General features: G+C 63.7%; 52 protein-coding genes and 1 tRNA gene (1 of these 53 only partly in view). 17 read left to right on the plus strand and 36 right to left on the minus strand.

The features are described from left to right. On the minus strand, positions 1 to 137 hold the 5' portion of the coding sequence (locus ABCW42_RS13620; RefSeq protein ID WP_423181731.1) for an alpha/beta hydrolase. It extends 658 nt beyond the left edge of the window; only the first 137 of its 795 coding nucleotides appear in the window; its start codon is at positions 135 to 137; the stop codon falls past the left edge of the window. Positions 138 to 155: 18 nt separating this feature from the next. After that, entirely contained in the window at positions 156 to 488 is a 333-nt protein-coding gene (locus tag ABCW42_RS13625) for an ATP/GTP-binding protein (protein WP_133204022.1), read from the minus strand. Between the two features lie 69 nt (positions 489 to 557). Between ABCW42_RS13625 and nucS the strand changes: the two genes are divergently transcribed. The 3 genes from nucS to ABCW42_RS13640 all read left to right on the plus strand — a co-directional run bounded on the left by nucS (position 558) and on the right by ABCW42_RS13640 (position 3077). After that, positions 558 to 1253 (plus strand): endonuclease NucS, encoded by a 696-nt coding sequence (gene nucS, locus ABCW42_RS13630; RefSeq protein ID WP_133204021.1) that lies wholly within the window; start codon positions 558 to 560, stop codon positions 1251 to 1253. Positions 1254 to 1336: 83 nt separating this feature from the next. Next, positions 1337 to 2584, plus strand: coding sequence for an N-acetylglucosamine-6-phosphate deacetylase (gene nagA, locus ABCW42_RS13635; protein ID WP_423181732.1), 1248 nt, complete (start codon positions 1337 to 1339; stop codon positions 2582 to 2584). Between the two features lie 289 nt (positions 2585 to 2873). Continuing rightward, positions 2874 to 3077, plus strand: coding sequence for a cold-shock protein (locus ABCW42_RS13640; RefSeq protein ID WP_423181733.1), 204 nt, complete (start codon positions 2874 to 2876; stop codon positions 3075 to 3077). A gap of 166 nt (positions 3078 to 3243) precedes the next feature. Here the strand turns inward: ABCW42_RS13640 and ABCW42_RS13645 are convergent, their stop codons facing one another. The 14 genes from ABCW42_RS13645 to ABCW42_RS13710 all read right to left on the minus strand — a co-directional run bounded on the left by ABCW42_RS13645 (position 3244) and on the right by ABCW42_RS13710 (position 16733). Beyond that, the gene (locus ABCW42_RS13645; RefSeq protein ID WP_423181734.1) at positions 3244 to 5805 is read right to left on the minus strand and encodes a bifunctional lysylphosphatidylglycerol flippase/synthetase MprF; all 2562 of its coding nucleotides are present in this window, start codon (positions 5803 to 5805) and stop codon (positions 3244 to 3246) included. Next, positions 5802 to 7073, minus strand: a complete 1272-nt coding sequence (locus ABCW42_RS13650) for an alpha/beta hydrolase (RefSeq protein ID WP_423181735.1) — start codon at positions 7071 to 7073, stop codon at positions 5802 to 5804. The genes ABCW42_RS13645 and ABCW42_RS13650 overlap by 4 nt, the downstream gene beginning before the upstream one ends. Positions 7074 to 7078: 5 nt before the next feature. Beyond that, on the minus strand, positions 7079 to 7510 hold the full coding sequence (locus ABCW42_RS13655) for a DUF2550 domain-containing protein (protein ID WP_133204017.1): 432 nt from the start codon (positions 7508 to 7510) through the stop codon (positions 7079 to 7081). Positions 7511 to 7520: 10 nt separating this feature from the next. Next, entirely contained in the window at positions 7521 to 7805 is a 285-nt protein-coding gene (locus ABCW42_RS13660; RefSeq protein WP_133204016.1) for a F0F1 ATP synthase subunit epsilon, read from the minus strand. A 1-nt stretch (position 7806) separates the two neighbouring features. Beyond that, positions 7807 to 9258 carry a F0F1 ATP synthase subunit beta gene (gene atpD / locus ABCW42_RS13665; protein ID WP_133204015.1) on the minus strand — a complete coding sequence of 484 codons (1452 nt, stop codon included), beginning with the start codon at positions 9256 to 9258 and terminating at the stop codon, positions 7807 to 7809. Positions 9259 to 9344: 86 nt separating this feature from the next. Further along, positions 9345 to 10232: a F0F1 ATP synthase subunit gamma gene (locus ABCW42_RS13670; protein WP_423181736.1), complete on the minus strand. Its 888-nt coding sequence runs from the start codon at positions 10230 to 10232 to the stop codon at positions 9345 to 9347. Between the two features lie 92 nt (positions 10233 to 10324). Then, entirely contained in the window at positions 10325 to 11962 is a 1638-nt protein-coding gene (gene atpA, locus ABCW42_RS13675; protein WP_423184898.1) for a F0F1 ATP synthase subunit alpha, read from the minus strand. A gap of 82 nt (positions 11963 to 12044) precedes the next feature. Next, complete coding sequence (locus tag ABCW42_RS13680; RefSeq protein WP_423181737.1) at positions 12045 to 12872, minus strand: F0F1 ATP synthase subunit delta; 828 nt, start codon at positions 12870 to 12872, stop codon at positions 12045 to 12047. Then, positions 12872 to 13432: a F0F1 ATP synthase subunit B gene (locus ABCW42_RS13685; protein ID WP_133204012.1), complete on the minus strand. Its 561-nt coding sequence runs from the start codon at positions 13430 to 13432 to the stop codon at positions 12872 to 12874. Before ABCW42_RS13685 ends, ABCW42_RS13680 begins: the two co-directional genes overlap by 1 nt. 53 nt (positions 13433 to 13485) lie before the next feature. Continuing rightward, the gene (gene atpE / locus ABCW42_RS13690; protein WP_028264751.1) at positions 13486 to 13704 is read right to left on the minus strand and encodes an ATP synthase F0 subunit C; all 219 of its coding nucleotides are present in this window, start codon (positions 13702 to 13704) and stop codon (positions 13486 to 13488) included. A 79-nt stretch (positions 13705 to 13783) separates the two neighbouring features. Further along, positions 13784 to 14584 (minus strand): F0F1 ATP synthase subunit A, encoded by an 801-nt coding sequence (gene atpB, locus ABCW42_RS13695; protein ID WP_423181738.1) that lies wholly within the window; start codon positions 14582 to 14584, stop codon positions 13784 to 13786. Positions 14585 to 14665: 81 nt separating this feature from the next. Further along, on the minus strand, positions 14666 to 15004 hold the full coding sequence (locus ABCW42_RS13700) for an AtpZ/AtpI family protein (protein ID WP_423181739.1): 339 nt from the start codon (positions 15002 to 15004) through the stop codon (positions 14666 to 14668). Next, positions 14991 to 15479, minus strand: a complete 489-nt coding sequence (locus ABCW42_RS13705) for a hypothetical protein (RefSeq protein WP_423181740.1) — start codon at positions 15477 to 15479, stop codon at positions 14991 to 14993. Before ABCW42_RS13705 ends, ABCW42_RS13700 begins: the two co-directional genes overlap by 14 nt. Positions 15480 to 15623: 144 nt before the next feature. Next, positions 15624 to 16733, minus strand: a complete 1110-nt coding sequence (locus ABCW42_RS13710) for an MraY family glycosyltransferase (protein ID WP_423181741.1) — start codon at positions 16731 to 16733, stop codon at positions 15624 to 15626. A 213-nt stretch (positions 16734 to 16946) separates the two neighbouring features. On the opposite strand from ABCW42_RS13710, the gene ABCW42_RS13715 reads away from it, so the two are divergent. Further along, the gene (locus tag ABCW42_RS13715; RefSeq protein ID WP_423181742.1) at positions 16947 to 17843 is read left to right on the plus strand and encodes a glycosyltransferase; all 897 of its coding nucleotides are present in this window, start codon (positions 16947 to 16949) and stop codon (positions 17841 to 17843) included. 49 nt (positions 17844 to 17892) lie between these two features. Here ABCW42_RS13715 and ABCW42_RS13720 read toward each other — a convergent pair whose 3' ends face one another. The 10 genes from ABCW42_RS13720 to argS form a co-directional block, all read right to left on the minus strand. After that, a complete protein-coding gene (locus ABCW42_RS13720; RefSeq protein WP_423181743.1) occupies positions 17893 to 18669 on the minus strand; it encodes a WecB/TagA/CpsF family glycosyltransferase in 777 nt (258 codons plus the stop codon). Beyond that, positions 18666 to 19505 (minus strand): L-threonylcarbamoyladenylate synthase, encoded by an 840-nt coding sequence (locus ABCW42_RS13725; RefSeq protein WP_423181744.1) that lies wholly within the window; start codon positions 19503 to 19505, stop codon positions 18666 to 18668. The genes ABCW42_RS13720 and ABCW42_RS13725 overlap by 4 nt, the downstream gene beginning before the upstream one ends. A 12-nt stretch (positions 19506 to 19517) precedes the next feature. Beyond that, entirely contained in the window at positions 19518 to 20390 is an 873-nt protein-coding gene (gene prmC / locus ABCW42_RS13730; protein ID WP_423181745.1) for a peptide chain release factor N(5)-glutamine methyltransferase, read from the minus strand. A gap of 14 nt (positions 20391 to 20404) precedes the next feature. Beyond that, positions 20405 to 21478: a peptide chain release factor 1 gene (gene prfA, locus ABCW42_RS13735; RefSeq protein WP_423181746.1), complete on the minus strand. Its 1074-nt coding sequence runs from the start codon at positions 21476 to 21478 to the stop codon at positions 20405 to 20407. A gap of 253 nt (positions 21479 to 21731) precedes the next feature. Next, positions 21732 to 23828 carry a transcription termination factor Rho gene (gene rho, locus ABCW42_RS13740; RefSeq protein ID WP_423181747.1) on the minus strand — a complete coding sequence of 699 codons (2097 nt, stop codon included), beginning with the start codon at positions 23826 to 23828 and terminating at the stop codon, positions 21732 to 21734. Positions 23829 to 24130: 302 nt separating this feature from the next. After that, positions 24131 to 25105 (minus strand): homoserine kinase, encoded by a 975-nt coding sequence (thrB, locus tag ABCW42_RS13745; protein WP_133204002.1) that lies wholly within the window; start codon positions 25103 to 25105, stop codon positions 24131 to 24133. Positions 25106 to 25107: 2 nt separating this feature from the next. Further along, entirely contained in the window at positions 25108 to 26214 is a 1107-nt protein-coding gene (gene thrC, locus ABCW42_RS13750) for a threonine synthase (RefSeq protein ID WP_423181748.1), read from the minus strand. Continuing rightward, positions 26215 to 27543: a homoserine dehydrogenase gene (locus ABCW42_RS13755; protein ID WP_423181749.1), complete on the minus strand. Its 1329-nt coding sequence runs from the start codon at positions 27541 to 27543 to the stop codon at positions 26215 to 26217. It abuts the gene before it with no gap. Then, positions 27536 to 29008: a diaminopimelate decarboxylase gene (lysA, locus tag ABCW42_RS13760; protein WP_423181750.1), complete on the minus strand. Its 1473-nt coding sequence runs from the start codon at positions 29006 to 29008 to the stop codon at positions 27536 to 27538. The genes ABCW42_RS13755 and lysA overlap by 8 nt, the downstream gene beginning before the upstream one ends. Before the next feature lie 5 nt (positions 29009 to 29013). Next, a complete protein-coding gene (gene argS, locus ABCW42_RS13765; protein ID WP_423181751.1) occupies positions 29014 to 30663 on the minus strand; it encodes an arginine--tRNA ligase in 1650 nt (549 codons plus the stop codon). 218 nt (positions 30664 to 30881) lie between these two features. Between argS and ABCW42_RS13770 the strand changes: the two genes are divergently transcribed. From ABCW42_RS13770 to ABCW42_RS13795, 6 genes are all read left to right on the plus strand, one after another. Beyond that, positions 30882 to 31310 carry an FMN-binding protein gene (locus ABCW42_RS13770; protein ID WP_423181752.1) on the plus strand — a complete coding sequence of 143 codons (429 nt, stop codon included), beginning with the start codon at positions 30882 to 30884 and terminating at the stop codon, positions 31308 to 31310. Positions 31311 to 31315: 5 nt separating this feature from the next. After that, the gene (locus ABCW42_RS13775) at positions 31316 to 32188 is read left to right on the plus strand and encodes an FAD:protein FMN transferase (protein ID WP_423181753.1); all 873 of its coding nucleotides are present in this window, start codon (positions 31316 to 31318) and stop codon (positions 32186 to 32188) included. After that, entirely contained in the window at positions 32185 to 33705 is a 1521-nt protein-coding gene (locus ABCW42_RS13780; RefSeq protein WP_423181754.1) for an FAD-dependent oxidoreductase, read from the plus strand. Before ABCW42_RS13775 ends, ABCW42_RS13780 begins: the two co-directional genes overlap by 4 nt. Before the next feature lie 87 nt (positions 33706 to 33792). After that, positions 33793 to 33868 (plus strand) — tRNA-Arg (locus ABCW42_RS13785). A 168-nt stretch (positions 33869 to 34036) separates the two neighbouring features. Further along, complete coding sequence (locus tag ABCW42_RS13790; RefSeq protein ID WP_423181755.1) at positions 34037 to 35080, plus strand: M4 family metallopeptidase; 1044 nt, start codon at positions 34037 to 34039, stop codon at positions 35078 to 35080. A gap of 134 nt (positions 35081 to 35214) precedes the next feature. Next, positions 35215 to 35595 carry a hypothetical protein gene (locus ABCW42_RS13795; RefSeq protein WP_423181756.1) on the plus strand — a complete coding sequence of 127 codons (381 nt, stop codon included), beginning with the start codon at positions 35215 to 35217 and terminating at the stop codon, positions 35593 to 35595. A 46-nt stretch (positions 35596 to 35641) separates the two neighbouring features. Here the strand turns inward: ABCW42_RS13795 and ABCW42_RS13800 are convergent, their stop codons facing one another. Then, positions 35642 to 36610 carry a GlxA family transcriptional regulator gene (locus tag ABCW42_RS13800; protein WP_423181757.1) on the minus strand — a complete coding sequence of 323 codons (969 nt, stop codon included), beginning with the start codon at positions 36608 to 36610 and terminating at the stop codon, positions 35642 to 35644. Between the two features lie 81 nt (positions 36611 to 36691). Between ABCW42_RS13800 and ABCW42_RS13805 the strand changes: the two genes are divergently transcribed. From ABCW42_RS13805 to hrpA, 3 genes are all read left to right on the plus strand, one after another. Beyond that, positions 36692 to 36880 (plus strand): hypothetical protein, encoded by a 189-nt coding sequence (locus ABCW42_RS13805; protein WP_423181758.1) that lies wholly within the window; start codon positions 36692 to 36694, stop codon positions 36878 to 36880. A gap of 63 nt (positions 36881 to 36943) precedes the next feature. Beyond that, complete coding sequence (locus tag ABCW42_RS13810; protein ID WP_423181759.1) at positions 36944 to 37930, plus strand: helix-turn-helix transcriptional regulator; 987 nt, start codon at positions 36944 to 36946, stop codon at positions 37928 to 37930. A gap of 13 nt (positions 37931 to 37943) precedes the next feature. Further along, positions 37944 to 41978: an ATP-dependent RNA helicase HrpA gene (gene hrpA / locus ABCW42_RS13815; protein ID WP_423181760.1), complete on the plus strand. Its 4035-nt coding sequence runs from the start codon at positions 37944 to 37946 to the stop codon at positions 41976 to 41978. Positions 41979 to 41999: 21 nt separating this feature from the next. Here hrpA and ABCW42_RS13820 read toward each other — a convergent pair whose 3' ends face one another. From ABCW42_RS13820 to ABCW42_RS13830, 3 genes are all read right to left on the minus strand, one after another. Next, complete coding sequence (locus ABCW42_RS13820) at positions 42000 to 42428, minus strand: HIT family protein (RefSeq protein ID WP_423181761.1); 429 nt, start codon at positions 42426 to 42428, stop codon at positions 42000 to 42002. Then, the gene (locus ABCW42_RS13825; RefSeq protein WP_423181762.1) at positions 42425 to 43588 is read right to left on the minus strand and encodes an NAD(P)-dependent alcohol dehydrogenase; all 1164 of its coding nucleotides are present in this window, start codon (positions 43586 to 43588) and stop codon (positions 42425 to 42427) included. Before ABCW42_RS13825 ends, ABCW42_RS13820 begins: the two co-directional genes overlap by 4 nt. Before the next feature lie 108 nt (positions 43589 to 43696). Then, the gene (locus tag ABCW42_RS13830) at positions 43697 to 44569 is read right to left on the minus strand and encodes a sulfurtransferase (RefSeq protein ID WP_423181763.1); all 873 of its coding nucleotides are present in this window, start codon (positions 44567 to 44569) and stop codon (positions 43697 to 43699) included. A gap of 104 nt (positions 44570 to 44673) precedes the next feature. Here ABCW42_RS13830 and ABCW42_RS13835 point away from each other — a divergent pair, with 104 nt between their 5' ends. After that, positions 44674 to 45762, plus strand: coding sequence for a PLP-dependent cysteine synthase family protein (locus tag ABCW42_RS13835; protein ID WP_423181764.1), 1089 nt, complete (start codon positions 44674 to 44676; stop codon positions 45760 to 45762). Positions 45763 to 45768: 6 nt separating this feature from the next. Here the strand turns inward: ABCW42_RS13835 and ABCW42_RS13840 are convergent, their stop codons facing one another. Further along, positions 45769 to 46422, minus strand: coding sequence for an MBL fold metallo-hydrolase (locus ABCW42_RS13840; RefSeq protein ID WP_423181765.1), 654 nt, complete (start codon positions 46420 to 46422; stop codon positions 45769 to 45771). Between the two features lie 109 nt (positions 46423 to 46531). Between ABCW42_RS13840 and ABCW42_RS13845 the strand changes: the two genes are divergently transcribed. Continuing rightward, positions 46532 to 47014 (plus strand): Fur family transcriptional regulator, encoded by a 483-nt coding sequence (locus ABCW42_RS13845; RefSeq protein WP_423181766.1) that lies wholly within the window; start codon positions 46532 to 46534, stop codon positions 47012 to 47014. Here the strand turns inward: ABCW42_RS13845 and ABCW42_RS13850 are convergent. From ABCW42_RS13850 to ABCW42_RS13870, 5 genes are all read right to left on the minus strand, one after another. Continuing rightward, a complete protein-coding gene (locus tag ABCW42_RS13850) occupies positions 47011 to 47928 on the minus strand; it encodes a metal ABC transporter permease (RefSeq protein ID WP_423181767.1) in 918 nt (305 codons plus the stop codon). The genes ABCW42_RS13845 and ABCW42_RS13850 overlap by 4 nt on opposite strands. After that, positions 47928 to 48743: a metal ABC transporter ATP-binding protein gene (locus ABCW42_RS13855; protein ID WP_423181768.1), complete on the minus strand. Its 816-nt coding sequence runs from the start codon at positions 48741 to 48743 to the stop codon at positions 47928 to 47930. The genes ABCW42_RS13850 and ABCW42_RS13855 overlap by 1 nt, the downstream gene beginning before the upstream one ends. A gap of 135 nt (positions 48744 to 48878) precedes the next feature. After that, positions 48879 to 49820, minus strand: a complete 942-nt coding sequence (locus ABCW42_RS13860; protein WP_423181769.1) for a metal ABC transporter solute-binding protein, Zn/Mn family — start codon at positions 49818 to 49820, stop codon at positions 48879 to 48881. A 148-nt stretch (positions 49821 to 49968) separates the two neighbouring features. Further along, positions 49969 to 51039 (minus strand): hemolysin family protein, encoded by a 1071-nt coding sequence (locus ABCW42_RS13865; RefSeq protein ID WP_423181770.1) that lies wholly within the window; start codon positions 51037 to 51039, stop codon positions 49969 to 49971. Then, positions 51036 to 52451: a hemolysin family protein gene (locus ABCW42_RS13870; protein ID WP_423181771.1), complete on the minus strand. Its 1416-nt coding sequence runs from the start codon at positions 52449 to 52451 to the stop codon at positions 51036 to 51038. The genes ABCW42_RS13865 and ABCW42_RS13870 overlap by 4 nt, the downstream gene beginning before the upstream one ends. A 566-nt stretch (positions 52452 to 53017) precedes the next feature. On the opposite strand from ABCW42_RS13870, the gene ABCW42_RS13875 reads away from it, so the two are divergent. Together ABCW42_RS13875 and ABCW42_RS13880 are read left to right on the plus strand one after the other, a co-directional pair. Next, positions 53018 to 56800 (plus strand): multifunctional oxoglutarate decarboxylase/oxoglutarate dehydrogenase thiamine pyrophosphate-binding subunit/dihydrolipoyllysine-residue succinyltransferase subunit, encoded by a 3783-nt coding sequence (locus tag ABCW42_RS13875; protein WP_423181772.1) that lies wholly within the window; start codon positions 53018 to 53020, stop codon positions 56798 to 56800. Positions 56801 to 56934: 134 nt separating this feature from the next. Beyond that, positions 56935 to 57534, plus strand: coding sequence for a GDSL-type esterase/lipase family protein (locus ABCW42_RS13880; protein WP_423181773.1), 600 nt, complete (start codon positions 56935 to 56937; stop codon positions 57532 to 57534). The last annotated feature ends 137 nt before the right edge of the window (positions 57535 to 57671 follow it).

Below are 57671 nucleotides of genomic sequence, written 5' to 3' on the forward strand. Positions count from 1 at the left end.
AACTCGCCGACGAGCAGCTTTCCGTCTTCGGTCAGGAACTCCACGTTTTCCCGGCGTGCGGGCAATACCGTGGACGCTCGGATTTCCGTGGCCGATTCGGGCTGGCCGAAAACGAGGGACGCAGGATCGAAACTCATGTTTCCAAGCCTAAGTGCTCAGCGGTACCTATACGTTCGGCCGGTCCAGCAATTGGTGTGCCAGTGGCGGCGTTCCGCCAGTCCGGCGGCGGCGCCGAAGAGGTGTGTGTCCGACCACACCACCAGATGTGCGATCCCCGGCATGATCGCTGTGTGACAACCGGGGCAGATGTACGTCTTCTCGGCATTTCGGGCCGTCATGGTCCGGACCATCCAGTCGCCGTCGGGTGCACTTTCCCGGCGGGCGATCCCTGCCCGGGCACGCTCCAAATCCAGGTCCGGCGACTGCCCGGTCCGTTTCCAGCTTGCTTTCGCTGATTCGGAACGCCGGGGACGGTTGGAGCGAGGCATGACTCCATTCTGCCCCAGCAGCCACTCCCGATCGTCAGGGGGAACGTCAGAGGAAGTAAAGTGGAGCGGGTGCGACTCGTCATAGCCCGTTGTTCCGTTGATTACGTAGGCCGCCTCAAGGCCCATCTCCCCCTGGCCACCCGGCTCTTGCTCGTCAAAGCTGACGGCTCGGTGCTGGTGCACTCCGACGGCGGTTCCTATAAACCGCTGAACTGGATGAGTCCGCCCGCTACTTTGCGCGTGACAACCCCTGAGGAGACTGACGTCGAAGAAGGCGTCGTGGAGCAGTGGTCGGTACAGTCCGCCAAGACCGACGACCGGCTCATCATCAACATCTACGAGCACGTCCACGACACTTCACACGAACTCGGCGTAGACCCCGGGCTCATCAAGGACGGCGTCGAAGCCGACTTGCAGCGTCTTTTGGCCGAGCAGATCGAGACGCTCGGTCCCGGCTACTCCCTCATCCGGAGGGAATACTTCACTGCTATCGGTCCCGTGGACATCCTCGCCCGGGACGGCCAAGGCGGGACGGTCGCCGTCGAACTCAAGCGGCGCGGCGACATCGACGGCGTCGAGCAGCTCACGCGCTACCTCGAACTCCTCAACCGCGATCCCCTGTTGGCGCCGGTACGCGGCATTTTCGCCGCCCAGCAAATCAAGCCGCAAGCGAAGGTGCTTGCCAACGACCGCGGAATCGATTGCGTCACTTTGGACTACGACGCAATGCGCGGCGTCGACGATTCCGAGAGCCGGCTGTTCTAGGTTTCCGCAGCGATTCCAGGTTCCGCACCTGCTCAAAGGTTCCGCACCGGCGCCTGCTGGACACCGGCAACTAGAATCGAACCATGACTGCCACAGACCAGCCAACATTCTCGTCTGCGCCCGTACGCCACCTCATCACCGGAACGATCGTCACGGACGCCACGGTGATCGAGGACGGCCTGGTGGCCGTCGAAGACGGCCGCATCGTTTTCTCCGGGGTCGCCGCAGAGTTTGACGAAGGATCCTTCGAAGGCTTCGAGGAATCCCTCAGGACCGATCTCCCCTCCGAACGGTACCTCGTCCCAGGATTCGTGGACGTGCACTGCCACGGTGGCAACGGGGGCGACTTCCCCGGCGCGGAAGAGGCGTCCGCGCGGAAGGCCATCGATTTCCTCCACCGCTCCGGAACCACGACGTTCCTCGCCAGCATGGTCACCGCGCCGCGCGAGGACCTCCTGCGCGGAATTGAACTGTTCGTGCGCCTGGCCGACGAGGGGCTGGTTGCCGGAATCCACCTCGAGGGACCGTTCCTCTCGCATGCGCGGTGTGGCGCCCAGAATCCGGAGTTCCTGTTGGAGCCCGACCTCGGGCTCTTGAACGAGCTTGTCGAAGCGGCGGCGGGCAAGCTGGCCACCATGACCTACGCACCTGAATTGCCCGGCGCTGCCGAACTCGTGGACCTCATGACGTTCCACGGAGTCACCCCGTCGCTTGGCCACACGGATTGCGACGACGCGACGGCGGCCACCTCCTTGGCCGCCGCACGCGAGGGCCTGGAATCTGCCGGCTTCGACGGTGTCAGCTCCTTGCCGACAGTCACGCATTTGTTCAACGGGATGCCGCCCATGCACCATCGCGCCCCCGGTCCTGTTGCGGCCTGCCTCCGCACTGCCCAGGAAGGCAAGGCGGTGCTGGAGCTGATCGCGGACGGCACGCACCTGGATCCCCGCATGGTCGCGACCGTCTTCCAGCTCGTGGGCGCCTCCAATATCGTCCTCGTCACGGACTCGATGGCCGCCGCCGGGCTTTCGGACGGAAACTACATGCTTGGCCCGTCTCCTGTGACGGTGACGAACGGCGTGGCCACTTTGGACTCGACAGGTTCCATCGCCGGCGGCACCGCCACAATGCTCGACGTCGTGCGGCACACCGTGCGCGCCGGCGTCGGACTCGCCGACGCCGTTTCATCGGCGACGGCGGTGCCCGCGGCTGTCCTGGGACTATCGGACGAGCTCGGCGGCCTTCGCAGGGGCTTGCGGGCGGACCTCGTGGTGGTGGATAAGGAACTGCGGCTTGCCGCGGTATTGCGCAATGGGGATTGGATAGCGTAAGCGGAATTCAGGTGCGCCCCCAATGGGCCACCCACCCTTTTGGCGTCACCTTCTTTTTACTTAAATTTTGCCGGAATACCCGGGCAGACCGTTGACCTCCCGTAGCCGCCATGAAAGTGTTGTAGCAGTCTTTGTGTAGGTGTGATTCATGCTCGCAAGACGTGTTGCGAGCGTGAAGCTCCTGCCAGCCAAGCCCGGCTTGGAGGGAATACCAGGTCTTCTCGCGGAGTAACAAGGCCGGCACGCCGTGTGCCGAACTTAAAAGTTCCACAATGAGGAGAAACAAAAAATGGCACTGGGCACTGTCAAGTGGTTCAACGCTGAAAAGGGCTTCGGCTTCATCACCCCGGACGACGCTGAAGGCGACGTCTTTGTCCACTACTCCGAGATCCAGACCGGCGGCTTCCGCACCCTCGACGAGAACCAGCGTGTTCAGTTCGAGATCGGTCAGGGCGCGAAGGGTCCGCAGGCCACTGGCGTTGTCGCGATCTAGTTTGGCGCATTGAATTCTGCTTCGCAGATTCGGTGAAGGGGTTCCGCGGCGGCCGCGGGACCCCTTTTCCTGTATTTCGCAAGAGTTTCTTATTCGGAGGAAACTAATGGCGTTTTTTGACGTCTTAAGGCGCGAATATTACAACAGCTCAGCGTCTGTTGCCCGCTTAGGCAACGAGTGTCCGGAGTAGCCTGGCTGTTTGGCGAACGGACAAGCCTGGCAAATATGCGCGGCTTAATGCGGCGCCGATCGCCGGAATCTCCAAGCTGTCCTGGTAGTACATGTATAACGTCCTGTACTCGGGCTGGAACCTTGATTTAAAGCGGGCCAGGGATCGGAAACCATAGACGGGCTCCAGCGTCCTGCCGACCAGATCGAGGATATCGGCGAGACCTGCCTCCCCGCCGTGCGTTTCATCGGGCTCGGCAGCCAAGGGAGAGCCGGAGAGGGATATGACCTCCACATCGTGCCGCAACTCCTGTACGGCCGAAGCGATCATGAACTCCATAAGCCCCGGAAAGGCGTCACTGCGCCGCCGCATGAAGTCCAACGTCCAGCTGACCACCTTGCCGTCGCGGTAGACCGGCAACCAACTGGTCACACCATAGACGAAGCCCTTACCGTCCACGGCGATGCAGCACAGAACTTCGTCATCCATGAGCTCGTCGAGTGAACCCAAGGTGAAGCCCATTTCCGGCACCTTTTTCCGTGCGGCCCACTCCTCGGAAACCTCCCCGAGCTGGGAACGTACATGCTGCGGGAATTCGGAGTATCGTCCCCAGCGGGTTTCGACACCGGCCTTGACCGCCCGGTTCCTTGCCGTTCGCACGTTTTGCCATGCCTTGCCCGTGAATTCCAGGTCCCGGATAAATAGCCTGGTTTCCTGGGCGACGGCGATCCGGCGGAATCCCGCGCTCCGGAGCATGGGCCACAATTCCTCGGTGCATGAATAGAGGCACGGTACCAAGGCGTGGTCCGCGCAATAGTCGAGGAAACCCTCAGTTGCGGTACCGGCGTGTCGGAGATCGCCGAAGGGTCCGGACAAAGTCAATGCGACATTTCCGTGTTGCTGGTAGGCAATGCCGGCATCCCGGTTGGGAGTGAACCAGAACTTGTTGGGCTCCCACAGCGCCATCCACGAAAGCGACCCTCCCCCTTTCCTCACCAAGTCCCTGGCCAGGAAGCGAGCGGGGTCATCGCCACCAGGACCATGTTGCCGCTTGAGCAGCAACGTCCAGACGGCGGCAAGGGCAACCAGCCAGAAAACAATCCCTGACCAGGCGAATAAAATCGATTCCACGGCACTCCGCGCGGCGAATACCCGGCCAAAGGTGGCGGGTATCGGCAATGGCAAATATTGCCGAACGAGTTCGCCGGCAAGACCCAGTACTCCCCCGTCATGGGCGGGTCCACCCGCGCCTAGCCAGGCTCCCGTATAGGCGCTGGCCAGCACCAGCCACGTCGCGCCAACGAGCCAGGCCATCTTCCGTCGAAGGGGCGCCCTTGAGCCCACTACGAAATTTCCGCGGAACAGGAAAAGCAGGACAGCGAGGACCAGCGGCACGAGCGCCAAGGTAAGGATGTGGAAGACTGCCGGCCCCATGAGGACCGTCCGGCCGCGACCTGGAAGATGCGGAATGCTGGCGAACAGGACCAAATAGGCGAAGGACAAGGCAACGACCCCGAGTTGAACCGCGATCGCGATCTTTAAAGCAAGCCGTCTTCCTTGGCGCATTCCCACTGCACAAATGAGGAGCAGCAGCGCGGGAACCACGGCGAGGGCAACACCAGCCGGCCCGGGATAGCCTTGGCGGCCGAGTTCGAGGCACCGGATGTCAACGGTCCCGCCGCAATTCGCCTGCAGCTGCGTGAGTGTGGGTACGGGGTTCAAGACCATTTCCCGGAGCAGAGCCAAAGGTCCTGCCGGGCTCCGTACTGCACCGGCCACAAGGGGTCCGACGCCGAAAATCGCCACCATGAGCGAGAGCAGGTTCCGCGTTTCTCGCCTCGTCGCGCGGTGGCTCGGTTTGATGCCTTGGCCGAATTGGAGCCAAAGGCCGGAACCAAGGCCCAGGAGTGCTCCGGCCAGCGCCATGACGGCCGAGGGATCGCCGACGTACAGGACCAGCAGGACTGCAAGCGAAACGACGGTTGCCCTGAGGCGTCGACGCCACAGAGTGGGCAGGAGTCCGCTGGCTGCCATCGAGACGAAGAGGATCGCCGGTAGCGGACCGGACGTCTTGGCATCCATCATCCGCCCAAGCCAGCCGTCGTCGCCGTACGCGGCAATTTGGACCACCAGAAGGAAGGCCGTCACGGTGGCGAACTGGCCGCCAAGGAATCCCACCGCGGTACGGAACCATCCCAGTTTCCGCTCGGACGAGCCGAGGAGGACCAAAAGCAGGAGCGCACTCAGGACATAATCAGCCGGATTGGCGGCAAAGATGAGGGACGTCCAGATGGTCCACCAGTCCCCCGCTTTCAAGCCGCCACCGCTCACGCTCGCAAGGTGCCGCAGCGCGTCCGGTCCCGCCACATCGGCGTCGAAGATCGCTGGAGAAAGGAGATAGAGAGCGAGGACGGCTACCGTGAACGGAATCGCTCCGATGTGGGTCGCGACCTTCTCAAGAAACACCCGGCCAAACGCTGCCAACATTTTCCGGGCCGGCTTCGCGTCCTCACGGGTATCCGGCTGCTCCTGCTGCCGCTGTGCTTCGTCGATGCTCATTGCTTCAGTCCCCATCGAGGGGCAAGGAACTCCATTGCCGACGGAAGCTCCTGCACGGCGACGGCCCAGGAGTGGCCGGCCCCTGTTACCGAAGACTGCTTGAGTTCGAAGCCTGAAGCGCGAGCGGCTACGGCAAGTTCGTCGGCGAAACGGCCGAATTCTGAATCTGAAGTACCAACCGAGATGAAGCCGGCGTGACCCGTGTAATTCCGTTGCACCATGTTCGTCAAGGGAGTCAGTGCTTCGAAAGCAGCGGTATCTCCCCCGAATGCCGTCGCAATGGTCCGTACGCGGTCCGGACCGAGCGAGGGTTCGCGTTCCCCCGAAAAAGCGATGAATGAAGAATAGGTGTCCGGGTGAAGCGTGGTCATCTGCATCGCACACGTCGCACCAAAGGAAAAGCCGCCGACCGCCCACCTCGCCGGATCCGCAGACACTCCAAGCGTCGCGGAAATCCAACGCGGAACGTCGACTGAAAGGTACGTGTCCGCGCGGGCGATCCGGCTGTCCATGCACATGGTATTTGCGGTATCGGAACCATTCGGGTCGACCACCACCACAACGGGCGCCAGTCCTCCATGCTTGGCCGCAAACGTATTCATGGTTGGTTCGAGGAGTCCGCCGGTCAGCCAATCTGCAGGGCGGCCGGGTTGCCCGGCGAAAAGGACGAGCACGGGGAAATCGACCCGTTCGGAGGAAAGGTATGCCGGTGGCAAATAAATGAAGGCATCCTGCCCCTTGAAACCTGAACTGGTTCCCGGGATCGTTGCCCTGCGAACCAAGCCCACGGTGGGCATGGCACCTGAATAGGCTCCCGCGGTGCTTTTCGTCAAGGCGTCCTCAAGCCGGGGGGTGCGGCCGACTTCATGCCCTAACAGGTCCGACACCGTGTGGTTCAGGCCAAAATAACTGTTGATCTGCAACGAGCACGCAAGGATGACAGCAAGAAGAGAGACTCCGGATGCGGCGTTCGCGCGCCAAGAAGAGCCATGAAGCCGGAAAAGGAAAAGAAACAATGCCGCGACGGCCAGCAGTGACCATGCGAGCACATCAAGGGGAAGGTCTTCGGGAAAGACAAGGAGCACGTTGACGAGCAGCCAGTGGGCGATGGAAACAACCATGAATGCTATGGCGAGGGCGAGGACAATCAGCAGCAGCCAACTCCAGCGTCGCCGGAAAAGAAGGAAGGCGCCGCCCAACACGCCGGCAACCAAAAGGGTCCAAAACAGGGGCCCGTCAACCAGGCTCACTTTGTTGAAGGAGTCCACCGGGGTCAGCGCCAGGTGCCGACGCCCACCACAGGGCCGGCTTCAAGCCAGGAAGACAGCCCGGCATAGGCCTCGAACCTCATCGCCAACATGAACGACTGCCCCTCGTGCTGCAGTTCCACCACCACGACGTCGGGCTGGAGCCGCGTCCGTTCTTCTTCTGTGGGCTTCCTGCGGCCAAGGAGCTCAAGGGAACTTCGGCGGAAGCTGTGCCTCGGCCTGAAGCTGAGGGAAAGGAGCCGGAACCATTCCAGCTCCGTGTCCTGATAACGACAAACCCCCATCCGCCAGCTGTTTCCAGCCATGCAAATGGAGGCGTCGACCGTGCCGAGGGCGCGCCGCAAGTTGAAGCGGCGCACCCCCACAAGGCACAGTGTAAGAATCAGCAACGCAAACGCCGTTGCCAAGGCGATGAACGGAAAAACAGAATCGTCCATCAAGGTCTTGCTATCGGATCCCCGCAGTTGCTGCTTCACCCAATTGGGCGTTGTCAGCCACGATCACCACGCGGTTGTCGTCGACGGAGAAGAAACCGCCGTCCACAACAACCGCAAGGCGTTCTCCGGAAACCGGCTCGATGGCCAGCTCGCCCGCAGCCAGAATGGCCAGGAGCGGCGAGTGGCCCGGCAGGATCCCGATCTCACCATCGCTGGTGCGGGCCTTGACCATCTTGGCCGCACCGGACCACACGAAGTGGTCCGCCGCGACAATCTCAACCTCGAGCTCAGCCATACTACTTGGTCTGTTCCTGGATCTTGGCCCACTGGCGCTCGACGTCATCCAGGCCACCGACGTTGAAGAACGCCTGCTCTGCGATGTGGTCGAGTTCGCCGTCGCAGATCGCGGTGAAGCCTTCCACGGTGTCCTTGATGGACACGGTGGAACCCTCGACGCCGGTGAACTGCTTGGCCGTGTAGGTGTTCTGGGACAGGAACTGCTGGATACGGCGTGCGCGGGACACGACGATCTTGTCCTCTTCCGACAGTTCGTCAACGCCGAGGATGGCGATGATGTCCTGGAGTTCCTTGTTCTTCTGCAGGATCTGCTTCACACGGACAGCCGTGTTGTAGTGGTCCTTGCCGATGTACTGGGGGTCCAGGATGCGGGAGGTCGACGTCAGCGGGTCAACGGCCGGGTACAGGCCACGGGACGCGATTTCACGGGAAAGTTCCGTGGTGGCGTCGAGGTGCGCGAAGGTCGTTGCCGGAGCCGGGTCGGTGTAGTCGTCAGCAGGGACGTAAATGGCCTGCATGGACGTGATCGAGTGGCCCTTGGTGGAGGTGATGCGCTCCTGCAGGAGGCCCATCTCGTCGGCGAGGTTCGGCTGGTAACCAACGGCGGACGGCATGCGGCCGAGCAGCGTGGAGACCTCGGAACCGGCCTGGGTGAAGCGGAAGATGTTGTCGATGAAGAGCAACACGTCCTGGTTCTGAACGTCGCGGAAGTACTCTGCCATGGTCAGGGCCGAGAGGGCGACGCGCAGACGCGTTCCCGGCGGCTCGTCCATCTGGCCGAACACCAAAGCGGTGTCCTTCAGAACGCCTGCTTCTTCCATTTCGACCCAGAGGTCGTTGCCCTCACGGGTACGCTCGCCGACACCGGCGAAAACGGAAGTACCACCGAAGTTGCGGGCAACACGGGTGATCATTTCCTGGATCAGAACGGTCTTGCCGACGCCGGCGCCACCGAACAGACCGATCTTTCCACCCTTGATGTACGGGGTGAGGAGGTCGATGACCTTGATACCGGTCTCGAGCATCTCCGTGGAGCCCTCGAGGCTTGCGAAGGACGGAGCCTTGCGGTGGATCGGCCAGTGGTCGTCAGCCTGGATCTCCGACTCGGCAACATCCAGCGGCTTGCCGAGGACGTTGAAGATGTGGCCCTTGACGCCGTCCCCGACCGGGACGGAGATGGGGGCACCGGAGTCCTTGACAGACGTTCCGCGGACCAGGCCGTCGGTTGCCTGCAGGGAGATGGCGCGGACGAGGTTGTCGCCAAGGTGCTGCGACGTCTCGAACGTGATGGTCTTGGTTTCACCGTTGAGGGTTACCTCGGTGGTGAGCGCGTTGTAGATCTCGGGGATTGCGTCGGCCGGGAATTCGACGTCGACAACCGGGCCAATGACACGGGCAATGCGGCCGGTGGCACCGGCCGTGGCTACGTGCTCGGTAGCGGTGGCAGTCATCTCTCTCACTTCACTCAGTAGATGGCGTGGGGTTAAGTTTATCTGTGTGGTGCAGGTGCCGCTTGCGCCGGACCATGCACCGGCGATTACGCGTTCAGCGCGTCGGCGCCGGCCACGATCTCGGAAAGCTCCTGCGTGATCTCGGCCTGGCGGGCCGTGTTGCGCAGACGCGTGTACTTCTTGATCAGTTCCGTCGCGTTGTCGCCCGCGGACTTCATGGCACGCTGACGGGCCGCGAGCTCGGAAGCCGCCGCCTGAAGCATTGCCGCGAAGATGCGCGATTCGATGTAACGCGGGAGCAGGGCGTCAAGAACTTGCTCCGCCTCCGGCTCGAACTCATACAACGGCAGGAGCTCGGATTCGGTGACTGCCTGCTCTTCAACCTCGAGCGGCAGCAAGCGGATGACCGTGGGCTCCTGGGTCACCATTGACTTGAAACGGGTGTACACGACGTGGATCTCGTCCACGCCACCGTCGGCGAAGTCATTGGCGAACTCTTCGAGGAGGGCCGCACCGATTTCCCTGGCGGTCGCGAACTCGGGTGCATCGGTTCCGCCGGTCCACACGCGGGCGTAGTCACGTCCGCGGAACTCGAAGTAAGCCTGTGCTTTGCGTCCGACCAGGTAGGTCTTGACTTCCTTGCCCTCTGCGCGGAGAAGTTCGTTGAGTCCTTCGGCCTGCTTGAGCACGCTCGCGGAGTAGGAACCGGCAAGGCCGCGGTCAGAGGTGATGACCAGGACAGCGGCACGGCGGATCTGCTCCGGTTCGGTGACCAGCGGATGATCGATTTCGTTCTGGCTTGCGACAGCAGAAACGGCACGGGTAATCGCGTTTGCATAGGGCAGCGAAGCTGCGACGCGGGCGCGGGCCTTACCAATGCGCGAGGTAGCGATCAGCTCCATCGCCTTGAAGATCTTGCGCATCGACGTCGTCGAGCTGATCTTCTGGCGGTAGACCCGGATCTGGGCTCCCATACATTTCCTTTCCTAAGATCCCGGAGGATCCGGGCTAAGGCTTTGGCGAGGGCCCCGTGCCTGCGTAGCTACGCAGCCACGGGGCCAAGGCCCTAGCGCTTCTGCTTGACGATCTTTTCCTGGTCGACCGAGCCGCCGGCGATCGCTTCGTGCTCTTCGTGGCCGGCTCCAACCAGGCGGTTGTCACCTTCCCCGAAGAAACCCTTCTTGAAGGAAACGATTGCGGTCTTCAGGGCCTCAAGGGTGTCGTCGTCCAGCACGTTCGTCTGTGCAAGCGTCGTCAGGATGGAGGACGTGTGCTTCAAGTGCTCGAGGAACTCAGCTTCGAAGCGGTTGATGTCCTCAACAGGAACGTCGTCGAGGTAGCCGTTGGTACCTGCCCAGATGGACACGACCTGGTCCTCGACCGGGAACGGCGAGTACTGGCCCTGCTTGAGCAGCTCCATGAGGCGGGCACCACGGGTCAGCTGCTGACGGGAAGCTGCGTCCAGGTCCGAGGCGAACATGGCAAATGCCTGCATGTCGCGGTACTGGGCCAGGTCCAGCTTCAACGTACCGGAGACCTTCTTCATGGACTTGACCTGGGCTGCACCACCAACGCGGGAAACCGAGACACCAACGTCAACAGCGGGACGCTGGTTGGCGTTGAAGAGGTCCGACTGAAGGAAGATCTGGCCGTCCGTGATGGAGATGACGTTGGTCGGAATGTAGGCAGAGACGTCGTTGGCCTTGGTTTCGATGATCGGAAGACCGGTCATCGAACCGGCGCCGAGGTCGTCGGAGAGCTTGGCACAACGCTCCAGCAAGCGGGAGTGCAAGTAGAAGACGTCGCCCGGGTAAGCTTCGCGTCCTGGCGGGCGGCGGAGCAGCAGGGAAACTGCACGGTAAGCCTCGGCCTGCTTGGACAGGTCATCGAAGATGATGAGGACGTGCTTGCCGCCGTACATCCAGTGCTGGCCGATAGCGGAACCCGCGTACGGAGCCAGGTACTTGAAGCCGGCAGGGTCCGAAGCCGGGGATGCCACGATGGTGGTGTATTCCAGGGCGCCGTTGTCTTCCAGCGTCTGGCGGACAGCCGCGATCGTGGAAGCCTTCTGGCCGATAGCGACGTAAACGCAGCGAACCTGCTTGTTGACGTCGCCGGATTCCCAGTTGGCCTTCTGGTTGATGATGGTGTCCACGGCGATTGCCGTCTTGCCGGTCTGGCGGTCACCGATGATCAGCTGGCGCTGGCCACGGCCGATCGGGATCATTGCGTCGATTGCCTTGAGACCGGTCTGCAGCGGTTCGTGAACCGACTTACGCTGCGTCACGCCCGGAGCCTGGAGTTCCAGTGCACGGGTGGTCTCGGACCGGATCTCGCCGAGGTCGTCGATCGGCTGGCCCAGCGGGTCGACAACGCGGCCCAGGAAGGCGTCGCCCACGGGAACGGACAGGATCTCACCGGTGCGGTGGACTTCCTGGCCTTCTTCGATTCCGGTGAAGTCACCGAGGATGATGACGCCGATTTCGCGGACGTCGAGGTTCTGGGCAAGGCCCAGTGTGCCGTCTTCGAAGCGAAGAAGCTCGTTCGCCATGACCGAGGGAAGACCCTCAACACGGGCGATACCGTCACTTGCGGTGGTCACGCGGCCAACCTCTACGCGTTCTGCGTTACCGGGTTCGTAGGACGCCGCGAACTCGTTCAACGCATTACGGACGTCGTCGGCGTTGATGGTCAATTCGGCCATCTGCAGTCCCTGCTCTCCTGTTTCGTGATCATCGTTGCTCACGATGACCGGGTTTTGTATCAGTTAAGTTGTGCTTGTCTGGCTAGCCAGCGAGTTGCCGGCGGAGCTCGGACAACCGGGCGAGGACGGAAGCGTCAAGCACTTCGTCACCCACCTGGACCCGGATTCCGCCGATCAACGTGGGGTCAACGCTGACATTGACCTTCAGCTCGCGGCCGTAGAGGGCATCGAGCCCGGCCTGCAGGCGGCTGGTCTGCGCTTCCGTCAACGGACGGGTAACGCTGACAGTTGCGATCCAGCGCTGCTGGCGCTTGGCTGCAAGCCTGGCGAAGTTCTCCACAAGCTTGCTCGGCTTGATGCCGCGCGGCTCCGAGACTGCCTGGCCGATGAGCAGGAGGGCTTCCGGGCTTGCCCCGGGCACCAGCCTCTCCGCCAGGTTGACCTTGGCCGCGGCACTTGCTTGCGACTCTCCCAGGGCACGTTGTACTTCGTGGCTGGAAGCAACGGCCTGGTTGAAAGCAAACAGATCGTTTTCCAGCTCTTCCAGCCCCGTGATTCCGGAGGCAGAAACGGCCGACTTGTTTTCAGCCACGGCAATGACCACCGTGGCGGCAAGAGTCTCGAGTGCATCGCCGATATCGCGTGCGGACGCCCAGCGCGAGCTGGCCAATCCACTTGCGATTTCCGCAGCATCAGCGGAGACTTTCCCGCTAAACAACTGCCTGACCAGCGCCGACTTTTCTTCTCCGCTGCGGGAAGGGTCAGTCAGGGCGCGGCGCAAGCCAGCCGAGCTGTCCACCGTTCCCAGGATTCCGAAGAGGTCCTTAGCCAACTGCAGCGAGGCCAGCGGAAGCTTGGCTTCCAACTGCTCCAACGCATTGGTCAGCGATTCGCTCGATACACCTGCCATTACTTAGCTGCACCTGCGCTCTGGGTCTCCAGATCTGCCAGGAAACGGTCCACCACTCGGGCTGCGCGTTCGTCATCGCTGAGCGTTTCGCCAACGATGCGCTCGGCCAGGGTCGTGGCCAAGGTGCCTACCTCGGAACGCAGGGAAACAACGGCTGCCTGGCGCTCCGACTCGATCTGGGCGTGAGCCTGCTCGGTGATGCGGGCAGACTCGGCTGCTGCCTTGCTCTTCAGGTCCGCAAGGATCTGGGCACCTTCTGCGCGTGCTTCCTCGCGGATGCGGTTGGCCTCGGCGCGGGCGTCGTGGAGCTGCTGCTTGTACTCTTCAAGAGCGGCAGAAGCTTCCGCCTGGGCCTTTTCGGCTTTGGCAATGCCGCCCTCGATCGCCTCGGCACGCTCGGCGAACGTCTTCTCGAACATCGGGACAACAAACTTGACCACGATGAAATAGAGGACCGCGAAGCCGGCGAGGACGACGCCCATTTCCCAAAGGTTGGGAACGAGCGGATTAGCCGACTCGGCGGCGCCTTGAGCGGCGGCTGAGATGATCTGCTGATTCATGTTTCACCCGTCCTTATCTACTCGGTTCTGAATGTTCGCTTGTTCTTAGCGGTTTACTTGAGAACGAAAGCGAAGACAAGGCCGAGGATGGCGAGGGCTTCAGTCAGGGCCAGACCAAGGAACGCGATCGGCTGAAGCACGCGCTGTGCTTCCGGCTGACGTGCAACACCGTTGATGTAAGCAGCAAAGACGAGACCCACACCGATACCACCGCCGATTGCGGAGAGACCGTAGCCAATGAGGTTAAGGGAGCCGTTGATGTCGCCGTTCATTGTTTTCCTTTCAAGATGCCGCGTTCGCGGCAGGTTGTTTGGTTTGCTTCATCCCCCGGAGGGGAAGATTGAGGGATGCCTAGTGGCTGTCGGCGTGGAGTGCGCCTTCGATGTAGATCGCGGTCAGCAAGGTGAAGACGTAAGCCTGGAGCACCATGATCAGGGCCTCCAGCATGTACATCGCGATCGCGCCCGCAAGGACCAGGGCGGAAGCGCCCTTGAGGAGGAAGTTTTCCTGCATCACGAGGAACTCGATGCCCGAACCGGCGATCATCACGATGAGGTGGCCTGCCAGCATGGTGGCGAAAAGACGCAGGCTGTGCGTGACCGGACGGACCAGGAAGTTGGAAATGATTTCGATCGGGATGACGATCGGAAGGATGTAAACGGGAACACCGGAGGGTACGGTGGCGAGCTTGAAGTAGCGCAGACCGTTCTTCTTGATGCCGATGCCAATCCAGGTGACGTACACGAGGACGGCCAAAACGTAGGCTCCGCCGACGTGCGAGAAGCTTGGCAGCTGGATCAGCGGGATCGCGCCGTAGATGTTGTTCACCAGGATGAAGAAGAACAGGCTGAACAGCAGCGGAACGTACTTCATGAAGTCGCGGCCGCCGATGATGTCCTTGGCGATGCTGTTACGGACGAAGCCGTAAGCCATCTCGCCTGCGAACTGCAGCTTGCCGGGAACGAGCTGGCGCTTGCGTGCGGCCAGGACGAAGAAGGTGGCGATAATGACTACCGAGAGGATCACAAGCAGCATCTGCTTGGAGAATCCGTCGGAGGCACCCCAGGGCAGGATTGCCGGCAGGTGCATTTGGTCGATTCCGGGAGGGGTGAAGGTCCCTGAATCCTGGGCCGGGAGCGCAAGCGCGATCAACGCGTTTCCTCTCTGCAGTGTCCATCATTGGGCGTTGTTGAGGATCCAGCCGCGTTTCTTGCAGCCTTTTCCCGTGTGAAATTATTTGGCATTACTGTCCCCGTCCTGGGACGGTCCGCTGTCTGCTGCGCTCCCACCAGATGAAGTCCGCTGGCTGGTGAGGCCGTGCATATGGGAAAGATAGAACCCCCCTGTGGCTCCAAGCAGAGCGCCAAGGAGCACAATCCAGCGGGTCCCCCACAGATAATCCAGACCCCAGCCTATCAAACTCCAGACTATGATTCCGCCAATTATGTAGCTGAAGACGGCTATTCCGGCGTTGTATCCGCCGTCGCCTCCGTCACGTTCAACCGCGGCGGAATCGCCGGAATGCCGGGACTTGCGGGGGGTGGGCAAACCGTTGTCATTACGGGCGGACATCGGAGTCCCCCTTGCCGGACGCGGGGTCGTTGTAGATCTGCAGGCGCGCCTTGCTGAAGCCGTAAATTTCGGCCGCTTGCCAGAAGACGACGGCCACGACGGCGCCGATTACGAACCAGCGGCCGTGCAGCCAGGCCGGGGCGCCCATCACGAACAGCACCACCGCGAAACCGACTACCTTGACAAAGTAGGTGGCGACAAAAAGGCCGACCGCGCCTGAAGGATTGCCTCGGCCGACGAAGTGGCCGATCAGCAGGCTGATTGCGAAGAACACCATCACGAGCACGCCGCCGAAAGCGGCCGACAAGGCACCGACTCCGCCATTCATGGCCGCGGCGATGACGCCGGTAACAACAAGGGCGAGGATGGCCGCCGTCGAACTCATGAACAGGAGCCGCAGCCACAACGAAGGTGTGGAGCGGTCGACAGCAACGCCGCGGGAGTCGGACTGCGGTCCGCCGGCGTTGGAAGTCATGGGGATGCCGATCGTCGTGGCGGTGACGCCAAATTCTCAAAAGGGTGGGTGCGCGGGCGAGTGACTGTCCGCCCTAAAATTCTACATGAGATAGAACTGTGATGTTAACGCCCTTGTCACACATTGACTACAGCCGTATTGCGGCTATCGGGCTTCGCGCCCTTTACGGACCATGTACGGCCATGCCGTGACCCCTGCCATGAGGAGTGCCGCAACGATATCCACGGTGAGGACGAATTGCCACTTGAAGATCGCGAAGGCCAAGCCGCCGAACGCGAGGATGCACGTCCAGACGTACATCATGAGCACTGCTGTCCGGTGGGTGTGCCCCAACTCTATGAGCTTGTGGTGCAGGTGGCCGCGGTCGGCCGACCACGGCGATTGTCCACGCGCTGTCCTGCGCAACACGGCCAGCCCTAGATCCAGGAGCGGAAGCGAAAGGATCGCGAAGGGAAGCAGGATGGGCACGATCGTCGGAATACCGTTGGCGCGGTCGTAAAGGCCCGAACTGATCTGGCCCGTGGCAACCACGCCGGCAGAAGCCATGACGAGTCCCAGGAGCATCGCGCCGGAGTCGCCCATGAAGATCTTCGCGGGAAACCAGTTATGGGGCAGGAAACCGATGCAGCAGCCCACGATGATGGCCATCAGGAGGGCCGCGAGGTCCGAGCGGTCAGTCAGGACGGCATTGCGGTGCACCCAGTACGCGGTCAGGAAGAAGGCAACTGCACCGATGGCCGCGACTCCGGCAGCCAGGCCATCCAGGCCGTCGATGAAGTTGACGGCGTTCATGGTTGTCACGATGGCAAGTGCCGTCAAGACGATCCGGAGCGGCTCCGATTCGATGCGGATGGGCTCAGGGACAAACGGAATGACCGACGTCTGCACGCCCCAGACGGCGACGACCGTCCCCGCCGTGCATTGGCCGATCAGCTTGATCCACCATTTGATGTCCATGATGTCGTCGGCAACGCCCACCGCGACGATGACGAACGCACCTGCCAGGATCCCCCAGGGTCCGCTGTTGTTGTGGAAGATGTCCTTGACGAAGAACGAGTTGTTGGCGACGACAAGCGCCACGGCGAATCCCGCGAAGAGGCCGAGGCCGCCAAGGCGGGATATTGGTACCGAATGCATGTCACGGCTGCGGATCGGGGCGAAAAGCCGCAGCTTGTTCCCCATTTGGCGCGCTATCCACGTCGCAAGGTACGACACGATGGCAGCCGTGAGCATCATGAGCGAGTACATGATCACGTGGCGGCTCCTGGTTGCGGTGGTGGATGGATCTGGCCCTGGCGACTAGCTACCGGCACAAACCCGCAGGCACCCCTGCGCACCGCCGAATGTTGCTGTACTACAGTTGGACTCTGTCAAGATACTAGCGGCTACGGCAGCATTGCTCCGTTTCACGCGCCCCTAGGGCGAGCCGGGGAATCCCCACCCGCAGCTGCCCGGAAGGAACCCTACATGACTGTCTCCGTTGCCGTTGCGGCCGTGACTTTTGACCGCCCCGGAGAGCTTGGAGTCCTGCTTGACGCCGTCAACAAGCAGTCGATTCCGGTAGACACCGTATGCCTCGTGGACAGCGGGACGAGACCAGCCAAGGAGGTTGCCGCAAGCCATCCCAACGTCGACTACGTGCGCTCCGAAGCAAATCTTGGCGGCGCCGGAGGCTTCGCCCTCGCGATCCTGAAGGCTGTGGCGAGCGGTGCCGAATGGGTATGGATCATGGACGATGACGCCGAGCCGGGCGACCCCGAGTGCCTGGAAACCCTGGTCCGCGAAGCCGAGGCCCGGGGCCTGGATGCCGTGGTTCCGCTCGTGGTGGCACCGGGCCACCCGGACAAGCTGTCGTTCTTCTTCCGGATCGACGGCAAGGTGACCCACGACCGCGCCGAGGTCGAAAAAGCCGGGTTCCTGCCCGACGTCGGGCACTTCTTCAACGGTGCGCTCATCCGTTCCAGCGTCTTCTTCAAGGTGGGCGTACCCGACATCCGGCTGTTCATCCGCGGCGACGAAGTGGATTTCATGATCCGCTTGAGGAAAGCCGGGATTCGCTTCGGCACAGTCGCGACGGCGTGGATTACGCATCCGCACGCGTTTTCGGAAACGAAGCACGTTTTTGGCGCCCGCTGGCACGTGATCGTGCCGGATTCCGCGTTCAAGCGGCATTTCTACTACCGCAACCGCGGCTATCTGATCCGCCGCTACCGCCGCGGCAAGTCGATGGTGGCCGACGTCGGCGGCTACTTGGGCTACTTCCTCCCCCGCGGCGACTTCCGAGGGCTCGCGGAATGGTTCCGCGCGTTCTCGGCAGGACTGCGGAACAAGGGGTTCGGGCCGTTGGAGGACCAGAAGTTCTAGGCCCGGCGCCGGGTTTGTGCTGGGGTCCCGGGTAGTTGCCGGAGTCCCGTCAGCGTGGCGTTTTGCCCGACAAGCGCCGACGGACCAGCAGCCCGAGCAGGACCCACGGCTCCCCGAAGACCCTGTACGCGACGCGTCCGGGGTGAAGGATGAGCCTCCAGGCCCATTCGAGCCCCAGCCTTCCAAGCCACCGCGGAGCAAGCTTCTGCAGGCCGGCAAGCTGCTCGATAGCTCCTCCCACGGTGCAGTACACCGCCGGCGGCAGTTCCTCCAGGCGACGGTGGAGGACCGATTCCTGCAGCGGCATGCCCAAGCCGAGGAGGACCAATTGGGGACGGAATTCGGACAACCACTCAACAGCGGCTTCTTCGCCGGCGTCGTTCCAGTTCTCGCCAGGCCGTCCCACGACTTTGGCGCCGGGGACGATCCCGCGGAGCCGTTCGACCGTCCGCGCGTTGGCCTCCGGACCGGCTCCGACGACGGCGATCCGGTCCAGGCCGCCGACGCCGCCCAGCGAGGGCACCCAGTCGGTGGATCCCAAGCGGTATTCCATGATCCCGGGCCCGGAACTGCGCGTTGAACCATGGCCGAGCCCCCACAGCATCGCAACAGGAGCCCCGTCCAAAAGGACGACGTCTCCGCGTTCATAGAGCTTGCGGAACTCCGGACGCGAATGGAACAGCGTCACGCTGTGCAGGTTGTGGCCCAGGACCAGCCTTGTGGTTCCGTCGGAGACGAATCCGCTGATGGCCTCGATGAGTTGCTCGGCGCAAAGCGCGGTGACATCGACGTCCAGGAGGGGAACGCGATCTCGGACCAGGCTCATTCGGCCCTGGTCTCGCCGGAAACCGGAGCTTCGGTAGCGCCTGGTGCTTCAACAGGTTCTGGCGCCGATTCGGCAGCTGCAGGCTCAGGCTCGACACCTGCAGACTCAGGCTCCGCCGGCTCAGCCGCCGCGGGCTCCTGTGCAGCCACAGGCTCAGCCTCCGCCGCGGCCTCAGCCTCACCCAGGCCCAGGACTCCGGGAACCACCTCTCGGAGGCGTTCAAGCGAAATGGCGCCATCGCGCACCACCCGCAGCGGCGACGCCGTGGCATCGACGATGGTGGACGGCACGGAGTCGGTGCCCACGAGGGGGCGGAATCCGCCCTCAAGGTAAACCTCGACCGACTCGCAAAGTTGCGTCCGCGCTTCCGCGGCGGTTTGGGCGGCCGGCTGCCCTGTGCGGTTCGCCGAAGAAACGGCGAGGGGCCCCGTCCGGTTGAGGAGTTCCAGGGCGACTTCGTCGTCCGGCATCCGCAGCGCGACGGTCCCGCGGGTATCGCCCAAGTCCCAGTCCAAGGATGGCTGGGCGTGGAAAATCAAGGTCAGGCCGCCGGGCCAGAACGTGTCGGCGAGCTTGCGCGCGTCTTCCGACACCTCGGTTGCCAGTCCGTCCAAAGCATTCAGCCGAGGAATGAGGACCGGCGGCGGCATGTGGCGGCCGCGGCCCTTCGAGACAAGCAGCATGGTGACGGCCTGGGGCGAAAACGCATCCGCCGCGATGCCGTACACCGTGTCCGTCGGCATGACGATGCATTTCTTTTCGTTGATGGCGCGCTGCGCGTGCTCGAGGCCTTCGGCGCGCTGTTCCTCTGAAGTGCAGTTGTAGCTTGTGGTCACAACGCTATTCTTTCATTCCTCCGGGCCCGCAATTGCCAATAATGCGCTCGTGGCCCGTTCCTTGCCGTTGAGGTCGACGTGCGTCGTCACATCTGTCCAGCAACCGACGGCGCGTAGATGGTCCGCAATCCAGTTCGCCTGGACTTCGGCGTGTTCCATCACGAAGTAGCCACCCGCTTTCAGGAGCCGGGCAGCCGAGGCGGCGGCCGCCGTCGGGAGTTCCATGCCGTCCGCTCCCCCGCCGTACAGGGCTTCGGGCGGATCGTGCAACGCGACTTCCGGTTCGTTCGGGATGGCTTCGGCGGGAATATACGGAGGGTTGGAGACGACGACGTCGAAGGTTGCGTCGTGTTCGGGCAGTGCGTTGCGCAGGTCCCCGTGGACAAGCTTCACGCCGAGGGGCTGCAGGTTCCGGGCGGCCCAGGCATGGGCAAAGTCGCTGAACTCGACAGCGTAGACGTCAGCTTCGGGAACTTCGTGGGCAATCGAGCCGGCGATTGCCCCGGACCCTGTGCCGAGATCAACCACTTTCGGGTGCGGGTGCCCGCGAAGGTGGTCGATGACCAATTGCACGACCGATTCGGTTTCCGGCCGTGGAATGAAGACGCCGGGCCCCACCGCAAGCGTGAGGTAGCGGAAGTGCGCGACGCCGGTGATGTGCTGGAGCGGAACGCGCTGTGCACGTTCCGCCACCAGGTCACCGTAGCCGTCCGGGGCCGCGGAGTCCCCGAGCAACATGGCCCGCAGGCGGCCAAGGCCCACGCCAAGGAGGTGCTCAGCGAGGAGTTCGGCATCCACCCGCGGGGTGGGCACTCCGGCGTCGGCCAGGATGGTTGTTGCCTCCCGGACGGCGTCCGCGAGGCTTTGTCCAGGAAAGAAGCTCATGGCGGTCCCGGCGACTATTCGCCGAGCGCGTCCAGGCGGGATTGCTCGTCCATCTCGATGGCAGACTGGATGACCGGTTCCAGGTCGCCGTTCATGACGGCGTCCAGGTTGTAGGCCTTGTAGCCCGTGCGGTGGTCGGCGATCCGGTTTTCGGGGAAGTTATACGTGCGGATGCGCTCCGAACGGTCCATCGTACGGATCTGCGACTTGCGCTGGGCCGAGTTTTCGGCGTCGATCTGTTCCTGCTGGTGGGCCAGGATGCGGGCGCGCAGGACGCGCATGCCGGCTTCCCTGTTTTGCAGCTGGGACTTCTCGTTCTGCATGGCCACCACGATTCCCGTGGGCAGGTGGGTAATACGGACAGCGGAGTCGGTGGTGTTGACCGACTGGCCGCCAGGACCGGAGGACCGGTAAACATCGATCTTGAGGTCGTTCTGGTTGATTTCGAGCTCTTCGGGCTCGTCAACCTCGGGGAGCACCAGGACACCGGCCGCTGAAGTGTGGATGCGCCCCTGCGATTCGGTGACGGGAACACGCTGGACGCGGTGCACGCCGCCTTCGAACTTCAAGCGGGCGTACACGCCTTCGGCGGGGTCGTTCGAATTGCCTTTGACGGCCATCTGGACGTCCTTGTAGCCGCCCAGGTCCGATTCCGTGGCGGAAATGAGCTCGGTCTTCCAACCCCGCGACTCGGCATACCGCATGTACATGCGCAGGAGGTCGCCGGCAAACAGCGCGGCTTCGTCGCCGCCCTCACCGCCCTTGACTTCAAGGATGACGTTACGGGCGTCGTCGGGATCGCGCGGAATCAACAAACGCCGCAGCTTTTCCTGAGCCGCGGGCAATTGTTCCTCGATGTCCCCCACTTCGGCAGCAAAGTCGGGGTCCTCGGCAGCCATCTCCTTGGCCGCGTCAAGATCGTCCATGAGCCCGCGCCAGCGGTTGTACGCCTCCACGATGCCCTGCAACTGCGCAGAACGCCGCCCCAGCTTCCGGGCCAAGGACTGGTCGGCATAAACGGCAGGATCACTCAACTGCGCCTGGATAGCAGCATGCTCATCAAGCAATCCCTGTACGGACTCAAACATTTCAAACCTCTTTCGACTTGTGTCCAAGTCTAGTTGCGCCTACGAATTCAACCATGTGCCATGCCTCGGGAGGCCTGGCGTTTGGTGACCCGACCGCGCCGCGCGGAATTCCCGCCCCGGGAGTGGCATCGGGCCTGCCGGAGCGTGGCGGCTCAAGTCCAAAGGACTTGAGCCGCCACGCGAAGGGGCGGGGGCGGGAATTCCGCGCGGCCCAAGCCGCAGAGAACTCACCGACACCCCGCCCCTAAAACAGCTACTTGTCGTTGTCCGACTTAGCCCCAAGAGTCGTCTTCTGCACCTGCATGAGGAACTCGACGTTGCTCCCGGTTTCCCGGATCTTGTTGGTCAGCAGTTCAAGGCTCTGCTGGGTTTCAAGGCCGGAGAGGACCCTGCGCAGCTTCCACATGATCTTGACTTCCTCGGCGGAGAGCAGGTTCTCTTCGCGTCGGGTACCGGAGGCGTTGACGTCCACGGCGGGGAAGATACGCTTGTCCGCGAGCTGGCGGGACAGGCGCAGTTCCATGTTGCCGGTGCCCTTGAACTCTTCGAAGATGACTTCGTCCATCTTGGAGCCGGTCTCGACGAGCGCGGTTGCCAGGATGGTCAGCGAGCCGCCGTTTTCGATGTTGCGGGCGGCACCGAAGAAGCGCTTGGGCGGGTAGAGGGCTGCGGAGTCCACACCACCGGACAGGATGCGGCCGGAGGCCGGGGCTGCCAGGTTGTAGGCACGGCCCAGGCGGGTCATGGAGTCCAGGAGGACTACCACGTCCATGCCCATTTCGACGAGGCGCTTGGCGCGTTCGATGGAAAGTTCGGCAACCGTGGTGTGGTCGTCGGCAGGACGGTCGAAGGTGGAGGCAATGACCTCGCCCTTGACGGTGCGCTGCATGTCCGTGACTTCTTCGGGGCGTTCGTCAACCAGCACCATCATGAGGTGGACCTCAGGGTTGTTGGTGGTGATCGCGTTGGCGATGGACTGCAGGATGAGCGTCTTGCCGGCCTTGGGCGGGGAGACGATCAGGCCGCGCTGGCCTTTGCCGATCGGGGCCACGAGGTCGATGACGCGGGGGCCGATCTTCTTGGGGTCCGTTTCGAGGCGCAGGCGCTCGGACGGGTAAAGCGGGACGAGCTTGGCGAATTCGACGCGGTCCTTGAGCTCTTCCGGAGTCTTGCCGTTGACCGACGTGACGCGGACGAGGGCGTTGAACTTCTGGCGGGAATTCTGCTGGTTGCGGTCTTCGCCGTCCCGCGGTGCGCGGATCGCGCCGACGACGGCGTCCCCCTTGCGAAGGTTGTACTTCTTGACCTGGGCGAGGGACACGTAGACGTCGTTCGCGCCCGGAAGGTAGCCCGAGGTGCGGATGAACGCGTAGTTCTCGAGAACGTCCAGGATGCCGGCGACCGGCAGCAGGACATCGTCCTCAGTGATCTCGACGTCTTCGACGTCGGGGCCCTGGCCGCGTCCACGGCGACGCTCGTTGCGGTCGCGGAAACGGTCGCTGCGGGTGTTTCCGTCGCGGTTGTCCTGCGAACCGGGACGCTCGTTGCGGTCGCGACGGTTACGGCGGTTACGGCGGTTGCCTGTCTCGTCGCCTTCGTCTTCGCGGCGCGGACGGGTGTTGTCGCGGCGTTCCCGCTGTGCGGGTTCGGGCGCTTCGACGAGTGCCTGCTCGCCTTGGCGGGACTGGGCCTGACGGGATTCGGCCTGACGTCCTTCCCCCTGGCGCTGTCCAGCCTGTCGTGGCTCCGCCTGGGGCTGTTCAGCCTGGCCCGGTTCGGCCTGCGGCTGCTCGGCGGCGCGGGATTCGCCGGTTTCGACGGCCTCTGCCACGGTTTCGGCACGACGACGGTTCCGTGTGCGGGGCTGGCGGCGTTCGGTAGCGGTTTCGCTTGCCTCTACCGGAGCAGCTGCGGGAGTTTCGACGGCGGCGGGGGCCTCGGGGGTCTCCGTCTGGGCCGGGGCGGCTACTACGCCGTCGCTGGTTGCGCGACGGCTGCGTCCGCGGGTGCGGGGGCGTGTGCCTTCCTGCGCAGCGGCTTCGCTGGACGGGGCCTCGGTGGCCTCCGCAGGGGGCGCAGCTGCTGCGGACTTGGCGGCCGCGGCCCTTGCGGGAGCCTTGGCGGGCGCTTTGGTAGTTGTGGCACCCGCACGATGGGCTGAAATGGCCGAAACCAAGTCCCCCTTGCGCATGCGGGATCCCCCCGAAATACCCAGCTGGCTGGCAAGTGCCTGGAGCTGCGCGAGCTTGAGGCCTGCGAGGCCGCTGCTCTTGGCGGTTGCGGCCGTTGACGACTCGTCCGCAGAAGATGTTGTGTCCACAGCTGAAGCCAGCTCAGTGGTTTCTGTCACGAAGGATCCTTCCCCCTCGACGGCGTCCAGATCTGGAGCTGGACGCGATGATTTGTTCTGGACTGCAGTTCAGATCTGCAGCCGTGTGTTGTCGGTCTTGCCGGTGTAGTTTCAGCAGGCCCGGATACTGATGCGTCTTCGTTGCTCCGGCTGGCGGGGCGTGGGCGGACGGTCCAGGAAACAGAAAGGGTTCTGCGGCACCTGCGACAGGCCGATAAGGAGACGACACCGGCAGACTTCGACACAGTAGAAGACGGAATCGGCATGAGCCGGAATCCAATGTCAGGGAACTGCCCGCGGTTCTACCGCCGGTGCAACTCCACTCTAGCACCTTCAACGTCCACCGCCAGCGTCATCACGCGCCAAGAAACGTCAGGAGTGTTGCCCGCCGTGAAGGATGCGATCAATGCGCTGACTTCTTCGGCTTCCTGTACGCCATTCGCCAAGGCCAGGACAGTCGGTCCCGCACCGGAAACGACGGCGGCGTGGCCGGCGGACCGCAAGGCACCAATCAGGTCCGCGCTGGGCCGCATGGCCTCCGCGCGGTAGCTCTGGTGGAGGTAATCCTCGGTACCGGGAAGCAGGAACCGCGGCTCGGTGGTCAGTGCGTGGATCAGGAGTGCGGCACGTCCGGAGTTCATTGCCGCGGCATGGTGCCCGATGGATGCAGGGAGCAAGCCACGCGCAGTTTCGGTGGACAACTCATAGTCCGGCACGGCGACGATCGGAATGACGGAAGGCGCCACTTCAGCGCGCGTGCTGCTGTACTGCTCGCTGTCCTGCCATGACAACGCCAATCCGCCGAAAATCGCCGGTGCGACGTTGTCCGGGTGCCCTTCCATCTCGCTGGTGAGCTGGAGGATCCATTCGCGGTCACGCTGCGCGGACTCCGGAACCATGGCGTTGGCTACCGTCACCGCCGCGACGACGGCAGACGCGGAGGAACCAAGCCCGCGGCCGTGCGGATTGACGTTGTCAGCGGTGATCTTCAGCCCGTTGTGACGGAAGCCGAGGCGTTCCAAAGCGGTGTTGATGGCGCGGACTACGAGGTGGCTTGCGTCGCGCGGCAGGGTGTCGGCACCCTCACCGGAGAGCTCGAACTCGAGCTCTCCGGTGGTTAGCGTCTCGACGGTCAGGGTGTCGTAGATCGACAATGCCAGGCCGAGGCTGTCGTAGCCGGGGCCCAGGTTGGCACTGGTTCCCGGCACCCTGACGGTCAGTTGCTGGCCCGCCGCGACGAGTTCGAGTCCGGTCGCGGTAGGCTGCGTGGTTTCCACTCTTAGTTTTCTTCCAGTCCTAGTTCGGCTGCTACGGTGACGACGTCGTTCGGCACCTTGACGGGCTGGACGTCGCTGCCGTCCTCGGTGCGGAGCGCCCATTGCGGATCCTTGAGCCCATGCCCGGTGACGGTGATGACGATCGTCTTGCCGGCAGGTACCTCACCTGCAGCGTGCTTCTTGATCAGGCCCGCGACGCCGGCGGCGGAACCGGGTTCAACGAAGACGCCTTCCTTGGAAGAGAGCCAGCGGTGCGCGTTGAGGATTTCCTCGTCGGTCACGGAATCGATGAAACCCCCGGATTCGTCACGCGCCGCGATGGCTGTGTCCCAGGAGGCCGGATTGCCGATGCGGATCGCTGTGGCGATGGTGTCCGGCTCCGTGATGGGGTGTCCGGCGACGAAAGGGGCGGCGCCCGCAGCCTGGTAGCCCCACATCGCCGGAGTCTTGGTGGAAACGGCGGGAAGCGTGCCCGCGGTTGCCGACTCGAACGGAGCGGAGTATTCCTTGTAGCCCTTCCAGTACGCGCTGATGTTGCCGGCGTTGCCAACCGGGAGGACATGGATGTCCGGAGCGTCGCCGAGGGCGTCGACGATTTCGAAGGCACCGGTCTTCTGTCCCTGGATACGTGCAGGGTTGACGGAATTCACGAGGAAAACCGGGTAGGAATCGCCGAGCTTGCGTGCGATGTCGAGGCAGTTGTCGAAATTGCCGTCCACCTGGAGCAAGGTAGCGCCGTGGGCGATCGCCTGGCTGAGCTTCCCCATCGAGATCTTGCCTTCGGGAACAAGCACGGCGCACTTCAGCCCGGCGGCCGTTGCGTAGGCGGCGGCGGATGCCGAGGTGTTGCCCGTCGAAGCGCACACAACTGCCTTGGCGCCGGCCTCGACTGCGGCCGTCATGGCCATGGTCATACCGCGGTCCTTGAAGGAACCGGTCGGGTTCATGCCTTCCACCTTGAGGTAGACGGCGGATCCCGTCAGCTCGGAAAGCTTTTGGGCATGGACCAACGGAGTCCCGCCCTCGCCCAGGGTAATGACCTTCGTGGCTTCCGTTACCGGCAAACGATCAGCGTATTCGCGGATTACTCCGCGCCATTGGTGAGCCACTTAGACCCCTTCTACCCGCAGGACGGATGTCACAGAATTGATGACGTCCAGGCCCTTGATGGCCTCGACGGTTGCCGCAAGTGCGGCTTCGGATGCGCGGTGCGTGACGATCTTCAACTCTGCCGACTCGTTTTTCGAGGCAGCGTCACGATGGATCGTCTGGCGCATGATTTCGATGGATACGCCGTGCTCGGCGAAAATGTGGGCGATCCGGGCGAGCACGCCCGGCTGGTCCGCGACGTCGAGGCCGACGTAGTAGCTCGTGGTCGACGCCGAAACCGGCAATGCGGGCACGTGCCCTGTGGTGGTCTCGGTGCGGCCCGGGCCGCCCAACACCACGCGGCGGGCAGCCGACACGAGGTCGCCCAGGACGGCAGACGCCGTCGGGGTTCCTCCAGCGCCCTGCCCGTAGAACATCAGTTCACCGGCGTTTTCCGCCTCGATGAAAACAGCGTTGAAAGCGCCGCGGACAGCGGCGAGCGGGTGTTCGCGCGGCAGGAGGGTCGGGTGCACGCGGACCGAGATGCCTTCCCCGCCGCCGTTGCCGTTGTTCTCCTTGGTGATCTTCTCGGCGATCGCCAGCAGCTTGATGACGAACCCGGCATCCTTCGCTGCTGCGATGTCCTCGGCGCTGACCTTCGTGATGCCTTCGCAGTAGACGTCTTCGAGGGCGAAACGCGAGTGGAAGGACAGGGAGGCAAGGATGGCCGCCTTGGCCGCGGCGTCATAGCCTTCGACGTCGGCGGTCGGGTCGGCTTCCGCGTAGCCCAGGCGCTGCGCTTCGGCGAGGGCGTCGGCGAACTGCGCGCCGGTGCTGTCCATTTGGTCGAGGATGAAGTTGGTGGTGCCGTTGACGATGCCCAGGACGCGGGTGATGCGGTCGCCCGAGAGGCTGTCGCGGATGGGCCGCAGGATCGGGATCGCGCCCGCCACGGCGGCTTCGTACGAAAGCTGGACCCCGGCCTTGTCGGCTTCTTCATAGAGCGTTGGACCATCCTGCGCCAGGAGGGCCTTGTTGCCGGTGACCACGCAGGCGCCGTTCTGGATGGCGGTCAGGATGAGCGAGCGGGCAGGTTCGATGCCGCCCATGAGCTCAATCACGAGATCGGCATCCTTGGCGAGGGTGTCCGCGTCCGTGGTGAAAAGCTCCCGCGGGAGTTCGACGTCGCGCTCACCGTCGATGTTGCGCACGGCAATGCCGCTCAGTTCAAGGCGGGCGCCGCTGCGGGCGGCGAGGGCGTCGGCGTCGTCAAGCAGAATCCGCGCAACCTGGGCTCCAACGTTGCCACAGCCCAGCAGGGCCACCTTCAGGGTTCGCACTTCAGACATTCGCCACTCCCATGTCGCGGTTCAACAGATCTTCTTCGGTTTCCCCGCGGACGATCAGCCGGGCGGATCCGTTGCGCACAGCGACAACGCCAGGCCTGGCCAGATAGTTGTAGTTGCTTGAGAGGGCCCAGCAGTAAGCGCCGGTTCCCGGTACAGCGAGCAGATCACCGGCTGCCACGTCTTCGGGCAGATATACATCTCTAACAACTATGTCGCCGCTCTCGCAATGTTTGCCCACTACTCGGGACAACTGCGGAGCCGCTGAAGTCTCGCGGGAGGCCAGAATTGCCGAATAATCCGCGTCATACAAGACCGGGCGGGCGTTGTCGCTCATCCCGCCGTCCACCGACACATAGCGCCGCGGGAACGTAACGTTCTCCTCCCCCGCCTTCTCGCCGGGAACGTCAACGCGTACTGTTTTCAGCGTTCCCACCTCGTACAAGGTGAAGGTGCTGGTGCCCACGATCGCGCGGCCCGGCTCAATCGAGATGCGCGGCGGCACGATTCCGAGTTCCGCGCACTTCGAACGCACGACGGCGGCAAGGGCGTTGGCGATCTCCGCGGGCGGCCGCGGGGTGTCCACCGGTGTATACGCAATCCCGTGCCCGCCGCCAAGGTCAAGCTCCGGCAACGTCATGGAGTATTTTTCCTGCATCCGGGCGAGGAACCCCAGGAGTTTCTCCGCCGCCAAGGCGAATCCGTCCGGTTCGAAGATCTGGGAACCGATGTGGCAGTGCAGCCCGAGAAGCTCGATGCCCGGGTAGGACGTTGCGGCCGCAACCGCTTCCTCCGCTGCGGACAACCCGGCTTGGTCTGTCGAGTCCTCGGCCATGGACAAGCCGAACTTCTGGTCTTCGTGCGCCGTGGCAATGAACTCGTGCGTGTGGGCGTGCACACCTGGCGTGAGGCGCAGCATCACGTTGGCGACCTCGCCACGGCTTGAGGCGATCTTCGCCACGCGATCAAGCTCATCCAGGCTGTCCACGACGATGCGGCCAAGCTTCATGTCCAGCGCACGGTTGATCTCGGCGTCGGATTTGTTGTTGCCGTGCAGACCGAGGTCCTGACCCTTGATCCCGGCCCGAGCAGCGACGGCGAGTTCCCCGCCGGAGCATGTGTCCAAGCGCAGGCCTTCCTCGGCCACCCAACGGGCAACAGCAGTGCAAAGGAAGGACTTGCCCGCGTAATAGACATCCACTCCCCCGCAGATGTCCTCGAATGCGGCGTCGAAGGCTTCCTTGAACGCCCTGGCGCGGGACCGGAAATCGGTCTCGCCCATGACGAAGAGCGGAGTGCCGAATTGTGCCTTGAGCTCACTGGCGGTGATGCCGTCGATGGTGAGTTCACCGGCGTCGTTCCTCCTGACGCCTTCGGCCCACAGGGGTGCGTGGAGCGCATTCACGTCGCCGGGGACAGCCAGCCATTCGGGAGCGAGCGGCGATGCTGTGCTGTTCGTATCCTGCATGTCGGTCACATCCGTTCCGGAGCGGAAACGCCGAGGAGATCGAGCCCGTTGGCGAGAACCTGGCTGGTGGCTTCGTTGAGCCAGAGGCGGGTGCGGTTGACATCCTGTACCGGCTCGTCGCCCAAAGGCGAGACCCGGCAAGCGTCGTACCAGCGGTGGTAGGCGCCGGCAATGACTTCAAGGTGGCGGGCCACGCGGTGCGGTTCGCGGAGCTCCGCGGATTTCGCAACGATGGACGGGTAGCTGCCCAGGTAGGACAACAGTTCGTTTTCCGTGGCGTGGTCTAGGAGGGACGCGTCGAATGCACTGAGGTCCACACCGGCGTCGATCGCGTTGCGGGCCGTTCCACGGGACCGCGCATGCGCGTACTGCACGTAGAACACCGGGTTCTCGTTGCTGTTCTTCTTCAGCAGTTCCGGATCCAGCGTCAGCGGCGAATCTGCCGGGAAGCGGGCCAGCGAATAGCGAACGGCGTCCGTCCCAAGCCAATCGATGAGGTCCTTGAGCTCAATGATGTTGCCCGCCCGCTTGGACAATTTGGCACCGTTGACCGAGACCAACTGGCCGATCAGGACTTCGATGTTCACTTCGGGGTCGTCGCCCGCGCAGGCGGCAATCGCCTTGAGCCGGTTGATGTAGCCGTGGTGGTCCGCGCCCAACAGGTAGATCTTCTCGGTGAAGCCGCGGTCCTTCTTGGACAGGTAGTACGCGGCGTCGGCGGCGAAATACGTGGGCTCGCCGTTGGCCCGGATCATTACGCGGTCCTTGTCGTCCCCGAAGTCCGTGGTGCGCAGCCACACCGCGCCCTCGTCGTCGAACACGTGGCCCTGTTCGCGGAGGCGCGCGACGGCGGATTCGATCGCCCCGGCGTCGTGCAGTTCCTGCTCGGAGAAGAAAACGTCGAAGGACACGCCGAACTTTGCCAGGGTGGCCTTGATGTCCTTCATCTGGGCTTCGTAGGCCGCGGCGCGGATCACGGGCAATGCCGCTTCATCCGTCAACTCCCGGATCGCGGGATGCGCCTTCAGGACCTCGTCTCCAAGTTCCCTGATGTACTCGCCGGGGTAGCCGCCTTCCGGAACATCACGGCCACGGAGGCGGGACAGGACGGAGTTCGCGAACACATTCATCTGCGAGCCGGCGTCGTTGATGTAGTACTCCGCCGTGACATCAGCGCCGGACGCGCGCAGCACGCGCGCAATGGAATCGCCCAAGGCAGCCCAGCGCGTGTGGCCGATGTGGAGCGGACCGGTGGGGTTGGCCGAGACGAACTCCATGTTGACTACGTGGCCTGCGAGCGCCTGGTTGGTCCCGTAGGAGCGGCCGGCTTCGACAATTGCCTTTGCAAGGGCTCCCGCGGCAGCGGCATCGACGGTGATGTTGAGGAATCCCGGACCAGCGATGTCCACGGACTCGACGCCGTCGATCGCTTCGAGCCTTTTGGCAAGGATCGAGGCGAATTCGCGCGGGTTCGTGCCGGCTTGCTTCGCCAATTGCAATGCGATGTTGGTGGCCCAGTCGCCGTGCTCCCTGTTCTTGGGTCGCTCCACGCGCACGTCCCCGGGAAGGGCCGATTCGGAAAGGGCGAGTTCGCCGGCGGCGACAGCGTCCTTCAGGCAGGCGGATATGGCGGCTGAGAGTTCTTCGGGAGTCACCCGTCTAGCGTACCGGTGGGGCTTGCATGTGGTGGAATTCGGGACGCACGTGATGATGCACACGAAAGCACAGCCTGCATACAGCTGGCTCACAGTTTGGGCCGGTGGAGCTCACAGCCTGAACCGATACGCTGAGTCCGACGTTTTAAGGGGTGATTTGTGTCCGGCCCGGACCATGTGCCCAATCCCACTTCTTGTCCAGTTGAAACGAGCAGAATGTGACCACGCCACTCCGCAAGAGCCTCCTCGTCGGCGCCGCCGGACTTTCCCTCGCCGGCTCTGTAGCAGGGTGCGCGCCGACTGCCCAGGCCGGTACTACCGACCTCGCCAAGTCGGGTTCCACCATCACCGGCCCCTACAAGGACGGCACCTACAGCGCCGACGGCGACTACTTCTCGCCCAACGGCGGCGAAACAGTCGGAGTGCGGCTGACCTTGTCCGGCAACGCGATTTCCGCCGTGGACATTACCGTCCATGCCGACAACCCGAACACCCAGAAGTACCAAGGTGAGTTCAAGGACGGGATCGCCCCCCAGGTCGTGGGCAAGAAGCTGGACGAGATCAACGTCACGAAGGTCGCCGGCTCCTCGCTGACCAGCGGCGGCTTCAACAAGGCAGTGGAAAAAATCAAGTCCGAGGCCAAATAGCGGCCATGCCCTACGCGGGCTGGAGTGACTTCAGCTTCGACGGTATCGGTACCCGCTGGGAGATTTCGACGCCGGAACCCCTCACCCGCGCGGTTCGCCAACTCCTCCTGGACGTCGTGGAGGATTATGATCGGAGCTATTCGCGGTTCCGGGACGACTCCCTGATTGCACGGCTGGGACAGGACGGCGGAAGCATCAGCCTGCCGGCAGGGGCTGCCGACCTTGAAAGGCTGTTCAGGACCCTGTATCGCCTGAGCGGCGGTGCCATGACTCCCCTGATCGGAAAGAGCCTTGAACAACTGGGTTATGGCGCGGACTACGCCTTGCGTCCGCTCGGCGAACCGCTGGCCGCGCCGCGCTGGGAAGACGCCTTGCGCTGGGATGGCCGGGAGATCTCCGCATCCGAACCCGTTGTGCTGGATATCGGCGCGGCCGGGAAGGGCCAATTGGTTGACCTCGTGGCCGGGGCCTTGGGCTCTTCCGGGATTCCCGGGTTCGTGGTCGATGCGAGCGGCGACATGCTCCATCACGGGGAGCAACCTCTCAGGGTCGCCCTAGAACACCCTTACGACCCCTCCCGGGCGATTGGCGTCGTCGAACTCCGGGACCGCGCCCTGTGCGCCTCGGCGGCCAACCGCAGGGCCTGGGGCGACGGTTTGCACCACGTCCTGGACGGCTCCACGGGCCGCCCCATCGAAACGGTTGTTGCGACGTGGACCATGGCTGCCACGGCGATGGAGGCGGACGCCCTTGCCACCGCGCTGTTCATGGTGGAGCCGAACGTCCTCGAGGATGAGTTCGATTTCTCCTGGCTCAAGGTTTACTCGGATGGACATGCCGCTTTCTCGGCCGGATTCGAAGGGACGCTTTTCTCATGAATGCCACTAAAGCGCGGGTCGACGCCTGGCTTGGCCGAATGACCATGTACCGGCTCATCCTGTGGATCCTTGCGATCCTGGCGGCGTATAGCCTGCTGCTGGACGTGCTGGGCTGGCTCACGTTCGGCTTGGCGGACATGCTCGTCCACCTCGTGCTGTGCCTGGGCCTGACTTACGGCTCCAATCGCCTGGTGGCTTTGTTGTTCCGGGTCAAGCCGCATTCGGAGTCATCGCTCATCACGGGCCTGCTCCTCTATTTCCTTTTCTGGCCAAGCGCCCTGGCGCCTTCGGTGCAGGTACCGGACCTCGCCGGAGTCGCCCTGGCCTGTGTGCTGGCATCGGCGTCGAAATACGTCCTTGCCTACCGGGGCCGCCATATATTCAATCCCGCGGCGGCCGGGGCCTTCATCGTCAGCCTGACGGGATTGAACATCGCCACGTGGTGGGCCGCGACGCCCGCCATGCTCTGGCTCGTCGTGCCCGGGGTTGCCGTGGTGCTGTACCGCACGAAGAAACTGCCGATGGCAGGGGTATTCCTCTTGGTGACGGTGGCGATCGTGGCAAGCGGGCTGCTTCGTACGGGGGCGGACGCGGGGTCGGCCATCTGGCAACCCCTCGCGCAGCAACCGCTCCTGTTCTTCGTCGGTTTCATGCTGACCGAACCGTTGACGCTGCCGCCGCGGCGTTGGCAGCAACTGGCGATCGCCGTCGTCGTGGGCGTCTTGTTCGCGGTGCCTTACAACCTCGGCGTGGTCGCGAACTCGCCGGAGCTCGCACTGCTTGTGGGCAATATCCTCGCGTTCCTCGCCGGGCAGCGGCGCGGGGTCATGCTGACTTTCAAGGGCTCGCGTCCGCTGACGCCTTCCACGACCGAATTCCGGTTCGAGCCGAAGCGACCGGTTCGCTTCCTGCCCGGACAGTTCATGGAACTGGACCTTCCGCACTCCCGGTCAGACGGAAAGGGCTGGCGGCGCGTCTTCAGCATCACGAACGCAGCGGACTCTCCCGAGGTGACTTTCGGCGTCGGAACGTCCGAACCGGTCTCGGCCGCCAAACGCGCGCTGTTGGCGCTTACGCCCGGCGAGCACGTCCGCGGGACCGCGGTGGGAGGCGACTTCGTCCTCCCGCCCGACGCCGGAGCACCGGTCCTGCTCATCGCCGCCGGAATCGGGATCACGCCTTTCCTGTCGCAACTCGCGTCGCTCAGTTCCGTTCGCCGCGACATCGTGGTGCTGTATCTCGCCCGAAGTGCCGCCGAACTCGCCGGGAGCGACGTCCTGGAGGCCTCCGGGGCGCGCGTGATCGCCAGGCTTGCCGACGGATCGGCCCCGCCGGAGTTCATGCACGACGCCGGCCAGGCACGGATCGATGCCCACTCACTGTTGGGATTCGTTCCCGACGTCGCACAGCGGATCGTGTACGTTTCGGGGTCGCCCGCGCACGTGGACTCGCTCCGGGCAGCGGCACGGCGCGCGGGAGCCCGGCGAATCCACGTGGACTCTTTCGCAGGCTACTAAGGGCGCACCGCATCCCCGTTTTCCATTGCGGCGCGGTGGCTGCTAAGCTCATGGACGTCCCACCGGCAACGGATGGGAGCCCCGGATGCCCTCGTAGCTCAGGGGATAGAGCGTCTGCCTCCGGAGCAGAAGGCCGTAGGTTCGAATCCTATCGAGGGCACCAGAGAAACCCTGCCAGTTCCTAGACTGGCAGGGTTTCTTTTTTGTATTCGACACCCGCAGGCGCCCCCACCCGCACTCACGGACATACCTTTGCTGTCCGGCTAAAAAGTCAGAGGACCCTCCTAGGCTGTTTCGTACCCGGTTACGTCCACGGCAGGAAGGGTCCTCCATGATCTGCTCCATCGTTCCGCCCTACATGCTTCGCAGGCTGGCGGCACAGCATGAGCCCCGGTTGCGGGCCATTGCCCGTGCCGCAAAAGAATCCCTCGTCCATATCAAGTCCCTCCAGGCTGTCCGGGCGCTCCCGGTGCCCATCCCGGTTCCCACCGCCCGCCAGGCCAAACCAGGGCTGCCTAAGCGGACAATCTACGACGCCGGCTCCACCGAGAACCTGCCCGGCAAGCTCATCCGCAAGGAAAGCGGTCCGGCCACCGGCGATCCCGCCGCCGACGAAGCCTTTGACGGGCTGGGCGATACCCACCGCCTCTATGCCGAGGCCTTCGGGCGGAACTCCATTGACGCCGCCGGGCTCAAGCTCGATGCCACAGTCCACTATGGCGAGTTGTATGACAACGCTTTCTGGAACGGTAGCCAAATGGTCTTCGGTGACGGCGACGGGCAGATCTTCCAGCGATTCACCAAATCGCTCAGCGTCATCGGCCATGAACTGGCCCATGGAGTCACGCAGTACACGGCAGCCCTCGCCTATCGGAACCAGGCCGGCGCCCTGAACGAATCCATGTCCGATGTCTTCGGGGCGCTGGTTGAGCAATATGCCAGGAAGCAGTCGGCCGCGGAGGCCAGTTGGCTCATCGGAGAAGGCCTCTTCACCGACGCCGTCCAAGGTGCGGCGCTGCGCTCCATGAAGGCACCGGGCACCGCGTACGATGACGACGTCCTCGGAAAAGATCCGCAACCCGACTCCATGGACACCTATGTACGGACGACGGCGGACAACGGCGGAGTGCACATCAATTCCGGCATTCCCAACCGGGCCTTCGCTGTTCTTGCCCTGGAACTCGGCGGCAACGCCTGGGAATCGGCCGGACAGATCTGGTACAACACTTTGAGCGCCGGTTCGCTGCCTGCGACCTGCACGTTTACCCGCTTCGCGAAAGCCACAGTGGCGTCCACCGTTGAGTTGTTCGGCACCGGATCGAGCGAGCATGACGCCATCCTGAAGGCGTGGGAAACTGTCAAAGTAAAGGCCTAGCCAACACTGTTGGCAGGCGGAATTTGCCGACCATGAAGACCACTTGAGCATGGAAACCGGCCTGATATGAAGATCACCGCGACATGAAAATCACCCTGGCATGAAAATCACTTTGGCATGAAGATCACAGTGGCATGAAAATCACAGTGCAGCGCAGCGGCGGCGTTGCGGGGGTAACCCGTGTGTGGACCGTGGTCGCCACGAGCCCGGGAGACAAGCGCCGCTGGATGCCGATCGTGGAAGCTTGCCCGTGGGATCAAGTGCCCCCGCGTGGGAAGGCACGTCCAGCCGGAGGCACTCAAGCCGGAAGCCTGCATGCGGTGAAGTCCGAAGGACAAGCGAGTGCACCGGCGGATGACTCCGCGGGCACCCCGACGGGGCAAGCCGACAGGTTCATGTACTCAATCCGTGCGGGACAGCGCCGGGCGACCCTCCCGGAGGCCTCCGTCACCGGGCCGTGGCACACCCTCGTGGAAAACGCCAAGAGCGAGGGCACGGAGACGTTGGGGCGGTGACGGATTCGGGCCTGCGGACTTTCGGCGGCCAACTGCCTGAGGACAGCTAGCCGACCTCTGCCAGTTGCCCGCGGAATGCCCGCCGATACGATTGCGGACTTGTGTCCAAAGCCTTGGCAAAGTGGTGCCTTAGCAGCACGGAATGCCCGAAGCCCGCGCGTCGGGCCACCTCGTCAATGTTCAATTCCGAGGTTTCCAGGAGTTCCTGTGCCCGGAGCACCCTCTGGGAGTTGAGCCAAGCCGCCGGTGTGGCTCCGGTCTCAGCCCGGAAGCGGCGCGCGAAAGTGCGTGCCGACATGTGCATGCGGGCCGCCAACTCGTTGACGCTGTGGTCGTGCTCGAGGTTTTCCACCATCCAACGCAGCAAGGCCTCCATGGGCGCGGACCCGCACGTGGGCATGGGGCGTTCGATGAACTGGGCCTGCCCGCCGTCCCGGTGTGGCGGGACAACCATGTCACGCGCGATTGCCGCGGCAACGTTGGCACCGAGTTCGATGCGGACCAGATGCAGGCAAGCGTCAATTCCGGCCGCAGTCCCGGCGCTAGAGATGATTGTTCCGTCCTGGACATACAGGACGTTTTCATCCACGCAGACCTTCGGATACCGGCTGGCCAGCTCCTGGGAGTAATGCCAATGCGTCGTGCAGCGGCGGCCGTCCAACAATCCTGCCCGGGCGAGGGCGAAGGCTCCGGAACAGATCGACATGACCCACGCGCCGCGCGCATGGGCGGCCCTCAACGCTTCCAACACGGGTTCGGGAACGTCCTGGTCACGGCCATACGGTGCCATGATGACCAGATCGGCGTCGTCGGTCGCGGCCAGTCCGTCGGCGACGTGCATGGACAGGCCGGACTTCATCGGAACGTCGCCCCGAACGGGCGTGCACACCCTGAAGTCGAAGCGCGGAACACCCGTCCCTCGGTCTTCCCTGTTGATGCCGAAGACCTCGCAGGCAGTGCCGAATTCGAAGATCGAGAAGTTGGGAACAACTATGATCGCCACCGTTTTCAACATGATTCCAGTGTGGCAGAAAATCGTCGATAGTGGGCATTTCTGCCACTGTTTCTTGAACTGGATCAGGAACACGATGGGGTCATGGAAACCCTCGGATTCATAGTGTTCATCATCCTTCTACTCGCAGTCGCGGCCGCCGTCTCGAGCGTCCTTAGGGACGACCGCGGCGACCTCCCGCCAGCCCGTTCCGGCCCGGTGAGGACCCCCGGCCCGGTCAGGACACCTGGCGAGCAGGAGGAAAGCGCCTCCTGGCCGTTGCGGATCTTCTGAGCGGCACGCTGAGCGTTCAGCCCGATTCAATTCGGCTGGTGTCGGTTCGGCTAGATTCAATCCATGATTCAAACTTCCGCCAGGCTGCTGCAATTGCTTTCCTTGTTGCAGGTCCGGCGTGAATGGACGGGTCCGGAGTTGGCCAACCGCATGGGGGTCACTGAACGGACCGTCCGGCGCGACATCGATAAACTCCGGAACCTCGGATACCCCATCCATGCGTCACCAGGCATCGCGGGCGGCTACCAGCTGGGTGCGGGAGCCCAGCTCCCGCCGCTCCTGCTCGACGACAACGAAGCACTCGCAGTCGCCTTGGGATTGAACTCCGTGGCAGCCGGTCCCGTTGCCGGCATCGGCGAAGCATCGGTACGCGCACTCGCCAAACTCGAACAAGTGCTGCCTTCACGGCTACGGCCCAAATTCGCGATGCTGAAGGCCGCCGTGACCACGCTGCCAAGCAATGCAGCGTCGGTGGACCCGCAACAACTCACGGTTGTTTCTGCCGCCATTGCGGACAAGCGCCAGCTCAGCTTCGATTACGCCAAGGGCAACGGCGATACCGCGCGGCGGCTCGTGGAACCGTACGGTTTGGTGGACACCGGCCGCCGCTGGTACTTGGTGGCCTGGGACGTTGACAGGGAGGACTGGCGGACGTTCCGGGCCGACCGGATCGCTTCGCTTCCCGTGGAGCGCAGGAAGTACGCACCACGCCCGCTGCCCGCCAACGACCTTGCGGATTATGTCCAACGGTCTGTGACGCGGTCCCCCTACCGCTATGACGTCGTCGTCCGCCTGCACGCGCCGCTCGGCGAGGTGGCCGCCGTCGTGGGTCCGCAACTGGCCAGCTTGAGCGACGACGGCGGGAACGCAACGCTGCTGCGCGCCGGCTGGGACAGCTTGGCTCAGCCGGCCGCACACCTCGCATCCTTGGGCATGGACTTCGAAATCATCGCCCCGGAGGAATTCAAGGATTACGCCCGGACCATGGCCGCACGGTTGGGGAAGGCTGCCGGAACCCGCGTCCTGCAAGCGGAGGCGCCGCCACAGTAGACTGTCAGCAGCCATGACACTTCACATTTCCTACCCCGCCGAGCTGCCGGTCTCCGAGCGCCGCGAGGACTTGATGGCGGCCATCGCCGCCAACCAGGTGACCATCATCGCCGGCGAAACAGGTTCCGGCAAGACCACCCAGATCCCCAAGATGTGCCTCGAACTCGGTCTCGGAGACAAGGGTCTGATCGGCCACACCCAGCCGCGGCGCCTTGCCGCCAGAACTGTTGCCGAACGCATCGCATTCGAGATGGGCGTGGAGATCGGGCAGGAAGTGGGCTTCCAGGTCCGCTTCACCGGCGAGGTCAGCAAGGGCACCAAGATCAAGCTGATGACCGACGGCATCCTCCTGGCGGAAATCCAGCGCGACAAGCTGCTGCGGAAATACAGCGCCATCATTATCGACGAGGCACACGAGCGCAGCCTCAACATCGACTTCATCCTCGGCTACCTCAAACGGATCCTGCCACAGCGGCCGGACCTGAAGGTCATTATCACCTCAGCCACGATCGACCCCGAGCGGTTCGCAAGGCATTTCGGGAGCGAAGAGGAGCCGGCACCGATCATCGAGGTGTCCGGCCGGACCTACCCGGTGGAAATCCGCTACCGCCCGCTGTCCCAGCCGTCCGCGGGAACCGGCGAAGGCGAGGACGCGTCCGACGACGAACTCGAGGAAGACCGCGACCCCCTCGACGCGGTGTGTGACGCCGTCGACGAGCTCGCCCTCGAAGCGCCGGGCGACATCCTGGTCTTCTTCTCGGGCGAGCGTGAAATCCGGGACGCCGCGGAGGCGCTCAACGGCCGGATCCAATCCAATCGACGGCTGGCCGGCACCGAAGTCTTGCCGCTGTTCGCCCGGTTGAGCTTGCAGGAGCAGCACAGGGTCTTCAACCCCGGCGGCAAGAGGCGGATTATCCTCGCAACCAACGTCGCGGAGACGTCCCTGACAGTTCCCGGCATCAAGTACGTCATCGATACCGGCACGGCCCGCATTTCCCGCTATTCGCACCGGACCAAAGTGCAGCGGTTGCCGATTGAACGTGTCTCGCAAGCGTCCGCGAGCCAGCGCTCGGGCCGTTGTGGCCGTGTCTCCGAGGGCATCGCCATCCGGCTCTATTCAGAAGAGGACTTCGAGTCCCGCCCGCAATTCACGGATCCGGAGATCCTCAGGACCAACCTGGCCGCCGTCATCTTGCAGATGACGGCAATGGGCGTGGCCCGCGGTCCCAAGGACGTCGAGAACTTTCCGTTCGTTGAGCCTCCGGACTCCCGCGCCATCAACGACGGCGTCATGCTGTTGCGCGAACTCGGTGCCCTCAGCGCTGCCCGCCCCGGTGACGCGGGCGCGCCCAGGACCGGCGACGGCGGAAACGGGCGCGGGGGCGGCCAGGCGGGAAGGGGCGGCCAGGCGGGAAGGGGCGGCCAGGGCAGCGGTGGCGGGCTGACCGCCGTCGGGCAGAAACTCGCGCAATTGCCTGTTGACCCCCGCCTCGGCCGCATGATCGTCGAGGCCGGAAAGCGCGGCTGCGTCAAGGAAGTCATGATCCTGGCAGCCGCACTCACCATCCAGGATCCGCGCGAGCGCCCAAGCGACAAGCAACAGCTCGCGGCCGAGAAACACGCACGATTCCGCGACGAAAACTCCGACTTCACGGGGTTCCTGAATCTGTGGAACTACATCCAGGAGAAGCAACACGAACTCTCCTCTACCCAGTTCCGCCGTTTGTGCAGGAATGAGTTCATCAACTACCTCCGCATTCGCGAGTGGCAGGACCTCTTCCAGCAATTGCGCCAGCTCGCGAAGCCGCTCGGCATCACGATCGACAACAAGCGCGAAGCAGATCCCGTGGGCAATAACGAGGGAATCCACATCAGTTTGCTGTCCGGCCTGCTGAGCCACATCGGCCTGCTGGATGAGCGGAAGCGCGAATATGCCGGAGCCCGCGGCAGCCGCTTCGCGATCTTCCCGGGCTCGGCCCTTTTCAAGAAGTCACCGGCGTTCATCATGGCGGCCGAACTGGTGGAAACCAGCCGGCTGTGGGCCAGGATCGCGGCGAAGTTCGATCCCCTGTGGGCCGAGCAAGTCGCTCCGGAGCTCGTCAAGCACTCGTACAGCGAGCCCCACTGGTCTGCGCGGAGCGGCTCGGTCATGGCGCACGAGAAGGTGACACTCTACGGCGTTCCCATCATCCCGAACCGCCGCGTCAACTATGGCCGGATCGATCCCGAACTGTGCCGCGAACTCTTCATCCGCCATGCACTCGTGGAGGGCGACTGGAAAACCCACCACAAGTTCTTCCACCGCAACCGTGCCCTGCTCAACGAGATCGAAGAGCTTGAAACCAGGATGCGCCGCCGCGACATCCTGGTGGACGACCACACCCTTTTCGAGTTCTACGACGCCCGGATCGGCAAGGACGTGGTCTCCGAGCGGCACTTCGACAAATGGTGGAAGGACGCCCGCCAGCAGGATCCAACCCTGCTTGACTTCGACCAATCGCTCCTGATGAGCGACGACGCGGAATCCCTCGACGATTCCGCGTACCCGAAAACCTGGCTGCACAAGGGTTTCGAGCTGCCACTGAGCTATGAGTTCCACCCGGTGGCGCCCGGTTCTCCGCCGAATCCTTCGGACGGCGTCACCGCCGAGGTTCCGGTCCTCTTCCTCAACCAGCTCGACGACGCCGCCTTCCGCTGGCAAATTCCCGGCCAAAGGGTGGATCTCGTGACGGCCTTGATCAAATCCTTGCCGAAACAGGTCCGCAAGAACTTCGTTCCGGCTCCCGATGTCGCCCGGCAAGCGGCCGCAGCCTTGGAGGACGGCTTCGATCCCGCGACCGACGAGCTCGAACCATCCCTCGAACTGGTGCTGCGCCGCCTGCGGGGACACATCATTCCCCCTGGCTCCTGGAACTGGGATGCGGTGCCGCCGCACCTCCGTGTCAGTTTCAAAGTGGTGGACAGCCGCGGAAAGGTCCTTGGCGAAGGAAAAGACCTCGCCGCGCTCCAGGAGCGGCTCGCCCCTGCCACGCGCCGGGCCATCGCCGAGTCGCTCGGCGCAACGCCCGCGAAGGCCGCCCGCGCCAAGGGCCCGACGCCGGAGCGGACCGCCGGGGCACCCGCGCCTTCCCGGCGCGGTGGCGAAGCCGTTCCCGCGCCGCAGGGTGCCGGTTTCCTGGCAGAGCAGACGGGGCTCACGCAATGGACCGTCGGGACGATCCAACGCCAAGTGACCCGCATGGTCAAAGGGCACGACGTCACTGGCTTCCCGGCGTTGGTGGACGAAGGAAAGTCCGTGGCACTGCGTGTTTTCCAAACGCGGACCGAACAGGAAGCCGCAATGCGCGGGGGTGTCATCCGTCTGCTCGCGCTGCGGGTTCCTTCCCCGGACCGCTATGTCCTTGAGCACTTGAACAACACCGAGAAGCTCACGTTCAGCCAGAACCCGCACGGTTCCGTGGCCGCGTTGATCGCCGACTGTGTTCTCGCAGCCATCGACAAGCTCGTCCCGGCTGAGCTTCCCTGGGACAAAGCGGCCTTCGATGCCCTGTACGAACTGGTCCGGGCGGATCTGATCGATACGGTGTTTACGGTGACCGCCGTCGTCGAACGCGTTTTGGCGAGCACCCGGCGCATCGAGAAGCAACTCAAGGCCAGCACGAGCCTTTCCCTCATCAGCGCCCTCAACGACATGAAGAGCCAGCTGGAACAACTCGTGTATCCCGGTTTTGTGGCACAGTCGGGTTACGCGCAGCTCAGCCACCTGCCGAGGTACCTGTCCGCGATCGAGAAGCGCCTTGAGAAACTCCCCGGCAACGTCCAACGCGATGGACTGAATATGTCCGCGGTCCAGGCGTTGGAGGACGACTACGACGACGCCGTGTCCGCCTTGCTGCCCGGGCGTCGGGCAGGGGCGGAATTAACACGCGTGCGCTGGATGATCGAGGAGCTCCGGGTAAGCCTCTTCGCCGTCGAACTCGGCACGGCGTACTCGGTCTCGGAAAAGCGCATCCGGACCGCGCTCAACCAGGCACTGGCGCCCGCGTAGCCGCATCTCACGGGAAGCGGCTCAGTCCGCCGGCACGAACTCCGCATGCCCGGCATCGACAAGTCCGGCGCGAAGCTTCGCCGCGTTGGCGTCGAGTACCTCCGGATCCGGGTGGTGGTCCACCGAGCCGAAGTCGAAGTCGGCCAACGAGTTGGCCGGGAAGACGTGAACGTGGAAGTGCTCCACTTCGAAACCGACCACCGAGAGGCCTGCGCGCGGAGCCCCGAACACCTTCACCTGCGCCTGTCCGATGGTTTGCGCCACGGACATGACCTTGCCAAGGAGCTCCGGATCCGAGTCGGTCCAACGATCCACCTCTTGTCGAGGCACCACCAAGGTGTGCCCGTCGGTGAGCGGAGCGATGGTCAGGAAGGCCACCACGTCCTCGTCCTTCCAGACGAACCGACCGGGAATCTCGCCGTTGATGATCTTGGTAAACAGGGTGCTCATGCGTCTGCCTTTTCCGAAGGGGTATGGAGTGTCTTGGTATCTAGGACGAAGCGGTATTTCACGTCGCCGGCGACCATGCGGTCGTAAGCGTCATTAAGTTGGTCCGCAGTGACGATTTCGATGTCGCTCGCGACTCCGTGTTCCGCGCAGAAATCCAGCATTTCCTGGGTCTCGGCAATGCCGCCGATCGACGATCCCACGTAGGCGAGCCTGCGACGCATCAACGAGCCGGGCTTGACCGGCGGCATGTCCGTGGGAGGAAGACCCAACTGGAAGAGGGCGCCGTCAAGGCGCAGGGTACGGAAGTAGGGATCCAGGTCATGCGGAGCCGCCACGGTATCGATGATGAGGTCGACCGTGCGCTCGGCACCCTCCATGGCGTCGCTGTCCGTTGAGAGAATGACACCGTCCGCGCCCAACCCGCGTGCCGCTTCGACCTTGGCCTCCGACGTCGTGAAGACCACCACGTGCGCGCCCATCGCTTTCGCGAGCTTAACGGCCATGTGGCCCAAACCCCCGAGCCCGACGATTCCCACGACGTCCCCTTCCTCGACATCGAAGTAGCGCAACGGCGAATACGTAGTGATGCCCGCACAAAGCAGCGGAGCCGCCTCAGCCGGGTCCAGGCTTTCGGGAATGCGAAGGACGAAACGGCGGTCCACGACTACGGAAGTTGAGTAGCCGCCCTGCGTGATGGAATCGCCGTTCCGGGCGTCCTTCGCCCCGTACGTGCCCACGTTCCCGCGTTCACAGTACTGCTCGAGGCCCTCAAGGCAGCTCTCACACTCGCCGCAAGAGTCCACCAGGCAACCGACGCCCACCCTGTCCCCGGGTGCGAAGTCGTGGATCGCGGAGCCCACCCTGCGGACCCGGCCCACGATCTCGTGTCCCGGGACCAACGGATAATTCCGCATTCCCCATTCACCGCGCGTCGAGTGCACATCGGAGTGGCACAGGCCGCAGAATTCGATCTCGATCTCGACGTCGTCGGGCTTGGGTGCGCGCCGGGCGACGGTCAGCGGGACAAGGCCGCTCCCGGGAGACGTCGCGCCATAAGCGGCCGCAAGGGTCGGAACGCCCTCGCCGGCCGGACGGGAGTCGGCGTCGCCCAAGGTAAGGTGCTTGCCCAAGGGAGGAGGAACAGGTCGTCCGGGAGTCATGGTTCGACGCTACCCCTGCCCCTCATGTTGTGCCACTCTCCGGGGGCGGCTCATAACTCCCCCGGATTCGGCGGCTTCACCGGCTGGCGGCCTCATTGGCCGGCGGCTTCACTGGCCGGCGGGGTTCCAGTCTTCGGCACGGCCAAGCGGTTCCGCTCCGGTGGCCACGGCGTTGGGCTCGTAGGAAGACCATTGCGAGAAGGAACCAGGGAACAAGGCAGCCTTGAATCCGGCAACCTCCAGGGCGGCGATTTCGTGGGACGCGGTCACGCCTGAACCGCAATACACCGCTACTTTCGTGCCGTCGGCGATCCCGAGCTCGGCGAATCGTGCGCGTAGCCCGGCCGGATCCCTGAAGGCGCCGTCGGAGTCGAGGTTTGCCCCGGTGGGCGCACTGATGGCCCCGGGAATATGTCCGGCACGGGGATCGACGGGTTCGATCTCGCCGCGATAGCGCTCGCCGGCGCGGGCATCGAGAAGGATCCCGTGGCGGTGCCAGTCAGCGGCTTCGTCCATGCTGATGGCGGCCATGTGCCCGTGGCCGAGCACCACATTGCCGGGCGTCGGACGGTCCTCGTCCTGCGCCAGCGGGTAGCCCGCCGAGCGCCAGGCGCCCAATCCGCCGTCGAGCAGGAAAACCGAATGGAAACCGGCGTCGCGAAGGAGCCACCATAGCCGGGCCGCCGCCATGTTGCCGCCGTCGTCATACGCGACGACGGTATCGCCGTCGTTGACGCCCCACGCCCGCGCGCTTTGCTGCAGGGCAGCCGTCTTCGGCAAAGGATGGCGGCCTTCGCCTTGGACGGTGGGATCGGCCAGCTCGTTGTGCAAGTCGACGTAGACGGCGCCGGGGATGTGGCCCTGGCGGAAGTGCGAATGGCCGTGGGGGTCGCCCAGCACCCATCGGACATCAAGAAGTACCGTCCGCCGGCCCGCGTCCATGCGGCTTTTGAGGGTTGCTGCGTCCATGAGGGTGGCCATCAATTCTCCTTCGTCGAGCCGGTCCGGTAAGTCTGCCGCCGTGCGGTTCCCGGCCGCCTACCAGCCTATCCCCCGCCGGCTCGCGCCGCCGGTAGGCTGGGTCGATGAGCACTCCGCGCAACCAGGACCGGACATGGGCCAACGAGGCGATCCGACGGATCGAAGCCGAGAACAACCGCTCCGCCGACACCCACCTGTACGCGGTCCCCCTTCCCGAGCACTGGGGCGTCCAACTGTATTTCAAGGACGAATCCACGCATCGCTCCGGGAGCCTCAAGCATCGCCTCGCCCGCTCGCTGTTCCTCTATGGCCTGGTCAACGGATGGATCAGCGAGGGAACAACCATCGTTGAAGCGTCCAGCGGCAGCACCGCGGTGTCCGAAGCGTATTTTGCCCGGCTCGTCGGCCTGCCCTTCATCGCCGTCATGACCAGGACCACCAGTCCGGAGAAAATCGCGCTCATCGAGGAGTTCGGCGGTGCTTGCCTCCTTGTGGACCACGCCTCGGAAGTCTACGAAGCGGCCGAAAACGTCGCCCGGACCACTGGCGGCTACTACATGGACCAATTCACGTTTGCCGAGCGCGCGACCGACTGGCGGGGTAACAACAACATCGCCGAATCGATCTTCGAGCAACTTGCCCTCGAAGAGCACCCCGTTCCCGAGTGGATCGTCGTGGGCGCCGGGACCGGCGGCACGAGCGCGACGATCGGGCGCCACTTGAGGTACCACCGCCATGGCACCCGCCTTGCCGTGGTCGATCCGGAGAATTCGGCCTTCTATCCGGGCTGGCGTGACGGCCTGCAGGACCATTCCACCGGCATGCCGTCAAGGATCGAAGGAATTGGCCGGCCCCGAATGGAACCCAGCTTTGTTCCGGCCGTCATAGACGAGATGATCCAGGTTCCCGACGCCGCCTCGATTGCCGGCATGCGCTACCTGCAGCGATTGGCAGGTCTTCGTGCCGGGCCGTCCACGGGAACCAACCTGTGGGGCGTCTGCAAGTTGGTGTCGGCCATGGTGGCCGAGGGAAAGCGCGGCAGTGTGGTCTCCCTCATGTGCGACGCCGGCGAACGGTACGAAGGCAGCTACTACAATCCGGAGTGGCTCGCGGATCGAGGCCTGGATCCAGCGCCGTATGAGGCCGTACTCGCCGGGTTCTTCGAAGACGCCTCCTGGCCTGGGGATATGTAAGACTGGCTAAACCTCCACCGAATCCAGGGGAGACAGCCGCGCATACGTGGTGCCGTATTTTGCGCCGATGCGGGTGACGTGGGCTTCGACCAGCCCGCGCCCGAGTTCGTTGAGCAGGCCGTCGTGGACGGGATACGCCTTTGGCGCCCGCACGGATATGACGAAGTCCACCACTTCCCCCACTTTCGACCACGGCGCGTGGATGGGGACCAGGAGGGTCTTGACGTCGATGCCGTCCGGAACCACGAAGGAGTCCCCCGGGTGGAAGACGTTCTCATCCACGAGGTAACCGATATTGGCGACGACTGGAATCTGGGGGTGGATCAGCGCGTGCTGGCCGCCAAAGGAACGGATGGCGAACCCGCCGGCGTCAAACGAGCTTCCGGGCTCGACGGCGTGTACCCGGCCGCCGTCGCCCGCTTTGTCCGCAAGCTGGGAAGCGACGCCCGAAGGCGCATGCACGTGGAGTTCCGGATTGTCCCTGAGCGCCTCGACGACGGCGTCGACGTCCACGTGGTCCGCATGCTCATGGGTGATGAGGACGGCTTGGGCACCCGCGAGCGCCTCCCCTGTTTCCGAGTAGGCGCCGGGATCGATCACAAGGACCTGGTTGTCCTTCTCCAGGCGGACACAAGCGTGGGTGAACTTGGTGAGCTTCATGAAGCCAGCCTAGGTGCGGGCGCGCGACGGTGTCCACGAACCGCCGCCCGTAAAGGTCCGGCTGGTAATCTTGGTGCTTGCGAATGTCCACACCGAAATGAGTTCACGAATGTCACAGGGCGCCAAAGCCGCCACGTCCGGGCCTTCTGCCCAGTCGATTCCGGTCGCGAAGGAACCCGCCGTCAAGGAGCAGCGGGTCACCAAGCAGCGCCTGGCCGTCAGTGCGGCCCTTGATGAACTGGATGATTTCGTCAGCACCCAGGAGCTCTACCGCCTGCTTCAAAACAAGGGTGTCTCGGTGTCGCTGGCAACCGCCTACCGTATTTTGCAGTCCCTCGCGGACGACGGCCTGATCGACGTCCTTCGCAATGCCGACGGCGAAGCGGTCTACCGCCGTTGCGCCGTCACCGGCCACCACCACCACTTGCTGTGCCGCAACTGCGGAAGGGCCGTCGAGGTGGAAGCTCCCGCCGTCGAAACCTGGGCAGCCCGGGTGGCCGCGGAAAACGGCTACACGGAAGTTGCGCACACGGTGGAAGTTTTCGGTCTCTGCCCTGATTGCACCGCGAAGAAAGCCGCCGGCCGGCTCTAGCTGGCTACCGCCCGGTCTTCGGCCGGGCGCCCCGCGGCCTGCGACGGGATCCCGGTTCTTCCGTTGATCCCCCTCTTGGTGCGAACGTTGCCGATGATCCGGCACACTACGTAGATCAGGAACGACAACGTGGTGACGTAGGGGCTGATCGGAATCCTGCTTCCCAGCGCCAGCAGAATGCCGCCCACGGTGGATGCGGTCGCAAAGAGGACACTCAAAAGGACCACGAGCCGTGGTGAGGTTGTCACCCTCAGCGCGGCGGCCGCCGGAGTGATCAGCAGTGCCAGGACCAGCAACGCCCCCACGATCTGGATGGACAAGGCGACGCTAATACCGAGCAAAACCATGAAGGCGATCGCCAGGCCACGCACGGGGACTCCCCTGGCTTCGGCCATTTCGGGGTCGACGCTGGCAAAATTGAGCGGCCGCCACAGGAAGGCGAGGGCGATCATCACCACGACGGCGGTGCCTGCGAGCATCTGGAGCTGCACCGTGTCAACGGACACGATCTGGCCGGTCAAGAGCCCGAACTTGTTGGCCGCCCTGCCTTGGTACAGTGCCAGGAACAGGATTCCCAAGCCCAGGCCGAACGGCATGATGACGCCGATGATCGAATTCTTGTCCCGCGCCCGGACTCCCATGATTCCCAGCAGGAGTGCGGCCGCAACGGACCCGGCAAGCGATCCGAAAATGATGTCGGCCCCCACCAACAGGGCGAATGCTGCACCTGCGAACGACAATTCGGAGATGCCGTGGACCGCGAAGGCGAGGTCACGCTTCATGACGAAAGTGCCCACGAGCCCGCCGAGGAGTCCCAGCACAGCGCCCGCCCAGATGGAGTTCTGCACGAGGGCCAGCAGTTCGCCGTAGTCCTCGAAGTTGAAGATTGTGTGCAGGATGTCGCCGAAGTCCATCAGTGCCCCTCCTCCACACCGGAGTGCGCGTCGTCATGGTAGTGGGTGGTCGCATCCGGCAGGCCGACGACGACGATCCTGCCGTTCGCGCGGATGACTTCCACGTGGCTGTTGTACAGATCGGAGAGGACCTCGGTGGTCATGACTTCCTCGGGCGTCCCCACCCTGAACCTGCCGCCCGCGAGGTAGAGGACCCTGTCCACGTAGTCGATGACGGGGTTGATTTCGTGTGTCACAAAGACCACCGCGCTGTTCCGTTCGCGGCATTGCCGGTTGATGAGGGCACTCACGGCCTGCTGGTGGTTCAGGTCGAGGGACAGGAGGGGTTCGTCGCAAAGCAGCAATTCGGGCTCGGTAGCCAGTGCCTGAGCGACCCGGAGCCTTTGTTGCTCGCCGCCGGACAATTGGCCGACGGGCACTTTCGCATAGTCCCGTGCGCCCACGAGGTCCAAAAGTCCATCGACCCGCTCGTTGACGTTCCTGGCGTTCAGCCGAAGACCCCAGCGATGGCCGTCGACGCCCAGCGCCACAAGGTCACGCGCCCGGAGCGGAGTGTCCGCGGCAAAGGACTTCTGCTGGGGTATGTAACCGATTTTGCGGCTCCCCCTTTCCACTGGACGGCCGCCGACGGTCGCCGTTCCGGAGTGGAGGCGTTGGAGGCCCAGGAGGACTTTGAGGAAACTGGACTTGCCGCTGCCGTTCGGACCAAGCACGGCGAGGAACTCACCTGCTTGGAGGTCGACGTCGAGGTCCTTCCACAAAGCCCTTTGGCCGAACTGGAGGCCCGCGCCGCGAAGGCTCACTACCGGTGTCAAAAAATTCCTCGATCCATGGGGAAACCCCTCCCTTCGGACAGCAGGGCCCCGCGTCCGCCCTGTACATCTTAGGACGATCGCGGGGCCTGGCGGCTTATGGTCCTGCCGCCCGCAGTTTTGCCGGCCAGCGCAGCCTTATTTGTTCAGCGCAGCAACAACATTGCCTACGTTGTCAGTCATCCAGGAGAGGTAGTCCTTCCCTTCCGGAAGCGTCTCGGTGAAGCCGACCACGGGGACGCCTGCGGCGTTCGCCGCGGCCTTCAGCTTTTCCGTTTCGACGCCGAACGTCTGTTCGTTGTACGCGAGGAAACGGACAGACTTGGAGGAAATCAGGTCATCCGTTTCCTTGACGGCCGCGGGCGGGACGTCGGACCCTTCCTCAATCGCGTGGCTGAACGCCTCGGGGGTCTTGTTGTCCAGTCCGGCAGCCTCGAGGAGGTAGCCGGGGACGGGTTCGGTGACCGCGACGGGGAGTCCACCCTTGGACGATTTGATCGCGGCCACTTTCGCATCCAGCCCGGCGAGGGAGGACTTGAACTTGTCGGCGTTGGCGGCAAACGTCTTGGCGTCTGCCGGATCCAAGGCACCCAGTTTGGCTGACACCGCGTCCGCTACCTTGCCCATGGCGTCGAAGTTGTACCAGACGTGCTCGTTGAAGCCTTCCGGTACATTCTTCGAGCCGCCGGTGGTCGGGGTCGGCAAGAGGCCTGAAGCGTCTACCGCAACGATGACGTCCTCAGCCGGAACTTTGGTGCCGTCAAGCAGTTTGGTGAAGAAATCGTCATAGCCTGCGCCATTGCCGATCACCAGCTTCGCCTTGGAAACCACCAGCTTGTCCTGCGTGCTCGGCTCGTACGAGTGCGGATCCTGGCTTGTCTTGCTGATGATCGATGTCACCGACACTTTATCCCCGCCGACGCTCTTCGCGATGTCCCCGTACACGCTCGTCGAAGCGACCACGTCGATCGCGCCGGAGGACGACGACGGCGCCGTGGCGGCCGGGGCCCCGCACGCGGACAGCAGGACGGCAAGGCCGGCGGATGCGGCAAGGGAAAGACGAACGGCGGCGAGACGCACTGGATACCTCGGATCTACTCATATGAGAATGAAGCACAATAGCTGGCTCCACGAGTGTAGCGCTAAATAGGAATGATTCCTATTTAGAACCGGAAGGTCCGCGCCAGCCAACCCGGCTGGCGCGGACATTTGCGAAGAATGGCGGCAGCTAAGCGGGCGCCTGGCCGCCGAGCCGCCGGATCCCTGTCGCCTGCGTGGCGTCGCGGATCTCGCCCACCAATTGCTCGATGACATCCTCAAGGAACAGCACGCCCAGTGTCGATCCGCCCTGGCCAACCACACGGCCCAGATGCGAACCGGTGCGCTGCATCACGGACATGGCATCTTCGATCTCGTCGTCGGGGGCGAGATTCACAAGTGACCTGATACGGCTTTCGGCGATGGGGTGGCGTCGTCCTTCCTCCGGTATGGACAGCACGTCCTTGATGTGGACGTAACCCGTCAGCTCGCCGTCGTCATCCAGCACCGGGAACCTCGAAAAGCCGGTACGGCTGACCGCCTTCTCCAATTGCCGCGGAGTGGACCCCGGCTGGAGCATCACGAGCTTGTCGAGCGGAACCATGATGTGCGCGGCGGTGTGCTCGGAAAATTCCAGCGCGCCGCTCAACAGGCCGGCGTCGTCGTCCACAAGCCCGTGGCGCGTCGATTCGAGCACGATCGACTGCACCTCTTCGAGCGTGAAGGAGGAGGTCACTTCGTCCTTCGGCTCGATCCGCATGAGCCGCAGGATGTGGTTGGCCGACCAGTTCAACGTCCAAATGACAGGTTTCACGAACCGTGCAATATGGACCAACGGAGGAGCGAGCAACAGGGCCGCCTTGTCCGCCACCGAAACCGAAATGTTCTTGGGGACCATCTCACCGAAAGTCACGTGCAGGAACGTGACGGCCAGGAGGGCGATGGCGAATGCGACGACGTCCGCCAGTTCGACCGGGACGCCCACTGATTCCAACGGACCGGCCAGCAGGTGGTGGATTGCAGGCTCAGCCACTTGGAGGATCAGCAAGGAACACACGGTGATGCCCAATTGGGCACACGCCAACATGAGCGAGACGCTCTCCATCGCACGCAAGGTTGTCTGCGCCCGTTTGGAACCTCCGCGTGCCAAAGGCTCGATCTGGCTCCGCCTCGCGGACATGACGGCAAACTCTGCCCCGACGAAGAACGCGTTCCCGATCAGGAGCACCACAAGCCATAGGATCCCTGCCCAGTCGCTCATGCTGCACGCCCCTTACGTGCGCCCTTGCCGGTCGCACCGCTGACCGTACTGCCGCCTGGACTTCCGGCGGCGGGCGCCGGAACGCTTTTGGCGTCCGCACGGTCCTCGCGCGGTTCCGCAGCCATTGGCTTGAAGCAGATGCGGTCGATCCGCCGGCCGTCCATCCGGGTGACCGACAGCGTCCCGCCGCCGGCCTCCACGACGTCGCCGACAACGGCGATACGCCCCAATTGGCTCATGACGTATCCGCCGACTGTCTCATAAGCCGGATCGTCGGGAACAGTAAGTCCGGGGATCTGTTCACTCACCTCGTCCGGGCGAAGGAGGCCAGGGAAGTACCAGTCGCCGGAGGCGCTTTGCAGCAGTCCCGGCCGGACCTTGTCGTGTTCGTCCGCCACTTCACCGACGATTTCCTCCACAAGGTCCTCAAGCGTTGCGATCCCCGCGGTTCCGCCGTACTCGTCAAGTACGACGGCGAGCTGCAGGTTTCCTTCGCGAAGCTCCAGGAGCAGGGCGTCAAGATGGATCGTTTCGGGGACGCTCAGGACGTCGGACATGATGGCACCGGCTTCGACGCCGTCGCGACGTTCCGGGGGGACGGCGACGGCTTTCTTGATGTGCACGACGCCACGGATGTCGTCGGCAGAGTCCCCGATCACGGGGAAACGCGAGTAGCCGGTACGCCGGGCGGCGTCGATGATGTCCGAAACCGGTTGGTCGGCGTCGATGGTTTCCATGCGGATCCGCGGGGTCATGACGTCAGCCGCCGTGCGCGCCGAAAAGTTCAACGTCCGGGCGACAAAGTTTGCCGTCCCGGCGTCGAGGGTTCCCAGCTCCGCCGAACGGCGCACCAAGGATGCCAGCTCCGACGGCGAACGAGCGCCCGAGATCTCTTCCTTGGCTTCAAGCCCCATGAGGTTGAGGACCTTGTTGGAAAAGCCGTTGAGCACCACGATCGCGGGCTTGAACACCGCGGTAAAGATCAATTGCGGCCTCGCCAGCGCCCTTCCGAGCGGAAATGCCAAGGCGATGGCCATGTTCTTCGGCACGAGTTCACCGATCAGCATCGACAAGCCTGTGGCGATCGCCATGGCAATGACGAGCGACACGGACTCGGCCGCCGCCGCGGGCAGTCCGACCAAGAGCAACGGCCCGCGCAAGAGGAAGCCGACCGAGGGCTCCATGACGAACCCCGTCAGCAACGTGGTCAGGGTGATGCCCAATTGGCAGCTGGAAAGCTGGGTGGAGAGCGATTTGAGGCAGGCAAGAAGCGCGATGGCCGCGTGGTCGCCGCGGTCCACGGCCCGCTGGACGGTGGCCTGGTCGAGTGCGACCAAGGAGAATTCGACGGCGACAAAAAAGCCGGTCCCCAAGATCAAGAGCAGGCCGGCAAGAAGGAGGAGCCATTCCATTATTGGCCACCACCGAAGCGGACGGGCGGCTTGGCTGGCTGGAGTGAAAGCGGCTGGAGAGAAACGAGCTGAAGTGAAATTACCGGAAGGCAGCGGGCCGTTTGGCCCGGCGGGGGTTGGTCGGACGCAGCGGATGATCGATCCGCCGACCTGCCGGCCTGAAGCTCCGGGGTGCGATGGGCATGTGAACGGGTATTGCCGGCTCGGCGGGTGTGCTGCAGGGAGATTGCCAATCGACGTCCCCCGCAGTTCCCAGGCCGGCACCTAGAATTACTGTCCATAAGAATCCCAGTCTACAGTCCGGCGGACCGGGACATTCACGTGCGCTTTCATGGCCGGAGCCACGCAAATCGATGTCAAAAACGATGCTCTCCGGGCACCGTTGCGGAGCTTCCTCCGGATCGGCATGATTTAGGTCACCACTATTGGCGGTTAGCCGTCGCTCGTCACTAGACTGGCAAGGGTCTGAGTTCGCGGGACCCAGACCCTGGCTCGCCGTTTGCACCCCCTGCACCTACCTACCGGGCCAGCTGGAAATCAACACTCATGGAAGAGGCGTATTTCAAGTGCCAGAGCAGCCAACCCACCGTCTACCCGAGGAATTTGGCGGAAACGAGTGGCTCGTTGACGAACTGTACGAGCGGTACCAACAGGACAAGAATTCAGTCGACGCCAAGTGGTGGCCCCTGTTCGAGTCCTTCGATACCGCTGACGGCACTTCCTCCAACGGAACCTCCGCTCCTTTGAATCCCCCCACTCGCGAACTTCCCGTCGTGGCCCCGGCCGCAGCAACGGCAACGGCGCCGGCTGCTCCCGCTGCGGCCCCCGCCCCCGCTCCTGCCCCTGCGGCACCGGCAAAGAAGGCACCGGCCACTGTCGCCAAAGACGGCGCTCAGAAGCCCGGCGAAGGCCAGGCCCAGCCGATCCCCGCACAGCTCCCCAAGAGCACCAAGGCCCCCACTCCGCCGGAAGAGGACGTCGTCTCCGTCCTTCGCGGCCCCGCGAAGGCCATCGCCTCCAACATGGTGACGAGCCTCGAGGTTCCCACCGCAACAAGCGTCAGGGCCGTGCCCGCCAAGCTCCTGATCGACAACCGCGTTGTCATCAACTCCAACCTCGCCCGCGCCCGTGGCGGCAAGGTTTCCTTCACGCACCTCATCGGCTACGCGGTTGTCCGCGCGTTGTCGCAGTTCCCTTCGATGAACGTCTACTACGACGAAGTGGACGGCAAGCCCGTCGCCGTGCAGCCCGCGCACGTCAATTTCGGCATCGCGATCGACATGCCCAAGCCCGATGGCACCCGCCTTTTGATGGTCCCCAACATCAAGAAGGCCGAGACCATGAACTTCGCGGAGTTCTGGCACACCTACGAAGACCTCATCAAGCGGGCCCGCAACGGCAAGCTCACCGCTGACGACCACGCGGGCACCACGGTCTCCCTGACCAACCCGGGCGGCATCGGCACCGTGCACTCCGTGCCGCGCCTCTCCAAGGGCCAGGCTGCAATCATCGGCGTCGGGGCCCTTGACTACCCCGCCGAATGGCAGGGCGCTAGCGAGAAGATCATCGCCCAAAACGCCATCAGCAAGATCCTCACGCTGACTTCCACCTACGACCACCGCGTCATCCAGGGCGCGGGCAGCGGTGAATTCCTCAAGCTCGTCCACCAGCTGCTCCTCGGCGCGCAGAACTTCTACGACGAAATCTTCGAAGCCCTGCGCATCCCCTACGAGCCTGTACGTTGGAGCCCCGACCTCCAGGTCGATCCCGCCGACGAGATCAACAAGGTCGCCCGCATCCAGCAGCTGATCCATTCGTACCGTGTGCGCGGCCACCTCATGGCGGACACCAATCCGCTCGAATACGTCCAGCGGAAGCATGCCGACCTTGACGTCCTGACTTACGGCCTGACCTTGTGGGACCTCGACCGCGAATGGCCCACCGGCGGCTTCGGCGGCAAGCCGATGCTCAAGTTCCGCGACATCCTCGGTGTCCTCCGCGACGCCTACTGCCGCACCACGGGCATCGAATACATGCACATCCAGGAACCGGCGGAACGCAAGTGGTTCCAGGACCAGCTTGAGCACCCGTACTCGAAGCCGAGCCGCGAAGAGCAGCTGCGTATCGTCTCCAAGCTCAACGCGGCCGAGGCCTTCGAAACCTTCCTGCAGACCAAGTTCGTGGGCCAGAAGCGCTTCTCCCTCGAAGGCGGCGAGTCCCTGATCCCGCTGTTGGACACGATCATCTCCGACGCCGCCGACGACGGTCTCGACGAGGTCGCCATCGGCATGGCCCACCGCGGCCGCCTCAACGTGCTGACCAATATCGCCGGCAAGACCTACGCCCAGGTGTTCCGCGAGTTCGAAGGCACCCAGGACCCCCGCTCGGTCCAGGGCTCCGGCGACGTCAAGTACCACCTCGGCACCGAAGGCACTTTCACCTCGGACAACGGCAATGAGACCAAGGTCTACCTGGCTGCCAACCCGTCGCACCTCGAAGCTGTGGACTCCGTGCTCGAAGGCATTGTCCGAGCCAAGCAGGACCGCTTGGACCAGGGCGAAGTCTTCCCCGTGCTGCCCATCATGGTGCACGGCGACGCGGCATTTGCCGGCCAGGGCGTCGTGGCGGAAACCCTCAACCTGTCCCAGCTGCGCGGCTACCGCACGGGTGGAACCATCCACATCATCGTGAACAACCAGGTCGGCTTCACCACCGCACCGTCGTCGTCGCGTTCTTCCACCTACTCCACCGATGTCGCCAAGATGATCCAGGCTCCCGTCTTCCACGTCAACGGAGACGACCCCGAAGCCGTGGTGCGCATCGCACAGCTCGCCTACGAGTTCCGCCAGCGCTTCCACAAGGACGTCATCGTGGACATGGTGTGCTACCGCCGCCGCGGCCACAACGAGGGCGACGACCCCTCGATGACCCAGCCGCTCATGTACAACCTGATCGAAGCCAAGCGCTCCGTCCGCAAGCTCTACACCGAATCCCTCATCGGCCGTGGCGACATCACCGAGGACGAAGCCGAGCAGTTGCTGCGCGACTACCAGGAACGCCTTGAGCGTGTCTTCGCCGAGACCCACGCGGCCCAGACCTCGCCGATCCCGATCATCACGGCGGATTCCGCCGCGGTCTCCGACATCGAGCGTCCCATCGCCCAGCAGGCAGACTCCGGCACCAGCGCTCCGGCATCCACCGCCATTTCGGCCGAGAAGCTCCAAAGGATCGGCCAGGCCCACCTGGACATCCCCGAGGACTTCACGGTGCACTCGAAGCTCAAGCAGCTCCTCGAGAAGCGCGAGCAGATGTCCCGCGAAGGCGGAATCGACTGGGGCTTCGGTGAAATCGCCGCCTTCGGTTCGCTCATCATGGAAGGCGTTCCCGTCCGCCTCGCAGGCCAGGACTCGCGCCGTGGAACCTTCGTGCAGCGCCACGCTGTTTTCCACGACCGCGTCAACGGCAATGAGTGGATGCCGCTCTCCAACCTGAGCGACGACCAAGCCAAGCTGTGGATCTACGACTCCTTGCTGTCCGAATACGCGGCAATGGGCTTCGAATACGGCTACTCGGTAGAACGCCCGGATGCCTTGGTGCTCTGGGAAGCCCAGTTCGGCGACTTCGTCAACGGCGCACAGACCATCATCGACGAGTTCATCTCCTCGGCCGAGCAGAAGTGGGGCCAGCGCTCTTCCCTCGTGCTGATGCTTCCGCACGGCTACGAAGGACAGGGACCGGACCACTCGTCCGCCCGCATCGAGCGCTTCTTGCAGCTTTGCGCGGAAGACAACATGATTGTTGCCAACCCCACCACGGCGGCGTCGCACTTCCACTTGTTGCGTCGCCAGGCCTACAGCCGTCCGCGCAAGCCGTTGATCATCTTCACCCCGAAGCAGCTCCTGCGGCTCAAAGCCGCAGCGTCCTCGGTGGAGGACTTCACCACGGGTGGCTTCAACCCGGTCATCGGCGAACACGAGCAGTTCGATGCCCAGAAGGTTGACCGAGTCATCCTGGTTTCGGGCCGTTTGTACTACGACCTCCTCTCGAGCCGCCAGAAGACCGGCGACACGTCTACTGCGATCATTCGTGTTGAGCAGCTTTACCCGTTGCCTGCGGAACAGATCGAGGCCGAGCTGGCCAAGTACCCGAACGCCGAGGTCGTCTGGGCACAGGACGAGCCCGCCAACCAGGGTCCGTGGCCGTTCATCGGCCTGAACCTGCCGCAGCGCCTGAACCGCGGAGTCCGCCTTGTCTCGCGTCCGGCGTCGGCGTCCACGGCGGCCGGTTCCATGAAGCGGCACAGCGCGGAGCAGGCCACCTTGCTCAAGCAGGCTTTCGAGCGCAACTAATACGGCGACTGCCCGGCTGGAGGTTCAATACCCGCTTCCAGCCGGGCAGTTCTGTTTAATGGGTAAGTGTTCGGCGTTCCCGCCGCCCGGCCGGACACAGTGCATGGACCGCGACGTTTGGTGAAGAGGTAACTGTGGAAGACAGGAAGCTGCGCATCGCAGCTGTAGGTGATGAACTACTCGCCGGGCTCGGTGATCCCCGAGCCTTGGGCTGGCTTGGAAGGGTGCTCGCACGTACACCCCAGGACTCCGTGCTGGTGGAGAGCTATTCCCTGCCCTGCCCCATGGAGGGCACCGAAGGCCTCGCGGCCCGTTGGATGGACGAGGCCGGGCGGCGTTTCAGCGATATCCATGAGAACCGCTTGGTGATCGGTTTGTCCTGCCGGGACATTGAATTCGGCGTCTCGACGGCGCGCAGCCGGCTCAACCTGGCCAATATCCTGGACGGGGCTTCCCACAGCAGCATCGAAGTATTCGTCGTGGGTCCACCGCCGACGCTGGATCCGGCGAAGAACCGCCGGATTGCGGAGCTCAACGCTGCGTTCGCTGACGTCACTACGCGCCGCAACCACCAGTATGTGGATACGTTCTCTCCCTTGCTCAACCATGAACAATGGCGCACTGACCTCGCGGCGAATGGCGGCACTCCGGGCCAAGCGGGATACGGCCTGATGGCGTGGCTCGTATTGCACCGCGGCTGGTTCCAATGGTTGCGGATCTCCCAGCCGGAATAGGCTCGTGGCGAGCCGACCGGAAGGATAAAAGGCGGATACGAAAGAAGGCACGGACCACGTCCGTGCCTTCTTTCGCGCCTGAACACCTTGCGGATCCCAAACACGCGATATATCTTGATCTTGTCAACGCGATATAT

Origin of the sequence: Arthrobacter sp. NyZ413 (assembly GCF_049390645.1) — a bacterium.
Taxonomy (GTDB): domain Bacteria; phylum Actinomycetota; class Actinomycetes; order Actinomycetales; family Micrococcaceae; genus Arthrobacter.

Bases quoted from the DNA above. Each gene is read 5' to 3' on its own strand.
- ABCW42_RS13625 (WP_133204022.1), bottom strand. From the start codon at position 488: ATGCCTCGCTCCAACCGTCCCCGGCGTTCCGAATCAGCGAAAGCAAGC.
- nagA (WP_423181732.1), top strand. From the start codon at position 1,337: ATGACTGCCACAGACCAGCCAACATTCTCGTCTGCGCCCGTACGCCAC.
- ABCW42_RS13640 (WP_423181733.1), top strand. From the start codon at position 2,874: ATGGCACTGGGCACTGTCAAGTGGTTCAACGCTGAAAAGGGCTTCGGC.
- ABCW42_RS13645 (WP_423181734.1), bottom strand. From the start codon at position 5,805: ATGAGCATCGACGAAGCACAGCGGCAGCAGGAGCAGCCGGATACCCGT.
- ABCW42_RS13655 (WP_133204017.1), bottom strand. From the start codon at position 7,510: ATGGACGATTCTGTTTTTCCGTTCATCGCCTTGGCAACGGCGTTTGCG.
- ABCW42_RS13660 (WP_133204016.1), bottom strand. From the start codon at position 7,805: ATGGCTGAGCTCGAGGTTGAGATTGTCGCGGCGGACCACTTCGTGTGG.
- atpD (WP_133204015.1), bottom strand. From the start codon at position 9,258: ATGACTGCCACCGCTACCGAGCACGTAGCCACGGCCGGTGCCACCGGC.
- ABCW42_RS13670 (WP_423181736.1), bottom strand. From the start codon at position 10,232: ATGGGAGCCCAGATCCGGGTCTACCGCCAGAAGATCAGCTCGACGACG.
- atpA (WP_423184898.1), bottom strand. From the start codon at position 11,962: ATGGCCGAATTGACCATCAACGCCGACGACGTCCGTAATGCGTTGAAC.
- ABCW42_RS13680 (WP_423181737.1), bottom strand. From the start codon at position 12,872: ATGGCAGGTGTATCGAGCGAATCGCTGACCAATGCGTTGGAGCAGTTG.
- ABCW42_RS13685 (WP_133204012.1), bottom strand. From the start codon at position 13,432: ATGAATCAGCAGATCATCTCAGCCGCCGCTCAAGGCGCCGCCGAGTCG.
- atpE (WP_028264751.1), bottom strand. From the start codon at position 13,704: ATGAACGGCGACATCAACGGCTCCCTTAACCTCATTGGCTACGGTCTC.
- ABCW42_RS13700 (WP_423181739.1), bottom strand. From the start codon at position 15,004: ATGTCCGCCCGTAATGACAACGGTTTGCCCACCCCCCGCAAGTCCCGG.
- ABCW42_RS13705 (WP_423181740.1), bottom strand. From the start codon at position 15,479: ATGACTTCCAACGCCGGCGGACCGCAGTCCGACTCCCGCGGCGTTGCT.
- ABCW42_RS13715 (WP_423181742.1), top strand. From the start codon at position 16,947: ATGACTGTCTCCGTTGCCGTTGCGGCCGTGACTTTTGACCGCCCCGGA.
- ABCW42_RS13720 (WP_423181743.1), bottom strand. From the start codon at position 18,669: ATGAGCCTGGTCCGAGATCGCGTTCCCCTCCTGGACGTCGATGTCACC.
- prmC (WP_423181745.1), bottom strand. From the start codon at position 20,390: ATGAGCTTCTTTCCTGGACAAAGCCTCGCGGACGCCGTCCGGGAGGCA.
- prfA (WP_423181746.1), bottom strand. From the start codon at position 21,478: ATGTTTGAGTCCGTACAGGGATTGCTTGATGAGCATGCTGCTATCCAG.
- ABCW42_RS13755 (WP_423181749.1), bottom strand. From the start codon at position 27,543: ATGTCTGAAGTGCGAACCCTGAAGGTGGCCCTGCTGGGCTGTGGCAAC.
- lysA (WP_423181750.1), bottom strand. From the start codon at position 29,008: ATGCAGGATACGAACAGCACAGCATCGCCGCTCGCTCCCGAATGGCTG.
- ABCW42_RS13775 (WP_423181753.1), top strand. From the start codon at position 31,316: ATGCCCTACGCGGGCTGGAGTGACTTCAGCTTCGACGGTATCGGTACC.
- ABCW42_RS13780 (WP_423181754.1), top strand. From the start codon at position 32,185: ATGAATGCCACTAAAGCGCGGGTCGACGCCTGGCTTGGCCGAATGACC.
- ABCW42_RS13790 (WP_423181755.1), top strand. From the start codon at position 34,037: ATGATCTGCTCCATCGTTCCGCCCTACATGCTTCGCAGGCTGGCGGCA.
- ABCW42_RS13795 (WP_423181756.1), top strand. From the start codon at position 35,215: ATGAAAATCACAGTGCAGCGCAGCGGCGGCGTTGCGGGGGTAACCCGT.
- ABCW42_RS13800 (WP_423181757.1), bottom strand. From the start codon at position 36,610: ATGTTGAAAACGGTGGCGATCATAGTTGTTCCCAACTTCTCGATCTTC.
- ABCW42_RS13805 (WP_423181758.1), top strand. From the start codon at position 36,692: ATGGAAACCCTCGGATTCATAGTGTTCATCATCCTTCTACTCGCAGTC.
- ABCW42_RS13810 (WP_423181759.1), top strand. From the start codon at position 36,944: ATGATTCAAACTTCCGCCAGGCTGCTGCAATTGCTTTCCTTGTTGCAG.
- hrpA (WP_423181760.1), top strand. From the start codon at position 37,944: ATGACACTTCACATTTCCTACCCCGCCGAGCTGCCGGTCTCCGAGCGC.
- ABCW42_RS13820 (WP_423181761.1), bottom strand. From the start codon at position 42,428: ATGAGCACCCTGTTTACCAAGATCATCAACGGCGAGATTCCCGGTCGG.
- ABCW42_RS13825 (WP_423181762.1), bottom strand. From the start codon at position 43,588: ATGACTCCCGGACGACCTGTTCCTCCTCCCTTGGGCAAGCACCTTACC.
- ABCW42_RS13830 (WP_423181763.1), bottom strand. From the start codon at position 44,569: ATGGCCACCCTCATGGACGCAGCAACCCTCAAAAGCCGCATGGACGCG.
- ABCW42_RS13835 (WP_423181764.1), top strand. From the start codon at position 44,674: ATGAGCACTCCGCGCAACCAGGACCGGACATGGGCCAACGAGGCGATC.
- ABCW42_RS13840 (WP_423181765.1), bottom strand. From the start codon at position 46,422: ATGAAGCTCACCAAGTTCACCCACGCTTGTGTCCGCCTGGAGAAGGAC.
- ABCW42_RS13845 (WP_423181766.1), top strand. From the start codon at position 46,532: ATGTCACAGGGCGCCAAAGCCGCCACGTCCGGGCCTTCTGCCCAGTCG.
- ABCW42_RS13850 (WP_423181767.1), bottom strand. From the start codon at position 47,928: ATGGACTTCGGCGACATCCTGCACACAATCTTCAACTTCGAGGACTAC.
- ABCW42_RS13865 (WP_423181770.1), bottom strand. From the start codon at position 51,039: ATGAGCGACTGGGCAGGGATCCTATGGCTTGTGGTGCTCCTGATCGGG.
- ABCW42_RS13870 (WP_423181771.1), bottom strand. From the start codon at position 52,451: ATGGAATGGCTCCTCCTTCTTGCCGGCCTGCTCTTGATCTTGGGGACC.